Source organism: Chryseobacterium sp. HMWF035, assembly GCF_003094695.1.
Classification (GTDB): Bacteria; Bacteroidota; Bacteroidia; order Flavobacteriales; family Weeksellaceae; genus Chryseobacterium; species Chryseobacterium gambrini.
Genome location: NZ_QEHP01000113.1, coordinates 194,740 through 238,002, shown reverse-complemented (window position 1 = coordinate 238,002; position 43,263 = coordinate 194,740). Strand labels below are relative to the sequence as shown.

At 36.0% G+C, this 43,263-nt stretch carries 39 protein-coding genes (1 of these 39 only partly in view); 21 read left to right on the top strand and 18 right to left on the bottom strand.

Annotated elements, in window-relative coordinates:
- Positions 1 to 811 (top strand): hypothetical protein (locus DD829_RS23765; protein ID WP_165814878.1); only part of this gene is annotated, 811 nt, incomplete at its 5' end.
- Positions 812 to 864: 53 nt separating this feature from the next.
- Here DD829_RS23765 and gap read toward each other — a convergent pair.
- Complete coding sequence (gene gap / locus DD829_RS17370) at positions 865 to 1,875, bottom strand: type I glyceraldehyde-3-phosphate dehydrogenase (protein WP_108411166.1); 1,011 nt, start codon at positions 1,873 to 1,875, stop codon at positions 865 to 867.
- Positions 1,876 to 1,904: 29 nt separating this feature from the next.
- Positions 1,905 to 2,891, bottom strand: a complete 987-nt coding sequence (gene pfkA, locus DD829_RS17365) for a 6-phosphofructokinase (protein ID WP_108411165.1) — start codon at positions 2,889 to 2,891, stop codon at positions 1,905 to 1,907.
- Positions 2,892 to 3,640: 749 nt separating this feature from the next.
- On the opposite strand from pfkA, the gene DD829_RS17360 reads away from it, so the two are divergent.
- Entirely contained in the window at positions 3,641 to 4,873 is a 1,233-nt protein-coding gene (locus DD829_RS17360; RefSeq protein WP_108410977.1) for a PKD domain-containing protein, read from the top strand.
- Positions 4,874 to 5,153: 280 nt separating this feature from the next.
- Here DD829_RS17360 and DD829_RS17355 read toward each other — a convergent pair whose 3' ends face one another.
- The 4 genes from DD829_RS17355 to DD829_RS17340 form a co-directional block, all read right to left on the bottom strand.
- Positions 5,154 to 5,912: a TIGR03915 family putative DNA repair protein gene (locus DD829_RS17355; protein ID WP_116547976.1), complete on the bottom strand. Its 759-nt coding sequence runs from the start codon at positions 5,910 to 5,912 to the stop codon at positions 5,154 to 5,156.
- Positions 5,913 to 5,999: 87 nt separating this feature from the next.
- Positions 6,000 to 6,299 (bottom strand): type II toxin-antitoxin system RelE/ParE family toxin, encoded by a 300-nt coding sequence (locus DD829_RS17350; protein WP_108408967.1) that lies wholly within the window; start codon positions 6,297 to 6,299, stop codon positions 6,000 to 6,002.
- On the bottom strand, positions 6,292 to 6,528 hold the full coding sequence (locus tag DD829_RS17345; protein WP_108408966.1) for a type II toxin-antitoxin system ParD family antitoxin: 237 nt from the start codon (positions 6,526 to 6,528) through the stop codon (positions 6,292 to 6,294). Before DD829_RS17345 ends, DD829_RS17350 begins: the two co-directional genes overlap by 8 nt.
- A gap of 112 nt (positions 6,529 to 6,640) precedes the next feature.
- Positions 6,641 to 7,900: a putative DNA modification/repair radical SAM protein gene (locus tag DD829_RS17340; RefSeq protein ID WP_108408965.1), complete on the bottom strand. Its 1,260-nt coding sequence runs from the start codon at positions 7,898 to 7,900 to the stop codon at positions 6,641 to 6,643.
- A gap of 311 nt (positions 7,901 to 8,211) precedes the next feature.
- Between DD829_RS17340 and DD829_RS17335 the strand changes: the two genes are divergently transcribed.
- Together DD829_RS17335 and DD829_RS17330 are read left to right on the top strand one after the other, a co-directional pair.
- Entirely contained in the window at positions 8,212 to 9,540 is a 1,329-nt protein-coding gene (locus DD829_RS17335; protein WP_108408964.1) for a hydroxymethylglutaryl-CoA reductase, degradative, read from the top strand.
- Between the two features lie 151 nt (positions 9,541 to 9,691).
- A complete protein-coding gene (locus tag DD829_RS17330; RefSeq protein WP_108408963.1) occupies positions 9,692 to 10,078 on the top strand; it encodes a DUF423 domain-containing protein in 387 nt (128 codons plus the stop codon).
- Positions 10,079 to 10,119: 41 nt separating this feature from the next.
- On the opposite strand, the gene DD829_RS17325 is transcribed toward DD829_RS17330, so the two are convergent.
- From DD829_RS17325 to DD829_RS17310, 4 genes are all read right to left on the bottom strand, one after another.
- A complete protein-coding gene (locus tag DD829_RS17325) occupies positions 10,120 to 11,673 on the bottom strand; it encodes a TolC family protein (RefSeq protein WP_108408962.1) in 1,554 nt (517 codons plus the stop codon).
- Between the two features lie 406 nt (positions 11,674 to 12,079).
- Positions 12,080 to 13,396: an HlyD family secretion protein gene (locus DD829_RS17320; RefSeq protein ID WP_108408961.1), complete on the bottom strand. Its 1,317-nt coding sequence runs from the start codon at positions 13,394 to 13,396 to the stop codon at positions 12,080 to 12,082.
- Positions 13,397 to 13,401: 5 nt separating this feature from the next.
- On the bottom strand, positions 13,402 to 15,075 hold the full coding sequence (locus DD829_RS17315; RefSeq protein WP_108408960.1) for a peptidase domain-containing ABC transporter: 1,674 nt from the start codon (positions 15,073 to 15,075) through the stop codon (positions 13,402 to 13,404).
- A gap of 10 nt (positions 15,076 to 15,085) precedes the next feature.
- Entirely contained in the window at positions 15,086 to 15,763 is a 678-nt protein-coding gene (locus tag DD829_RS17310) for a TetR/AcrR family transcriptional regulator (protein WP_108408959.1), read from the bottom strand.
- A 189-nt stretch (positions 15,764 to 15,952) separates the two neighbouring features.
- Here DD829_RS17310 and DD829_RS17305 point away from each other — a divergent pair, with 189 nt between their 5' ends.
- The 8 genes from DD829_RS17305 to DD829_RS17270 all read left to right on the top strand — a co-directional run bounded on the left by DD829_RS17305 (position 15,953) and on the right by DD829_RS17270 (position 24,280).
- Positions 15,953 to 16,726 carry a carbonic anhydrase gene (locus DD829_RS17305; protein WP_108408958.1) on the top strand — a complete coding sequence of 258 codons (774 nt, stop codon included), beginning with the start codon at positions 15,953 to 15,955 and terminating at the stop codon, positions 16,724 to 16,726.
- Positions 16,727 to 16,837: 111 nt separating this feature from the next.
- Positions 16,838 to 17,464, top strand: a complete 627-nt coding sequence (locus tag DD829_RS17300; RefSeq protein WP_116547975.1) for a leucine-rich repeat domain-containing protein — start codon at positions 16,838 to 16,840, stop codon at positions 17,462 to 17,464.
- Positions 17,465 to 17,544: 80 nt separating this feature from the next.
- Positions 17,545 to 18,462 (top strand): alpha/beta hydrolase, encoded by a 918-nt coding sequence (locus DD829_RS17295; RefSeq protein ID WP_108409838.1) that lies wholly within the window; start codon positions 17,545 to 17,547, stop codon positions 18,460 to 18,462.
- A gap of 131 nt (positions 18,463 to 18,593) precedes the next feature.
- Positions 18,594 to 19,544, top strand: coding sequence for a hypothetical protein (locus tag DD829_RS17290; RefSeq protein WP_108409839.1), 951 nt, complete (start codon positions 18,594 to 18,596; stop codon positions 19,542 to 19,544).
- Between the two features lie 193 nt (positions 19,545 to 19,737).
- Entirely contained in the window at positions 19,738 to 20,928 is a 1,191-nt protein-coding gene (gene sucC, locus DD829_RS17285; protein WP_076390839.1) for an ADP-forming succinate--CoA ligase subunit beta, read from the top strand.
- 112 nt (positions 20,929 to 21,040) lie between these two features.
- Positions 21,041 to 21,547 carry a hypothetical protein gene (locus DD829_RS17280; protein ID WP_108409840.1) on the top strand — a complete coding sequence of 169 codons (507 nt, stop codon included), beginning with the start codon at positions 21,041 to 21,043 and terminating at the stop codon, positions 21,545 to 21,547.
- Between the two features lie 133 nt (positions 21,548 to 21,680).
- Complete coding sequence (locus tag DD829_RS17275; protein WP_108409841.1) at positions 21,681 to 22,058, top strand: hypothetical protein; 378 nt, start codon at positions 21,681 to 21,683, stop codon at positions 22,056 to 22,058.
- A gap of 17 nt (positions 22,059 to 22,075) precedes the next feature.
- The gene (locus DD829_RS17270; RefSeq protein ID WP_108409842.1) at positions 22,076 to 24,280 is read left to right on the top strand and encodes a reprolysin-like metallopeptidase; all 2,205 of its coding nucleotides are present in this window, start codon (positions 22,076 to 22,078) and stop codon (positions 24,278 to 24,280) included.
- Positions 24,281 to 24,332: 52 nt separating this feature from the next.
- Here DD829_RS17270 and DD829_RS17265 read toward each other — a convergent pair whose 3' ends face one another.
- Positions 24,333 to 25,214, bottom strand: coding sequence for a mechanosensitive ion channel family protein (locus DD829_RS17265; protein ID WP_108409843.1), 882 nt, complete (start codon positions 25,212 to 25,214; stop codon positions 24,333 to 24,335).
- A gap of 99 nt (positions 25,215 to 25,313) precedes the next feature.
- On the opposite strand from DD829_RS17265, the gene DD829_RS17260 reads away from it, so the two are divergent.
- Positions 25,314 to 25,949, top strand: a complete 636-nt coding sequence (locus tag DD829_RS17260) for a peroxiredoxin (RefSeq protein ID WP_087712242.1) — start codon at positions 25,314 to 25,316, stop codon at positions 25,947 to 25,949.
- A gap of 113 nt (positions 25,950 to 26,062) precedes the next feature.
- On the opposite strand, the gene DD829_RS17255 is transcribed toward DD829_RS17260, so the two are convergent.
- From DD829_RS17255 to DD829_RS17245, 3 genes are all read right to left on the bottom strand, one after another.
- Positions 26,063 to 26,653 carry a hypothetical protein gene (locus DD829_RS17255; protein ID WP_087712244.1) on the bottom strand — a complete coding sequence of 197 codons (591 nt, stop codon included), beginning with the start codon at positions 26,651 to 26,653 and terminating at the stop codon, positions 26,063 to 26,065.
- A 157-nt stretch (positions 26,654 to 26,810) separates the two neighbouring features.
- Complete coding sequence (locus DD829_RS17250; RefSeq protein ID WP_108409844.1) at positions 26,811 to 27,326, bottom strand: hypothetical protein; 516 nt, start codon at positions 27,324 to 27,326, stop codon at positions 26,811 to 26,813.
- A gap of 89 nt (positions 27,327 to 27,415) precedes the next feature.
- Positions 27,416 to 29,704 (bottom strand): TonB-dependent siderophore receptor, encoded by a 2,289-nt coding sequence (locus DD829_RS17245; protein WP_108409845.1) that lies wholly within the window; start codon positions 29,702 to 29,704, stop codon positions 27,416 to 27,418.
- Positions 29,705 to 29,883: 179 nt separating this feature from the next.
- Here DD829_RS17245 and DD829_RS17240 point away from each other — a divergent pair, with 179 nt between their 5' ends.
- Complete coding sequence (locus DD829_RS17240) at positions 29,884 to 30,939, top strand: Gfo/Idh/MocA family oxidoreductase (RefSeq protein WP_108409846.1); 1,056 nt, start codon at positions 29,884 to 29,886, stop codon at positions 30,937 to 30,939.
- Positions 30,940 to 31,145: 206 nt separating this feature from the next.
- Here DD829_RS17240 and DD829_RS17235 read toward each other — a convergent pair whose 3' ends face one another.
- Positions 31,146 to 33,041, bottom strand: a complete 1,896-nt coding sequence (locus DD829_RS17235; protein WP_108409847.1) for an ABC-F family ATP-binding cassette domain-containing protein — start codon at positions 33,039 to 33,041, stop codon at positions 31,146 to 31,148.
- Positions 33,042 to 33,312: 271 nt separating this feature from the next.
- On the opposite strand from DD829_RS17235, the gene DD829_RS17230 reads away from it, so the two are divergent.
- Both DD829_RS17230 and DD829_RS17225 read left to right on the top strand, forming a co-directional pair.
- On the top strand, positions 33,313 to 33,828 hold the full coding sequence (locus DD829_RS17230) for a DUF1761 domain-containing protein (protein ID WP_317047698.1): 516 nt from the start codon (positions 33,313 to 33,315) through the stop codon (positions 33,826 to 33,828).
- A gap of 46 nt (positions 33,829 to 33,874) precedes the next feature.
- On the top strand, positions 33,875 to 35,005 hold the full coding sequence (locus DD829_RS17225; RefSeq protein ID WP_108409848.1) for an 8-amino-7-oxononanoate synthase: 1,131 nt from the start codon (positions 33,875 to 33,877) through the stop codon (positions 35,003 to 35,005).
- Positions 35,006 to 35,147: 142 nt separating this feature from the next.
- Here DD829_RS17225 and DD829_RS17220 read toward each other — a convergent pair whose 3' ends face one another.
- Positions 35,148 to 35,999, bottom strand: a complete 852-nt coding sequence (locus tag DD829_RS17220; protein WP_108409849.1) for a glycoside hydrolase family 25 protein — start codon at positions 35,997 to 35,999, stop codon at positions 35,148 to 35,150.
- Positions 36,000 to 36,075: 76 nt separating this feature from the next.
- On the opposite strand from DD829_RS17220, the gene DD829_RS17215 reads away from it, so the two are divergent.
- The 5 genes from DD829_RS17215 (at position 36,076) to deoC (ending at position 40,570) form a co-directional block, all read left to right on the top strand.
- Complete coding sequence (locus DD829_RS17215) at positions 36,076 to 37,338, top strand: NAD(P)/FAD-dependent oxidoreductase (RefSeq protein ID WP_108409850.1); 1,263 nt, start codon at positions 36,076 to 36,078, stop codon at positions 37,336 to 37,338.
- On the top strand, positions 37,335 to 38,006 hold the full coding sequence (gene trmD, locus DD829_RS17210) for a tRNA (guanosine(37)-N1)-methyltransferase TrmD (RefSeq protein ID WP_076390853.1): 672 nt from the start codon (positions 37,335 to 37,337) through the stop codon (positions 38,004 to 38,006). Before DD829_RS17215 ends, trmD begins: the two co-directional genes overlap by 4 nt.
- Before the next feature lie 375 nt (positions 38,007 to 38,381).
- Positions 38,382 to 39,317, top strand: a complete 936-nt coding sequence (locus tag DD829_RS17205) for an endonuclease (protein ID WP_116547974.1) — start codon at positions 38,382 to 38,384, stop codon at positions 39,315 to 39,317.
- A 32-nt stretch (positions 39,318 to 39,349) separates the two neighbouring features.
- Entirely contained in the window at positions 39,350 to 39,820 is a 471-nt protein-coding gene (locus DD829_RS17200) for an Lrp/AsnC ligand binding domain-containing protein (protein ID WP_076390855.1), read from the top strand.
- Between the two features lie 6 nt (positions 39,821 to 39,826).
- A complete protein-coding gene (gene deoC, locus DD829_RS17195) occupies positions 39,827 to 40,570 on the top strand; it encodes a deoxyribose-phosphate aldolase (protein ID WP_410493821.1) in 744 nt (247 codons plus the stop codon).
- A 65-nt stretch (positions 40,571 to 40,635) separates the two neighbouring features.
- On the opposite strand, the gene dusB is transcribed toward deoC, so the two are convergent.
- The gene (dusB, locus tag DD829_RS17190) at positions 40,636 to 41,634 is read right to left on the bottom strand and encodes a tRNA dihydrouridine synthase DusB (protein ID WP_076390857.1); all 999 of its coding nucleotides are present in this window, start codon (positions 41,632 to 41,634) and stop codon (positions 40,636 to 40,638) included.
- A gap of 193 nt (positions 41,635 to 41,827) precedes the next feature.
- On the bottom strand, positions 41,828 to 43,263 hold the 3' portion of the coding sequence (locus tag DD829_RS17185; RefSeq protein ID WP_228408232.1) for a hypothetical protein. It continues 1,777 nt past the right edge of the window; 1,436 of the gene's 3,213 nt are visible here — the last part of the coding sequence; its start codon lies beyond the right edge, outside the window; the stop codon is at positions 41,828 to 41,830.

Below are 43,263 nucleotides of genomic sequence, written 5' to 3'. Positions count from 1 at the left end.
TCATAGATCTTATAAAGAAAAAAATAAAGTGGTTTTAGATAGTACTGTTTATATCTCTTTAAGGAAAGAAACAGATTCAATTATAAATAAAAACATTATTTTTAATAGAATGGGAGAGGTCATTTCTTTAGAAAAGGATACTATAAAAAAGAAATCTATTGAAAAGAAGTTTATAGATTTAAAGGACAAAGAATTTTTTTTACAATTCAAAGGTCAAATCTTTGCGAATTTAAAAATTGTAAATAATAAAATTATGATTTATCCTTGGATTTTTAAAGAAGATCTAGATAAAGACAAAGTAGAGAGGGATAAAAATGATTTTTTTAGCGAATATGATGTTTACATTAAAATGAAGGATAGAGTAAATTATAGTTTTCCATATTCATCAATTCAAATGGGAGCAATTACATTCCCAATAAAATGGTATATGGATAGTAAACTAGGAAATGTTGAGTCAGGTTTAAATGCAATGATAAATGTGGGATATAAATTTGGTAAGTCAAGATTTGTGAAATTTCCTTATGAAGAAAAAGCTAGAGAATATAAATCAAGTTTTTCTGTAAATGGATTGTTTGGAATTTCTAAAATTGAATTAGATGAAAAGAACACTTCTTTATCTAAGAATGGTAAAGTCGAAGGAAGCATAGCTGCAATCTCATTAGGAAGTTCATTAGGCTATCATTATAATGATTTCACATTAATGATTGCCTTGGGTTTTGATTTACCTACAAGTAATAGAAATAATTGGAATTTTAATGGAATTCCTTGGCTTGGGTTAGGTTTTGGGTATAATTTTTTAAAATTTAATTAAACAAAAAAAACCTTCCGATCCGGAAGGTTTTCATATTTTAAGCTGATACTTTATTAGTTAGATAAAGAAGCAGCGTGGATCAGCATATCTACTAACTTGTTAGAATACCCCATTTCGTTGTCATACCAAGAAACAAGTTTTACGAAGTTTGGAGAAAGCATAATTCCTGCATCTTTATCGAAGATTGAAGTTCTCTTATCTCCTACGAAATCCTGAGAAACTACAGCATCTTCAGTGTATCCAAGAATACCTTTCAATTCACCTTCAGAAGCAGCTTTAATAGCAGCACAGATTTCATCGTAAGAAGTAGCTTTTTCTAATCTTACGGTTAAATCTACTACAGAAACGTCAACAGTTGGTACTCTGAAAGACATCCCTGTTAATTTTCCGTTCAAAGAAGGGATTACTTTTCCTACCGCTTTTGCAGCACCTGTAGAAGAAGGAATGATGTTGTTTAAAGCAGCTCTACCACCTCTCCAGTCTTTCATTGAAGGACCGTCAACAGTTTTCTGAGTAGCCGTTGTAGCGTGTACCGTAGTCATTAAACCTTCTACGATTCCGAAGTTATCGTGGATCACTTTTGCTAATGGAGCCAGACAGTTGGTTGTACAAGAAGCGTTTGATAAGATTTTGATATCGTCTGTAAGTTCTGTGTGGTTTACCCCCATTACAAACATTGGCGTATCATCTTTAGAAGGAGCAGAAAGAATTACTTTCTTTGCACCTGCAGCAATGTGTTTTGCAGCACTGTCTTTATCTAAAAATAAACCTGTAGATTCTACAACGTAATCTGCACCTACTTCGTTCCATTTCAAATTGCTTGGATCTTTCTCAGCGGTTACTCTGATTCTTTTTCCGTTTACCACAAGGTCATTACCTTCTACAGAAACCTCACCCGGAAAAATTCCGTGTACAGAATCATATTTAAGCATATAAGCCATGTATGTAGCATCGATAAGGTCGTTAATTCCTACTACTTCGATGTTATCTCTTTCAGTCATTGCTCTGAAAACAAGACGTCCAATTCTACCAAACCCGTTGATACCTACTTTAATTGTTGACATAATAGTTTGTTTTAAATTATATTAAAATATTAGATTGCTAAAATTTCTGAAATCAGTAAAAGATCTTTATTGATTTCGTTGTGTTTTTTAATGGCTTCTTCAATCGGAGTGTATACCAAATCATTAGAACGCATTCCTGCCATTACGTTGGTTTGCCCTTCCATTAATCCTGTTACGGCTCCAAAGCCCAGTCTGCTTGCTAACACTCTGTCTGCACAGCTTGGAGAACCTCCTCTCTGCATATGTCCCAAAACAGCCACACGAATATCATAATCAGGGAATTCTTTTTTTGTTTTTTCCGCTAATTCGTATACATTCGCTAATTTTTCTCCTTCAGCCACAACAACAATACTGGAAGCTTTTCCCGTTTTTTCCGCCTTTCTGAAATTAGAAAACAAATCAGATACGCTGTCTTTTTTCTCGGGAATCAAAATATCCAGAGCACCGGTTGCCAATCCGCTGTTCAAAGCGATAAAACCTGCATCACGACCCATTACTTCCACAAAGAAAACCCTGTTGTGAGAAGTTGCGGTATCACGGATTTTATCAATCGCTTCCATTGCGGTATTCAGAGCAGTATCATAACCAATGGTGTTATCTGTCCCGAAAATATCATTATCAATCGTTCCCGGAACACCGATTACACGGATGCCGAACTCTTCATTGAAGATTTTCGCTCCTGTGAAAGTTCCGTCTCCACCAATACAAACCAAACCGTCAATGCCATATTTTACACAATTGTCGTAGGCTTTTTGACGACCTTCTTTGGTTCTAAATTCCTGGGATCTGGCAGATTTCAGAATCGTTCCGCCCTGATTGATTATATTTTTTACGGAACGAGGTCCCATTTTAAGGAAATCATCGTGGATTAAGCCATTATAACCTTCTCTTACTCCGTAACATTCTATTTTATAATAATTTGCGGTTCTTACTACCGCCCTTAAGGCTGCATTCATACCCGGAGAATCTCCTCCTGAAGTAAGAACAGCAATTTTTTTTACAGCACTCTCTTTCATCTAGTAAAAAATTTCGAACACAAATTTACAAAAACAAGTTCAGATAATCATAGTAACTTAAGAAGAGTTTTGTATATAAGTATTTGAAAATAATTAATGCTATATTTTTGAGTTTTAAATATTTGATTTTAAAGCTAATAAATGAAGCCTATTCTTGCTGCCTTCTTAATTCGCATTAAGTAGTTATGCCAATTGAGGGTTGGTTTTTCAATTCATTTGATTTTCAATAATTTAAAAATCCAATGAAAATAATTTCTGAATTTCCATCTTTGTAAGATGTTGATTTTCAATAACAATTCCCAACCCCTAATTCGCATTAGTTATATATTTTTTAAATTCATTGTTGTCTGGTGAAAAATATAAGCATCTGATAGTAATAGTATAAACAATACTTCGCTAAAAAGTATAAAAATAGATTTTTTCAAAATATAAATTATTGATAATCAATATTTTGTGAATTTTAAATCGATTCCGTATCTATTTGATTATGAGTGGGTTAAGATTTTTTAGCGAAGTATTGTGTAATAAGGATACGATTAATTTTAAATAGTTATAAGAATCTTATAATCAATGTATTGTAAATTTTAACCAAAAACAGTTTTTTTAATTTTAAATAGTTGATTTTAAGACTAATAGATGGGATTTAATTCCTGCTTCTTAACTTATATCGTTAAAAGCTACCGGGTTAAAAATATTATATTTATTTTTGGATAAATGTATTTATTTTTTAAACATTAAATTTATTAAAAATGAGAAAATTTCTGCTGTTTTTTTTATTGAGTTTTTGCATGAGTGTTTTTTCTCAGAATAATACGGAAAAAGTATTGTTTATCGGAAACAGCATGACTTATTATAATGATATGCCACAAATTTTTGCAGGTATTGCACAGTCAAAAGGAAAGCTGGTTCAGACCCTACAGCATACACCTGGAGGGACGGGATTTGTCGATCATGTTAATAATAATACTTTATATGACATTATTAAAAACAATATTTTTGATAAAGTGGTTATGCAACCCGGAACATCAGAATCGGTAGGGGCTTCTTATCCTGTAAGCATAACTGCACAAAGAGGAAACAGGCTAAAAGACTCCATCAAAAAATACAGTCCGTGTGCACAGGTTTTTTTATATGAAATTAGTAACGGAATCATATCAGCGAATGATTATCCAACATATTTTCTTACTCAAAAAAAGATTAAAGATTCGATTACTAAATTGTCTAACCTTATGCAAATTCCAATGATACCGGCAGGAGAAGCAGCGAAAAAATATTACCAGACCCAACAAGATTTACTGCTGCATCTTTCCTATGGCGATGTACACCCTAATTTGAATGGGAGTTATTTGGTCGCCTCGGTTATGTACGCGTCAATCTATCAGGAAAATGTATTTCAAAGTCCTTATTGGGCAGGTGTTTTGCAAGCTAATGCAGAGAATTTTCAGGGTATTGCTGATGAGGTTGTTCTTAACCATCTTAGTGACTGGAATCTCTCTGGGTTTAACTTTTTTTCGAATTTCAGCTATACCACATCAGGTCTTACCGTCAATTTTCAGAATCAGTCGGTTAACCTAAATAATTTTTCATGGAACTTTGGAGACGGAACAACATCTACACAGGCGAATCCTGTTCACCAGTACACAACTCCTGGAAATTATACCGTTTCCCTTTCTGCTAACAGCGGAAATTGTCTGTTTACAAAGGCTAAAGTCATTACTGTTGCACAGCTTTCAACGAATGAGCTGAGCAAAAAAAGGTTCAGGGTTTTTCCTAACCCTGCATCCGAGTTTTTCAGAATAGAGAGCAACGATTTTATTTCTGGAATAGAGATCTATTCATCCTCGGGAAATTTGCTTGTTAATAAAAGAAATATAAGAGCTAAAATGCATACCGAAAATGTTTCATCATTTGTTCCCGGGATTTACTTTGTGAAAATATTTTTTGAAAATTCGGAAGCGGTAAATTATAAACTGATTAAATAGTTCAATACTTCGCTAAAAAAGATTAAAATAAAATTCCTGTATAATTTAAATGTTTGATAATTAATGATTTATGAATTTTAAATCAGTTTCTTATGCGTTTAATTATGAGTGAGTTAAAAGTTTTAGCGAAGTATTGCTAGTTCTTATGGTTTGTTAATTTTGTACCCTCTTTAACTGTAGAAAATAAGTGCTTAAAAACAATTAACAATATGTTTTTAAGTTTTAAATGATTGATTTTAAAATAAATAGATTAAGTTTAATTCCTGATGCTTACTTAAAATCAAAATTTTTCTGTAAGATATTTCCAGTATTTTCTCGGAACGTGCTGAATATGAAGCTTCATATTTTTTCTCTCCACAATATTGGTTTTTGTGAAATACCTTTGCCAAAGCGTCTGATAATTTTTTTCTTCATCGTGAAACTTCTGCTGATAGCGGTTCAGATCTATTTTTTCATCGGGATAAAAAAAGTCGCAGGTTTCAAGATCATATAGAATTCCGTAATTTCTTCTCAAATCATAAATCATCCATTTCTGATCCTGATAACGGTCTTTAAAATGTTTCCGGATTAAAGGCAGTACATTGAAATCAGGATCTATTTTAGCGAAGAAAACACCGTCCTGCATTTTTTCAAAACGGACAAAAGCCATCATTCTGTGTCTTTCCCGACTGACGGATTTACAGATTTTAGAAATCTTCAGAATGTCACTGTCTGCATAATTTTTCAGGATATTTTCATCGGGATGTTTTACGGATTGCTTTACGGCAGACAAAATAAGCTGTTCCAGTTCAGGATCTTCAGATAAGAAAACTTTTAACAGTTCGTGAATTCCTGCTTTTTCAATATTCTGTTCTAATTTGTTTAAAACCCTTTCAGATTTATCATTTTGAGTAATAACCTCATGAATTTCCGCAAAGATATTTTCCTGATGAAATCTTTCCCTGCTTACAATTTCCACATTTTTATATTTATACTCGAAAACTTCGAATACAGCGGTTAAAAGTCCGTCGAAACTGCCGTCGTAGAGTAGGGTAGTCATCTGAGTTGGAAGGGAGTGTTTTAGTGTTTTAGAGTTTGTAATCTTGTGTTATTATGTTGATGTTATTTCATTATTTATAATATTTTGCTACAGGAAAAATTTCGGAATATCTCTGCTTCCGTGCAAAACCCTCACAATTCTGATATGATGATCTAAAATCCTGTAAAAAATAACGTGATTGTCTTTTGGAAAGCTATATAAACCTTTTTTTATTTCATCTCGCTTTTTGCCTAAGTGTGGATTTAAAAATAAATTTTGAAAAATTTCTTCAATTTCCAAAAGATATGTTTCTGCTTGATTAAATCCAAATTCATTCAAAGTATAATCAAAAATATCTTCCAGATCTTTATCCGCAATTTCCGATAAGATATAGGTTTTCTTAGACATTACTGATTGTATTCTTTTTAGCCTGAATAATATCCTTTACAGAACGAGAGCTTTCAACATCATTCCAACCTTTTTCTATTTCAGCTTTTAAATCCTGAATTACACGGAGCCGATAAACTTCATGAAGCCGCAATGCATCACGCACAACTTCACTGGCATTCTGAAAATCACCGGATTCTATTTGCTTTGAAATATATTCTTCCTGCTTTTTTGTGAAACTGACATTCATAATAAATTCTTTCTTCGAAGTTATAAATTATATCCAAATTTAGCAAATATGGATATTAGAAATTATTTTCTCCGCTCAATGTGAAATTTAAGATAAGATCAAAGGATTGAATTTAAAACAACGTCAACTGTTGCGAAAACTGATTATGAAATTTCGAAGAACTTCCGCCAATCAGTAATTTCTTAAGATTTTGATTCGTCAGATATTTTAAAAAGGCGTTTCCTGCGTTAAAATCAATGAAATATTTTGCGCGGTTTACTGCTGCTCCCAACTTTTTAAGATGATCCATATTCAGAACCTGAAAACGTCTTGCACTTACAATTTTCTGTGCTGTTTTTACTCCAATTCCCGGAATTCTTAAAATCATCTGATAATCCGCAGTCTGTAAATTTACAGGGAACTGATCTAAATGCCGCAAAGCCCAGCTTAATTTGGGATCTACTTCAAGATCTAAAAATGGCATATTCGGATCCAGTATTTCTTCAGCTTTAAAACCATAAAAACGCATCAGCCAATCCGACTGATACAAACGGTTTTCACGAAGCATCGGAACTTCAGTCGTAAGAGCAGGTAATCTTTTATCTTCCAAAACCGGAACATATCCGGAATAATACACTCTTTTCAGACTGAAATTTTTATAAAAATGATCGGCAACTTTAATGATCTGTAAATCATTTTCATTCGTAGCACCGACAATCATTTGCGTAGATTGTCCTGCAGGAGCAAATTTGGGCGTTTTCCGGAAAAGTTTTTTCTCGTCTTTGTATTGCGCAATCCCGTTCTGGATATACTTCATCGGATTAAGCATATCCTGCCTGTTTTTTTCAGGAGCCAGTAATTTCAGTCCGCTTTCAGTTGGGATTTCAAGATTTACAGATAAACGGTCGGCGTACAAAGCGGCTTCCTGCATCAGTTCATCACTTGCTCCCGGAATGGATTTTAAATGAATGTAACCGTTGAAATTTTCTTCCAGACGTAATTTTTTCGCCACACGAACCAGACGTTCCATGGTCGTATCCGCATTTTTAAAAATTCCGGAGCTTAAAAACAAGCCTTCAATATAATTTCTGCGGTAAAAATTGATCGTTAAATCTACCACTTCCTCAACGGTAAAAGCAGCTCTTTTAATATCATTTGAACTTCTGGAAACACAGTAAGCGCAATCGTAAATGCAATGATTGGTCAATAGAATTTTGAGAAGAGAAACACATCGTCCGTCTTCCGTATAGGTATGGCAGATTCCGCTTGCGGAACTGTCTCCCAAAGCCCCTTTTTTGTTCTTTCTCGAACCACCGCTTGATGAGCAGGAAACATCATATTTCGCTGCATCGGCAAGGATTTCAAGTTTTTCTTTCAGACGGTCAAAATTCATTTTATTCTTCTTTTACCAATTTTTTATTAACACATAAGTTACATCAGCTTCTAACAAAATACTTTGAAAATATTTAGATCTCATAAGAAAGAAAATCAAAGATTTTAAAAACTAAAGTGTTCTTATTTTTTGAATTATTTAATTCTAATAGCACTTAAGTGTTTAAAAAAATAAACTTAATTAGATTTAAAATTTTATATTTTCCGTTCAAACTTAATTCCAAAATTGATAAAAGTCAATCTTTTTTGATAGAAGTTATCAACAGTTTAAAGTGACAAATTTAGTATATTTACGCTCATTAAATTTATGTTATGAATCATAAACCCGTTGAAGGTTTTTCCAAATTAACAAAACAGGGGAAAATCGACTGGCTCGTAAACGAGTATCTTGAAGGAAACGAAGAATATCAAAATATATTAAACCAATACTGGAACGAAAATGCTGATTTGCAGAAACTTCACGACGAATTTTCTGAAAATACCATTTCCAATTTCTATATGCCTTACGGAATTGCTCCGAATTTCCTCATCGACGGAAAACTGTTTGCGCTTCCGATGGCAGTGGAAGAAAGTTCTGTAGTAGCGGCAGCTTCCAAGGCAGCAAAATTCTGGATCGATAAAGGTGGTTTTAAAACAACGATCATCAACAACGAAAAACTGGGGCATACCCACTTTATTTTTAACGTTGAATCTCATAAGCTGCTTCATTTTTTCAATTTTAAACTGAAGAAAAAATTACTGGAAGCTACAGAAGATATCACAGCGAATATGAGAAAGCGCGGTGGTGGAATTTTAGACATCAAACTGGTCGATAAAACATCCGAAATGGCGAATTATTATCAGTTGAAAGCAAGTTTCGACACCGTAGATTCGATGGGAGCCAACTTTATCAATTCCTGTCTGGAACAGTTCGGAAAAACATTGAAGCAGGAAGTGGCTACAAGTGAAGATTTTTCTCAGGAAGAAAAGAATTCTTTACAGATCGTAATGAATATTCTGTCCAATTTTACTCCGGATTGTATCGTAAGAGCTGAAGTTTCCTGTAAAATCGAAGATCTGAAAGACGACAGTGGAATTTCCAACGAAGAATTTGCATGGAAATTCAAACAGGCGGTAACGATTGCTGAAATCGAGCCTTTCCGTGCGACTACTCACAATAAAGGAATTATGAATGGAGTAGATGCGGTTGTTATTGCTACCGGAAACGATTTTCGTGCAACAGAAGCCTGTGCTCACGCATACGCAGCGAGAAACGGAAGATATTCTTCTCTTACCCACTGTACAACGGACAACGGAATTTTCAGATTCTGGATTGATCTTCCGATTTCTGTTGGTGTTGTTGGTGGTTTAACGAATCTTCACCCTTTGGTAAAGTTCTCTTTGGCGCTTCTTGGAAAACCTTCTGCTCAGGAACTGATGAGTATTTTGGCGGTTTCCGGACTGGCTCAGAATTTTGGAGCGTTACGATCTTTGGTGACGACTGGAATTCAGAAAGGGCATATGAAAATGCATTTGCTGAATATTTTGAACCAATTGGGCGCAACAGAAGAAGAAAAACAACATTTTGTGACGTATTTCAAAGATAAAACGGTGAGTCATCACGAAGTGATCAATGAGTTTAACCGAATGAGAGGACAATAATGTTTGGAATTATTGTAGCTGCTTTTATGCTGGGTTTTGGAATTTTTCTGAAACTGACCAAAAATCCGGGTTTTGCTCAGAATAAAAAATTCGCATGGATTTTTATCGGAATCGGACTCGTATCATTAATATTCAAGATTTTAAATTATAAATGAAAACAATAACATTAATTTTCGGAGCTGTTTACGGGATGCTTTCCGTTATTCTGGGAGCTTTCGGAGCACACGCTTTAAAGAAAATATTGTCTGTGGAAAGACTGGAAAGTTTTGAAACAGGTGTGAGATATCAAATGTATGCTGCATTTTTTCTTTTAATTGCAGGCTACATTTTAAAATTTGAAACCAAAACAGAGAACTGGATTTCGTGGTTGATGATTTTCGGAACGATGCTTTTCTCATTCAGTATTTACGGATTGAGTATGCAGGATTATTTCGGGATGAACCTGAAATTTCTCGGACCCATTACTCCGCTTGGAGGATTATTGATGATCCTGAGCTGGACTCTGTTGATTTTCTACTTCGTAAAGATGAAAGGTTAATCAAAATAAAAAGGAATTCTGACCGCAGAATTCCTTTTTTATTACCTCAAAAAATTTTCGTTCAGCCATTTCAGCTTATTGTAGCTTTTCAGAAATTTGGCTTTCAGCTCAATATTTTTTTCCCGTGCATCCAATAATTTATTTTCTCTGGAATTGATCAGGAATAATGAACTTTCCCCATTGCTGAACCTCGTTTCTTCAGCATTCAGAAGCCTTTGGTAATTATTCAGATTCTTTGTGGAAATATCAATCTGGCTGAAATAATTATTCACTTCATTTTTATAGGTTTCAATTTTCGTACTCAGTTCACGGGTTTTAAGCTGAGAGTCCTGCTGGTTTTGAGAAATCTTCAGTTTGGCAATTTCATAATCTGCTCTTGCCTGTCTCTGAAATATGGGAATCTCCAGTTTCAGTCCGTACTGAAAATTATTATCAAACAAAGGAAGAAAATCGGCACGGTAATTTTCTTTATTGAAAAAATTATACGTAAAATCCAGTTTCGGAAGGAAGCTTTGCCATTTCAGCCTTTTTTCACTTTCGAGGATATTCTGCTTATGAAAATAATATTCCAGTGAAGCGTGATTCTGAAGCGGTTTCGATTCTAAATTTTGCACCAGAAATTCATAATCGGTGTATCCGGAATGCTCGTCAAGATTCGAAGAAGGAAAAATAAGCTTTGAAATTTCATAAAACTCCTGATTTTCTTTCCAGAGGTACATCTGAAGTTCCTGCGTACTTTTCACAAAACTTAAATAAGCATCTCTTTCCTGAAGCTCAAAACTCTGCAGTTGCGAAGAGGCTTCTACTGTATCAATTGCCGGTCTTTCCCCGAATTCATACGTTTTTTTGGTAAGATTAAGCCTTTTTCGGTTAATTTCTACCGCAGATTTCTGCAATTTGTAGATTTCATAGTTTTTAACCCATTCCCAATACGTATTTTCAGCATCCAGAAGAAGCTCGTTGGTAAGAACAGTCTGTTCGGCTTCCGTCATTTTCAATCCGAATTTTGCCTGATCCAGCATTGCTCGTCTTTTATCATACAGAAGATTTTTTGCCAAAGGAATCGTAATTCCAAATTGGTATAAACCTCCTTTCGTTTCGCTGCTGTTCAGTTTTTCGCCATCCAGATAATTATAGCTTCCGGTAATATCGATTCCGTACCAGGTTGGAATGCCGAGTTCTACATTTCTCTGTTCGTAATATTTTGTACCATCAATATTTTTCTCACCCAGTTTTCCTGCGAGTACGGGATCAAAATTCCCTCTCGCCTTGGTAATTTCAGCATTGGCAATTTTATTCTGAAGCTGATATTTAAAAGCTAAAGGATGATAATTCTTTACAATATTCAGAAATTCCTGATGCGAAAGTTTCAGAGAATCCTGCGCAAAGGAAAACTGAACACATAACAGAATGAGAAGTGTGGTAACTATTTTTTTAGTATAAGCAACATTCATATTTCTATTTATTTGGGCAGCTATTCCGCCCTCCGTTCCCGCTTTTTGCTCGTCGTTCCTCCTCACAAAAGAGCTCCACTCAGGTCGGGCTGCACCAGTATTGTGGAAAAAATACTCAAAAATAAATTGTAAGTAATTCATAAACAAAGTTTTATTATGAGTTTTGCGTTGTTTTTTAATTTTATTTTTAATAAAAAAGGCTTTCCTTTGTCAGGCTCAGGATAAACTAAGCTCAGCCTGACAGTATTTAAATAAATCAGTTAGTATTAGAAATGTCATCCTGAGCTTGTCGAAGGATCTATGAACTAAACTTCCTCTACTGTTAGAGTTTATACAAATTAGTAAAATTTGAAATTATCAATAGGATTGGGCTTTAGCCCATTCACAAATAAAACGATTTAGTTGGCTTTAGCCAAAGCCTGTTTTAAATTTCGGCTAAAGCCTGTGTAAAACTCCCCTGTTGATATCGGGCTAAAGCCCGACGCTATTGATAAAAAATAAACTCCATTTATTGATTTCTGAATATTGCCTGTAACGATAAGTCAGATTATTTTTTAGCCTTTTCATCTTTTGCAGATTTTTCGGTTTTTACTTCATAATAATCCGGCGGGAATCCGTTGATGTTTCTCCATAATTCGTACCAGATCGGAACGTCATTAAGAATCGCAATTCCCTGAACTCCGGTTCCCATTTTAATTTTCGGAGGCCATTGTTTTTCATTTTTATCCTGAATCACCAAGGCTTTGAACATTCCGTTGGCGCTGATGTTGTTTTCTACCGCGATTACTTTTCCTGCAAAAGTTCCGTAGCTGGAATTCGGCCAACCAGAAAAGACAATTGCCGGAAAACCATCGAAAATACACATCACGCGCTGTCCTTCTTTAACCAGAGGCAAATCGACAGGTTTAATGTAAATTTCAACAGCATAATCTACTTTTTCCGGAACAATAATTCCGATGCTTTCACCATCTTTCAGTATTTCCCCGATTCCGGCTTTGTTGATCTGCACAACCTGTCCGTCCTGAGAAGCGATCACGAAATATAAACCCTGTCTTGCTTTGTAATTGGCAACCTGATTTTCGAGTTTTGCAATATCGCCGTCACTTCCTTCAATTTGTCCCATACTCTGGAAACGGTCGCCTTCTGTTTTGCTCAGTTTCTCATTGTAATCCTGAATGGTAGCGTTTTGTTCGATACTTACATTCACAATTTCCTGTCGGGTTTGCGCCAGTTTATTTTCAGTTGCCGTTTTTTTAGCTAAAGCATTTTGATAAGATACACTTCTCTGCTGAAATTGGGTAAGCGAAACCAAGCCTTCATCGTACATTTTCTTCTGTCTTTCGTACTGGTCGGAAGTCATTCTCAGCTCGTTTTTTGCAGCTTCCAGTTCGGCTTCTTCTCCTGCCAGTTTATTGTTGAGCTGGCTGATTTTTACTTTAAGCTGATTTAGTTTTAAATCTCTTGCGGAATTTAAAGCCTGAATCTGACTGTTTGTAGTTCCAACTTTGGCTTCGTAATAATCTCTAACGCCTTTTTTGGCTTCTACCTGCATTTCGGTTCTTTTCACCAAAAGCGGATCCAGATAATCTTCTTTTACTTCGGAAAGCTGAAGAAGCGTATCGCCTTTTTTTACATAATCACCGTTTTTCACATACCATTTGATGATTCTTCCGGGAATCGGAGAATTGAGTTGTTGCGGACGCTGTTCCTGATAAAGAGTACTCACATTTCCCATTACCTTGATATTCTGTGTCCACGGCAAAAATAAAGTGATAATTCCGCCAATAAGGATGAAAAGAAACCATCTTTTAACCCTTGATTTTTTGTGGATGTGGTATATTTTATTGACTGACTGCAGTTCCATCTCTTTTAGTTTTTGTTAAATAATTTTTTCACATTTCCGTCTTCCACCTGAAGATGCTGATCGGCTTCCAGAATAAGATTTTTGTCTTCTGAAACAATAATAATGGTGGTTTTTTCTTTTAGTTTTAAAAGATATTCCATCATTTTTGCTTTAAATTCATCATTCATTCCATCTAACGGATCTTCAAGGATCAATAATCTTCTTTCCCCTACCAAAGCTCTCAGGAGAAGGATTTTCTTTTTGGAGCTGAACGAAATTTCCGTGTCGGTCTCGCTGATGTTGGTAAAGAATCCGTTGCTGAACTGGCTGGAGAAATCTTCGATGCCTATTTCTTCGGCAATTTCCAGAATCTGTTCTGCGGAGGTTTCATTCTGCCCGAGAATAATATTTTCGTAAACCGTTCCTTTAATGATCGTCATATCTTCAAGATACATCCCGATCTGGCTTCTGAGCGATATTTTATCAATGTTTTTTAATGGAATTTTATCGAACAGGATACTTCCGGAAGTCGGATCATAAAATCCGGTCATCATATTCAGCAGTAAAGATTTTCCTGCGCCAAGCTGCCCTGAAATGATGGTTAAACTATTTTCCGGAATTTTAAAATTGATATTTTCCAGAATCCTGTGATGATCGTTGAATGCAAAATTTACGTCTTTAAATTCAACTTCAAAGCCATCATTGTTCTGATCGAAAGTAATTTCCCCGAATTTTTCTTCCTGAAGCGTGGTTACTTTATTCAGTTTTGCCAAAGCAGCAATAACGTCGTAATAGCTTTCCAGACTGATGATGAGCTTTTCCACGGCCGCCATAATGCTCAGAACAACGATTTCCGTAGCGATAAATGCTCCGATGTTAAGTTGCTGATTCACCAAAAGATAGGTTCCTATCACAAGCATCACCAAAGTAATGATAACTTTAAATGCGATAATGGTTTTGTACTGGAAAACCAGAACACGGAAATGAGAAGTTCGGTCGTCGAGATATTTTACCACTCTTTCATCGGTTCCTGAAAGATGTGCTTCTGTTTTGGAATTCAGCTTAAATGTTTTAATGGAAGCAGCAATGTCTTCAATCCACGAAGCTACTTCGTATTTTTTGTCGCTTTCTTCGATGCTGGATTTAATTCCGCTTTCCATGGTAAATCTGAAAATAATGATTACGCAGATCACCACCAAAGCTCCGAATACCAAAAACCACGGATGGTAAAAGGAAAGAAGCAGGATTCCGAATAAAATCTGGATAAGCGCAGTCGGAATTTCCAGTAAGATTTTAGAAATTCCTTTCTGGAGATTCTGGGTATCGAAAAAACGATTAACCAGTTCGGGAAGATAATATTTTCGTGTCGCTGAAAGATTCACTTTCGGAAGTTTTTCGGCAAAAGCAAGGGAAAATTCAACAAAAATTTTCTGCTGAATCTTTTCAATGATCTGCATTACTTTCAGCCTGAAATAGCCTACAAGCCAGGTTCCCAGAACCACAAAAGCGATCAGAATATAAATAGAAGTTGCCATTGTTGCTCCCATTACAAAACTGACGATAGACTGTATTCCCAACGGAACACTCAGCTGAACAAGACCATTCAGGATGGCGTAAAAATAAATGTTGGTGACATCTTTCTTTTCCTTCGTTACGTATTTGAAAAGATTGTAACCGTGCTGTTTAGGAGAAGTTTCCATTTGTGTTTTATTATTTTATAAGGTTAAAGGTGATAAAACGCAGATAATCCAAAACATATTTTTTATGATCTATTCTGTCGATATGATTATCGGTAAGTTTCGGAAGGTGTTCGCTGAAAAACTGCTGATCGTGAGCGGTTTCCAGTAAGGTACTCGCAAATGATTTCGGAAAAGGAAAATCCGGTTTTGCTTCTGCAATGATTTCTCCGATAAATGCGCATAAACTTTTTAACGGACTGAAAACCATTTCTTTATTAATTTCGTCCACTTCTTTTACCAGATAAGCTTTGCTGCTTTCTGCAATAACGATGTTGTGAAGTTTTGTAAGATCATAATCTTCTATTTTATCATCGGTTTCATCGTTATGCGTAATGATTTCGAGGATCTTTTCCATTTTTTGCTGAGGTTCTTTAATTTCCTGAAGCCTCAGTTTGGAAATGAATTCGATGTAAGACCAGTACCAGTTGAGAATATAGGTAAGAAGTTTATGTTTTGAAGAAAAATACCGGTAAACCGTTGCCTCTGTTGAGTTGATCTTTTGGGCTAATTTTTTAAAAGTAAAACTTTCAAAACCGGTCTCGTAGATCAGTTCAATTGAATTTTTTACAATGGCACGTCCGATCTCGCTGTTTTCGGGATCTTTAAGATATAAGTATTCGTTGACTTTAAATTTTACCTGAAATTCCATTTTTCATTTTTAGTATTACAAATTTACAACTATTGTTTTTTGAAGCAAAACCTATACCAAAAATATTTTAGTTATCATTAATGATAGTAATACTATTATTTGGTATAGTTTTTGTTGTATTTATGAAAACATGAAATACGGAAAAGCCGAACACCGTATTAAAAAGTAGGCAGTTAAATAATTGAAAAAATGAGACGAATTTTTTTATTACTCTTTGCTTTTTTTGCACTCCCAACCTTTTCATTCGCACAGGTAACAAAACCGCAGAAAAATAAGAAAACAACGGCTAAAGTTGTGGATTCTGTGAAGTGGCGTGCAGAACATTACATTGTTAATCGTGATTCTGCTTATGCAGATCCAATACTGGGTCTTAAAAAACTGCAAGGCGGAAACAAGAGATTTGTTGAAGGAAAAAGTATAAAACCCCGACAAAACTATGAGACTATTAAAAAGTTGGAAAATGGTCAGGCTCCCTTTGCTATAATTGTAGGCTGTTCAGATAGCAGAGTGCCCAATGAAATGATTTTCGACCAAGGTCTAGGTGATTTATTTATTATCAGAACGGCGGGGCAGGTTTCGGCTGCGGCATCCTATGGAAGTATGGAGTTTGCGGTGTTGAAGCTGAAAACCAAACTAATCGTCGTATTGGGACACACAGAATGTGGTGCTGTTGCAGCCGCGGTGGAAAGACCGGAAAATGTTCCGGGACATATTGTTACTTTGATCAACGATATAAAACCTGCAGCCGTTAAAAGTTCTCATATGCATGGTGATCCGGTAAATAATGCAGTCCGCCAGAATGTAATAGATCAGGTAAATTCATTACGGGATTTAGATCCTATTCTGCACAAAAAATATATAGACGGAGAAATATTAATTGTGGGAGCTGTATATGATATCCATACAGGAAAAGTAGAGTTTTTACCGGAAACGCTTGTAAATCTTCCCAAAGCTAAAAAATAAATAACTGAAAACATTTTATGCGGGCTGGATATTTTTTTTCATATTTAATTTTGATTCATATACTTTTACTTTTATCTACAGCCCGCATTTATTTAACTAAAACTTATCAAAATGAAGATTTTAAAAAAACTGTCATTTGTTTTCCTGCTCATAGGAATAATGATTAATTCTCAGGAGAGATATGAGTTCAAAAATATTAAAGAAGCAAATGAAAATCCCGAGAAAGTATTGAGGCTTAATCTTAATCTGGCAACAGAAAATATAGAAAATGTCGACTGGAAAAAATTTAAGAACCTGGAATATTTAAGTCTGAAAGATCTCCACCTTAAAAAAATTCCGGATGAGATCGGCTTTTTATCTAAATTAAAGGTTTTGGATGTGAGTGGAAATGATTTCAGGGTGCTGCCTTCCAATTTTATTCAGCTTAAAAATCTTGAAGAATTGTTTCTGAATGACGAAAAAAATATTGATCTCTCTAAAAATATTGATCTGATCAGCAATATGAAAAATCTGAAAGTATTGCATATAGAAAACGACGGATTAAAGAAACTTCCGGCTAATTTTTGGAAACTGAATTATTTAGAATCAGTTTATCTGAACGATAATCAACTGAAGGATTTTAATCTTCCCAAAAGTAAAATGAAGAACCTTAAAAATATCTATCTCAATGATAACTTGTTTGTGCCAAGTGATATTGACAGACTTAATTCTCAGTATGGAACACTTTTAAGATTTTAAAAACAAAACGCCTTATATCAGAATGAAGATAAAAAATAATCATCTCTTACAATAATTATCTTTGTGATAAATTATAAACGATGTACAGATTTTTGCTAATTGTTGCGGTATCATTATTTTCAATAGTTCAGGCACAGATTCCGAAAGTGAGCAGCGGAAAGATTGAAAGAATATTGGATTTTAAATCTCAGTTTGTAACACCGAGAAACATTGATGTATGGCTTCCTGAACATTATTCTACATCTAAGAAATATGCTGTTCTGTATATGCAGGACGGACAAATGCTTTACGATCCTGATCTTACGTGGAACAAACAATCCTGGAATGTGGATGAAAATGTTTCTGAACTGATGAAATCCAAAAAAATTCAGAATACCATTGTTGTAGGAGTGTGGAACGATTCCAAGATGAGGCATTTTGATTATTTTCCGCAAAAACCTTTTGAAAGTTTATCCGCAGTGGAAAAAGATACCGTTAATCATCAATTGAAAAAAGCAGGAAGAGCGAATGAAAAGTTTTCTCCCAATTCAGACAATTATTTAAAGTTTTTGGTGAAGGAACTGAAGCCTTTGATAGACAAAAAATATTCAACCTTTAAAGACAGATCTCATACTTTTATTGCAGGAAGCAGTATGGGCGGACTGATCTCCATGTATGCCATTTGCGAATATCCTCAGGTTTTTGGCGGAGCAGCCTGTCTTTCCACGCACTGGACGGGAACTTTTACCAATGAAAATAATCCTTTTCCGGAGTCTGCCTTACGCTATTTAGATAAAAATTTACCAGATCGGAAAACTCACAAAATCTATTTCGACTGCGGAGATCAGACTCTGGATGCGCTGTATCCTGAAATTCAGAAAAAGGCAGATGTAATTATCAGAAAACATGGATATTCTGAAAAGAACTGGAAAACCTTATACTTTCCCGGCGAAAATCACAGCGAGGAAGCATGGGCAAAAAGACTTTCGAAGCCTTTGGAGTTTCTTCTTGCTAAATAAAAATATTCTTAAAAATGATTCTTTAGACTGGAGAATTTTAGATATGCAGTATTTTCAATAATCAGTGTTCTTGGATTTTGATTGTTAATAAAATCAATGCATCTTTGAGATTTAAATGAAATTAATAACACATGAGTTACAGAACTTACAATATTATTATCAAAATTAACGAGGAATCTGAGACAGAAGATCTGAAAAATAGGTTGACCGAAAATTTTAAGTTTTACAATATCAGAGAATTTTTTACACCTTTTAGAGGGATTGTCTGTCAGGCGAATAACAAATTTAAGGAATATTCTTTTGAACAGTTTCCGGATCAGTTTTTCAGGAATCAGGATGAGGTTGAAGACTATTATTCTGAATCTGAAAATCATGCGGTTGAATTTTCTAAGAAGAACGGAGATCTGGAAGTGGTGTATATTGAAGTAGACTGTTTCGGAGGAAGATGTGCTTCAAATGGTTTTGTGATACAGAACGGTGTGAAAACCAAAAATGAAGATGTTTTTCATTCCGCACACATGAAACTGCTTCATACGATTGATCCTCAATATGATTCATGGCACTTTTATCCTTTCACCAGAACTTTTTTTACTGATAAAGGCGGCATCAACGGTGAAATCCTGAATTTTACTTTTCTGGCGGTTCTGATGGCTTTTAATATGGAAGTAGAACACAACCCAGACTTTGAGTTTAACGCGGCAGAAAATGAAATGCAGATTCTTCTTAAAGATAAGTTTGAAATTTATCTGATGAATCTGGGAAGAGAAAGAATTAAAGTATTGGGAAGATTATTCGATAACAGGGCAGAAACGATTAATGAAGTAAAAAACCTTTTAAACGAAGCATTGCAGGGATTGGAGTATTATATAGAAATAGATAATTTTGAAAACGGAGAGAAAGATTCGGTTTCCAGTATTTCCAGAGAAAAGTTTCAAAGTGTTGCCAGAGTGAGTTACAGAGCGCAGATTTTTAATGAAATAAAAATTGATTTTTCGCCTGATGTAAAAGAACCTGTTAAGAATGCCACAACAAAGAAGGATGGGTTTTTCGGCAAAATTTTTAAAAATATTTTCGGAAAATAAGTACAGTTACCTTTGGTTACAGCATTTTAGGAAGGGCAAATTTACAATATAATTTTGGGGTAATTTAGATTTTATTAAACTGATAAAAAGCATCCTTACAGACATTGCTTTCTTTAAAATAAAAGTTGATAATTCATCTGTTTTTATTAAATTTGTCAACCTTTAACTATTAAAATAAAATAATAAAAATAATATGAATCTTCACGAGTATCAATCAAAAGAGATTTTATCAAAGTATGGAGTAGCTATCCAACGTGGTTTCGTTGCAAACAACGTAGATGAAGCTGTAGCTGCTGCTGAAAAACTAACTGCTGAAACAGGCGCACAGGGATGGGTTGTAAAAGCTCAGATCCACGCAGGTGGCCGTGGTAAAGGGGGTGGTGTAAAGTTCTCTCCAAACATGGATAAACTTAAAGAAAACGCTCAGAACATCATCGGAATGCAGTTGGTAACTCCACAAACTTCTGCTGAAGGTAAAAAAGTAAATTCTGTTTTGGTTGCAGAGGATGTATATTATCCGGGAGAAACGGAAACTAAAGAATTTTATGTTTCTATTCTTTTAGACAGAGCTGAAGGTAAAAATACGATCGTATATTCTACTGAAGGTGGGATGGATATTGAGCACGTTGCTGAAGTAACGCCTCATTTGATCCACAAAGAAATCATTGATCCTGCTTTAGGACTTCAAGGTTTTCAGGCTAGAAAAATTGCTTTCAACTTAGGTCTTGAAGGGAATGCTTTCAAAGAATTCGTAAAATTCATTGGTTCTCTATACAATGCGTATACAGGAATTGATGCATCTCTTTTCGAAATCAACCCTGTGTTGAAAACTTCTGATAACAAAATTATCGCAGTAGATGCTAAAGTAACTTTGGATGACAATTCATTGTTCCGTCACAAAGATTTAGCTGAGCTTAGAGATACAAGAGAAGAAGATCCAATGGATGTAGAAGCTGGTGAAGCGGGTCTTAACTTCGTAAAACTAGACGGTAACGTTGCTTGTATGGTAAACGGAGCAGGTCTTGCAATGGCAACAATGGATATCATCAAATTATCAGGTGGTAACCCTGCAAACTTCCTTGACGTAGGTGGTACTGCAGATGCACAAAGAGTACAGACGGCTTTCGGAATCATCTTAAGAGATCCAAATGTAAAAGCAATCTTAATTAATATCTTCGGAGGTATCGTAAGATGCGACAGAGTTGCTCAGGGAGTTGTAGACGCTTACAAAGCAATGGGCAGCCTTCCTGTTCCATTGATCGTAAGATTACAGGGAACTAACGCGGTTGAAGCTAAAAAATTAATTGACGAGTCTGGTCTTCCGGTTCACTCTGCAATTACTTTGGAAGAAGCTGCAAACAAAGTAAAAGAAGTTTTAGCATAAGACTGAAATTTTTAAAATACATAAAAACCGTTTCATTTTTTGGAACGGTTTTTCTTTTTTCATCAAATTAAATCTTTTGTAATTTGTAGCTGAAAAGATTTAAACAATAACCATGAAAAATGTACACATTCCGAAGCCATGTTCAGAAAACTGGGAAATGATGTCTCCGCAGGAAAAAGGACGATTCTGTTCCGTCTGCAATAAATGTGTAATTGATTTTACACAGAAACAACCCAGCGAAATTCAGCAGATGATTGATGAGAAAAACGATGAAGAAATCTGCGGAAGATTTTACAATCATCAGTTGGATACAGGTAATCCATCTGAAAAGTTAAAAGCTAAATTCTTTAAATATATTCCTGCTCATTTTCAAAATAGCAGAATTGTATTAACCGTTCTTTCCGTTATTTTATTTTTAACCGGCTGCTCAAAACAGAAAGAAGAATCTTTCGCAACGACAGGTCTTCTGAGGATGGAAGAAGATTCTATTCCTGAAAATAAAAATTATGTAATAGGCAAGGCTAAAATAGATGAAAGCGATTCCTGTGTAAAAATTTCAAAAAAAGACAGTGTAGTAACAAAAAATAAATCAAAAAAATCAATCATTCAAAATAAATAAAGTGTTCTGATTGAATAAGTTATTCACTATAAAATTGTTATCTTTACAAGAAAGGTTTAAAATGAGATTGTGTTTATTCTTTTTTCTCTTTTTATCTCTTCATTGTCAATCTCAAATTGCCAGCAATAACGCGGTGTCTCAAAGAAAAGAAATTCAGTTCGAAGATAAAAATCATTATCCTTTCCCGTTAATACAGAAAGATTTTCTCCTTATCAATTCCCAGCAAAAGATGGATGAGATTTTTACGATTATTCACCGGAAAAATGTGGGAAACAGATTTTCGCCAATTCCTTCCATCACAGAAGATGAAACGTATATTATTGTAAAACCCCGCCTGAAAAACTCTAATGATGTTTCAATTGATGCGATTACTTTTGATAAAAATACACTTTATATAAAAGTGAAAGAATTCAACAATCCGGATTTTAATGAGAAAAGCAGAATTCCGCCCGATATTTTATTAAAACTCAACGAAAATTTATCTGTTAAAAAAGTCAACATTCAATACTAATATATAAAATTACTGTCATGAAAGCTAAAACCTTTATCGTCTCGTGCCTGTTGATTGCAGCACAGGTTTTTGGTCAGCAGAATTACTGGTCGAAACTAAAAGAAACAAAGATAGAACGGGAAAACCTGAACCCGAGATGGACGACTCCCAATAATTTTTCTTTATATCAGGCTGATCTTGAAAAAATTAAAGCTGATCTTAAAAAGGCACCACAACGTTTTTCGGGGGATGAAAGCCTTGTTGTTAAATTTCCGGATTCTGATGGGAAAATAAGAGATTACATCGTTCAGGAAGCTTCTGTAATGGAGCCGCAATTACAGGCAAAATTTCCTGAAATCCGTTCCTACATCGGTTGGCAGAAAAGTCATCCCGAAAATTCAATCCGTTTCAGTGTGACTCCTTCTACCGGAATCAGTGTGATGTATTTCGATAATTGGGAAGTCAGCTATCTCGACAGTTATACAAAAGACAACTCGGCATTTATCTTATACAAAAGAAAAGACCTCCCGAAAAACGACCGACTTTTTGAATGCCATGTCGAAAGCGAACTGGATAACTTAAAAAATAACAGTACGACGAATAAAGCCCCTTTGGTTTCGGACGGACAGTTCCGAACCTACAGACTGGCTCTTTCTGCGACAGGAGAATATACTGCTTTTCATGGCGGAACAATTTCTCTGGCAATGGCAGCAATGGCAACAACAATGACCAGAGTAAACGGAATTTATGAAAAAACAATTTCCACAACCATGGTGATGATTGCCAATAATAATCTGCTTGTGTATACCAATTCTTCAACGGATCCCTTTACCAACGGAACTCCGGGAAGCATGATCAATGAGAATCAGACCAACACAACTGCGGTTATCGGATCTGCAAACTACGATATTGGTCACGTTTTTGGAACAAACAGTGGTGGTTTGGCAGGATTAGGAGTGGTGTGTGTTTCAGGCAGTAAAGCAAGAGGCGTTACAGGTTCCGGAGCTCCGGTGGGAGATCCTTTTGACATTGATTATGTTGCGCACGAAATAGGACATCAGTTTGGAGCAAATCATACCTTCAGAGCGGCAACCTCTTCATGTGCCGGTAACTTCAATAACGCAACAGCTTACGAACCGGGAAGCGGATCTACGATTATGGCTTATGCGGGAATTTGCGGAGCAACCAATAATGTGCAGAATAACAGTGATCCCTACTTTCATGCAGCAAGTGTAATTGAAATGTATGCTGTTTTGCAGAGAGGGACAGATTGTGCTGCCAAAATTAACAACAATAACGGAGTTCCTACCGCAGATGCAGGAGCCGATTACAATATTCCGAAAAGTACCGCTTTTGTTTTAACGGGAACGGGAACAGATCCGAATGGAGATGCTTTAACATATCTTTGGGAACAATATGATAATACAAGCAATACACAGCCTCCGGTTTCTACCGGAACAGCGGGGCCGGTTTACCGTTCTTTAACTCCAACGGTTTCTCCGTCCAGATATTTTCCGGTGCTGAGTTCCGTTGTGGCGAATAATCTTATTCCGAAATGGGAAGTTACCCCAAGTGTTGCCCGAACTTTGAATTTTTCTCTTTTGGTAAATGATAATAAAGCAACCGGAAATCAGGCAGCAAGAGATGCAATGGTGGTAACGGTTACCAACGACGGACCTTTCACGGTAACTTCACAGGCAACAACAGGAACAAACTATAACGGAAATACCTCCGTTCCGGTTACATGGAATGTTGCAGGAACCAATACAGGAACCATCAACACTCAGAATGTATCTATTTTGCTGTCTAAAGACGGAGGATTAACGTTCCCTACCGTTTTGGCAACAAGTGTTCCGAACAATGGTTCTGCCAATGTTACGCTGCCTAATGAAAATGTTTCGTCTGCAAGAATTATGGTGAAAGCGGTAGGAAATATTTACTATGCACTTAATACAACAAGTTTCTCAATTACTCAGGTTGTTCTCGCAACGGCAGAAGCCAATGTGAAAAACTTCTCGATTTATCCGAATCCTTCTCATGATGTTGTAAATATCAGGCTTAAAAATTCTTCTCAGAAAGCAGATTATACTTTGTATGATGCATCAGGAAGATTAATTAAAGAAGGCAGTTTCAAAGGTGAAACTCAGGTAAAAGTTAATGATCTGATGAATGGAAATTATCTGATCTCTCTGGTTTTGGAAAATGGAGAAAAGATCACAGAAAAATTAATCATCAAAAAATAAATTACTGATTCATAAAAACAGAAAAGCAACCATTCATTGGTTGCTTTTTTATTTAGTCCTGATTTTCGTTGATTAAATGATCTCCGTTCGTAATATTGATGCTTGTAGGCGTTACAAGCTGAACACCGTCCTTATCAAGCCGTTGTTTAATCTTCAAATAAGCCTCACTTTTAAGCTGAACCATATTCGCACCCACCTTCATCCAGAATTTTGCCTGAATATTGAAAACACCCTGTTTCAGATCGGTAAAAATAACTTCTGCGGTATCGAGTTTGTCTACATTTTCGAGATTTTTGATGATGTCGAGCATACCTTTCTGTGCTTTTGAAATATCTTCATCGGCAGGAATTTCGAAATTCAAAATAATTCTTCGCTGAGGGGATGCGGTAATATTGTAAAACGGAGCATTAAAAACCACCTGATTCGGGATATAAGCTTTCTTACCGTCGTCCGTAATGATTTTCGTTGTTAAAAAACCAATTTCCTGTACCGTTCCGGAGTGTGTTCCTATCGTAATATAATCTCCGACTTTAAATGCTTTATCAATTCCGATCAGCATTCCAGAGAATATACTGGAAACCAGATCTTTCAGGGCAACCCCTGCAATAACCCCTGCAACTCCCAAACTCCCGATGAATTTCCAAAGGAAACTGCTGAAGCCCATAATTTCCAGCGCAATAAACGTTCCCATCACCATGATCAAGAACCTGAAAACGCTGATTAACGTAACCAGTGAACTTTCTTTTTTGCTTTTTGGAAAGAATTTATGAAAAAGTTTTACGGCACCCTGACTTAAATATTTACTGGTAAACAGAAAGAAAGAAAATACCAGAATCCCTACAATAAGTTTTGGGGTAATTTCTGCAAATTTTACATACCAGTTCTGTATTACATTATATACAACATCAATATAGCCTAAACCACTTTTCTCCATGAATAAAAATTTTTTTGATTAAAGATATAATTTTTCAACAAAAATTTTGCCAGTTCCAAAAACTCTACTAAATTTGTAGACTAATAAGAGCAAAATATTATGTCAATTAAACTAGGAGACACCGCACCCGATTTTCAGGCAGAAACTTCTGCAGGGGATATTAATTTTTACGAATATTTAGGAAATTCCTGGGGAATCTTGTTTTCGCATCCCGCAGATTATACTCCGGTTTGCACCACAGAACTTGGGTATACTTCAAAACTGAAAGAAGAATTTGATAAAAGAGGAACCAAAGTAATTGCCCTGAGTGTGGATGGAGTAGAAGACCATCAGAACTGGATTAAAGATATTAATGAAACACAGAATACGGAAGTTCAGTTTCCGATTATCGCAGACAAGGACAGAAAAATTTCTGAATTGTATGATTTTATTCATCCGAACGCTTCTGCAACGGCTACCGTTCGTTCTTTATTAATTATCGATCCGGAAAAGAAAGTAAGGCTTATCATTACTTATCCTGCTTCCACAGGAAGAAATTTTAATGAAATTCTGAGGGTTCTGGATTCTCTTCAACTGGTAGATTCTCATAAAATAGCGACTCCTGTTAACTGGAAAGACGGAGATGACGTAATTGTTCCGCCTTCAATTTCTACGGAAGATGCCAGAAAAATTTTCCCGAAAGGAGTGAAAGAAATAAAGCCGTATCTGAGATATACGCCACAACCGAATACATGATTTATTTGATTTTTTATAGTTTAGTTTTAATTTGTACGAAAATCGCCTCGAAAAACTTCGAGGCGATTTCAATTGTAGTGTATATGTGAATGTGAAGTGATTGGATCGTAATCTTACTTTACATCATTTGCGATTTGTTTTGCTTTAGATGTAGGAAGGTAGATGCTGAAACCTAAATTGAATGTAATATTCGAATTTAAACCTTCGCTACCAAATCCTGCTCTTCCTCTGTATTTTACTAAACCTTCAAGACCGATGTTTGGGGTAATGAAGTAAGAATAACCAGGACCTACTCCGAAATCGAAACCTGTTGTAGAGTCTGCATTTTCTACAGATCTTCCTCCGATCCCTGCATTTCCTTCTAAGAACCAACGTCCGTGGTTTAGTAAGTTATCTACTCCTTTTTCTCCCGGAGAAAGAAAATAACGTCCTAAAGCACCCACTCCATACGTAAATTCTGTAGGAGAACCGTTCGTTACCTTATTGAATCCTAAATCTACATAACCACCGACAGCTACGTTGTCTTCAATGAAGTATGCTCCTTTAGGCTGAATAGCAATGTTATAACCACCACCAGTATTTAAACCGAAATTACTTGATATTAAACTACTACCAACTAACCAGTTTCCTTTCTGGATTTGTGCATTCATTGTTCCAGCCAAACCAGCTACTGCCATTATTCCTGTAAAAATTAGCTTTTTCATAATTTATTATTTTAATATTTTAATGTTATATCATTTGTGATTTCAGAAAATCAATAAATGTGCCATTCTAATCAATACGTGGTGAAATCATGATAATAGTAAAGTATAAATAATTCTTATGAAATGCCGATGGGAAGGAATTTTTTTCAGGTTCAGATTACAATAAAAGCAAAATAACCGACACTACAAGACCTGCAATCGTGAAAACCATTCCTCTTTTGAAAGCCTTCGTTTTAGGATTGAACATCCAGAAACTTGAGATTACAAAAAAGAACAAAGAAATCCCGAAAAAGGCATTTAACGGAGAAAGTCTGTCTTTAGACTGTGCCTTGTGAAGTTTTGTCATTTTATCCAGCACAACTGGCAGTTCTTTTTTTGTGTATTTTGCCTGCCCCGTTGCTGCATCGTAAGTTCCCTGTTTAAAGGTAAGGACGGTTCCTTCTGTTTTTTCCACTTCAAGACCTTTAATTCTCAATTCTTTTCCCAATGCTTTCTCATCAAGATTTTTTTCTACAACTTTATCGTACTTTTTTTCTTTTTTCAGAAAATCAGTGTCTCTGTAAATTAGCAAAACACCACTTACTGCATAAACAGCCATTATTCCGGCAAGGAAATAGCCCAGATAACGGTGCGTGATTCTCATAAAACTTCTTGTGTCTTTAATCTTATCCATATATATTGTTTTTGTTTTTAAAATTTCAAAAGTGGAAACTGCAAAATTGCAATTCCCACTTTACATGAAGAAATTATTGTGATTCTTTTTTACAGCTTATACGTTAATGTAACATAATAGTTTCTCGGCGTAATCGGGTTCACGGAATAATTTTCGTGAACGGTGTAATTCTCTACATCAAACAGGTTTCCGACTTTCCCCTGAATCGAGAATTTCTTCCAGTCATATCCTGCTGATAAAGAAACTGTAGTATAATCTTTTAATTCGAAAATTCTGCTTACCCCATTTCTCTGCTGCAAACTGTTGGCTCCTGTTTTGGTATCATTCCATCCGGCAAGTCTGTCTCCGATATAATATACTCCGGCTCCTACTTTTAAGCCCGGAACCAATTTTGTGAATTTATAGAATACCGATGCATTTGCTGTTGTTGCAGGAGTTCTTACCAATCTTTGGTTTTCTACATATCCAAAAGCTTCCGGAGTATCTAAATACACAGAATTGTTATAAGAAAAACCTCCGATAATGGATAAGTTTTCTGTTGGATTTCCTGTGATATCAAGTTCAACACCACGGCTTCTCATTTTTCCAGCAAAATCTTTGGTAAGCCCTGCAGGATCTATCTGGTTGCCTTTATCATCTAATGCATTCTGATAATAATTTCTGTACAGAATCTGGTAAACAGTTAGATTAACTGCCAAAGCATTGTTCCAGAAATTCTTTTTGGCACCCACTTCATACTGATCGATATTCGTAGGCGTTAAAGCCTCTCCGTCTCTTAATCTTCCTACGTTGGCAACAAAAGAGTTTGTATAGGTTGCAAATGCTGAAAAATTATCGTTTGGCATATAAACAAAACCTAATTTCGGAGATATTGCCTGATCGGATGACGATGAATTATTAACCAGTGATTTTCCTGTGGTAGAATTCAGATTCACCAAACCGCTTGTAACCGTTTTAAATTTTGTGTTGATCGTAGGCATATTTTCAATGTAAGACCAACGCAACCCTGCAATAACTTTGAATTCTTTCGTAAGACTGATGAAATCCTGAGCATACACTCCGATTCTTCTTGTATTAATTCTGTTTTTCTCCAACATTTCCGCAGCCGGAATACTTCCGCTTGCCCACGAATCAGGATTGTCCAGATAAAGAAGACCATTGCTGTTTCCGTTAGTTCCATACAGATAGCTGTTTCCGTAAGCCAGTCTGTTGGTCGGATTATAGTAAGTATAAGCATCTGCAACTCCATAATCGGCATCCGCTCCGAATAACACTTTGTGGCTTATTTTTCCTGTATTGAATTCACCATTTAAATTAATCTGTGCAGAAGTATAGTTCTGTTCGTTGTATGTTCTGTTCAAAGGACGTTTCCAGAAAAGCCTGTCTGTAGATTTTTCATATCCCCACTGAACTCTTTCCGTAGAAAAATAATCCCTTGTATAATTCTGATAAGAAGCAGTAGCATTTAAAGACCATCTTTCATTGAACTGATGATTGAAGGTAACATTGGTAGTAACCTGCTCTATATTCTGATATTGCCAGTCTGTTCCTAAAAAAGCATTTCTCGGAAGAAGATTATTCATCTGGTAAGTATATCCGTCACGCTGCGTGATGGAACCAATTCCGAAATCCGGAGTAAAATCATTTTTAAGATAATCTGCCTCAACGATGATCTGTGATCTGTCGCTTAAATTAAATAAAAACGAAGGATTGAAATAATACTTTTCAGATTGTACCACATCTCTGAAACTTTCTGCATATTCATACGCTCCGTTCACACGGAAAGCAATATTTTTTGAAAGCGGACCATAAAGATCTACTGTCGGTTTATAAGAATTCCAACTTCCCGCATTCATTCCCACGCTTCCGCCAAAGTTGAATTTAGGCTTTTTAGTAATCATATTAATAACACCACCTGCAGCCGTATTTCCGTACAGCATTGCATTCGCACCTTTAAGAACTTCCACTCTTTCCAATCCGCTTACTTCAGGAAAAACTCCGCTGTTAACTCTGGAACCGTTCTTGAAAATATTATCATTTCCCAGAATGAAACCACGTCCTCCGAAACTGTCCTGAGAATTTCCTCTGGAAGAAGTTACATAGATTCCGTTAACGTTCTGCAGAACATCACTCAGTTGTTTTGCCTGTTGCTGCTCTATAATTTCGTGAGTAACGATGGCAATCGGCTGAGGAGTTTCCATCATCGTAAGATTAGACTTGGTAGATAATGGTCTTGCCTTGTTGGGATTTCCGGTTTTATGAAGATTAACGTCTTCAATAGTCTGGATTCTAATGGTATCAGCTTCAACGTATTTCATCTGCGCGTCCAAAGAAAGGGCTGCGAATACTAATCCTATTGTGGCTAGCTGCTTTTTCATGATAGTCTATTGTTATTTAGAGTGGTTTTAAATAAAGTGCAAATGTATATTATTATTTAGAATTAATAAAAATTATAAACTGATTTTTATCATTAATCTTTAATTTAGAAATTGTGTTTTCCCTTATTTTAGTAGGGATGAGAACTTTAGATTAAATATCTTTGTTAAAAAATAAATCTATGCAGTTAGTAAAAGTCGGACTTTGTGCGTTCGGAATGAGCGGAAAAGTTTTTCATGCCCCGTTTTTGAAAGAACATCCGGGATTTTTTATTTCCGCGATCGTGGAAAGAAATAAAGAAGAATCTAAAGAAAAATATCCTGAAGCACAAATTTACCGTTCCGTAGAAGAAATGCTGGAAAATGCCGATATCGAACTTGTGGTTGTGAATACTCCGGTACAGACACATTTTGACTATGCAAAAAAGGCACTGGAAGCAGGGAAAAATGTAGTGGTTGAAAAACCTTTCACCGTAAATGTTGCAGAAGCAGAAGAACTGGCAAAACTTGCGGAAGAGAAAAAATTATTTGTAAGCGTTTATCAGAACAGAAGGTTCGACCGCGATTATCTTCAGGTGCAGAAAATCATCAACGAAGGAAAACTCGGAAATATCAAGGAGGTGGAAATCCGTTTCGATAGGTTCAGAACTGAGCCGAGTGGAAAAGCACATAAAGAAAATCCTGAAGCTGTAGGTTCGGGTTCTCTGCATGATTTAGGATCGCATCTGGTGGATCAGGCAGTTCAGTATTTTGGTTTTCCCGAAAAACTGTTTGCCGATGTTTTTTCCATGAAAGGAAAAGAATTTGCCAACGATTATTTTGAAATTATTTTGTTTTATCCAAATGATTTAAGAGTAAGGCTGAAATCTTCAGTATTCACCAAAGAAGCGCATTTTGCTTATGCCGTTCACGGAGAAAAAGGAAGCTTTTTGCAGGAAAGAACCGATAATCAGGAAAATGAACTCGTTGCAGGAGCTGTTCCGGAATATGGCGAAGAATGGACAAAGCCTTTAACAGAAACCGATGGGATTCTGAATTATCTAAATGAAAATAAAGAAACTGAAAGAATTCTCACTTCAAGCGAACCGGGAAATTACATGAATTACTATCAGCAGATTTATGAATTTATCGTTTTCGGATACGCATTGCCTTCACCTGCGGAAGAAATCATCAAAAATATGAAAATCATCGATGCGGCTGCGGAAAGTTCCAAACAGGAGAAAGTGATTTACTTGTAGAGTCTTGGAGTTGTAGGGTGTGAGAGTTTTAGAGTCTGAGAGTTTTAGGGTTTGGGAGTTTTATTGCAGTTTAGAGTTATGAATCTTAAAGCAAGATTTTTTAGAGTAAGAAAATTTAATATCAATTAAAATATAACGCTCCATACTCTAAAACTCTCAGACTTTCTCACCCTAATACACTCAAACTCTCACACCCTCAAACTCAACTACGCTTCACCCAAAATCTCCTGAAGTTCAAGCCATCTCATTTCATGGTTTTCCAAAGTTTCAGAGATAGATTCCAGATCGGCAGAAAGTTTGGATATTTTCTCGTAATCCGCTTCATTGTTAAGCTGGTCTAATATTTTCGCTCTTTTTTCCTCTAATTCCGGCATTTCCTTCTCGATGGTTTCGAGTTCACGCTGTTCTTTAAATGAAAGTCTTTTCTTCTTAGTATTTGTATTGTTCGCAGCAGGAACTGTTTCTTTTACAGGCTCAGATTTTACGGAAACAGACTTTTCCAAAGCATCCTCCTTGCTTTTCGCTTCGCGGTATTCTGAGAAATTACCTGTAAAATCACGAATTTTCCCTTCTCCTTCAAAAGCAAGAATATGATCTACGATTCTGTCCATAAAATACCTGTCGTGCGACACAATGATTAATGAACCCTGAAACTGCTGTAAAAAGTTTTCAAGAACCGTTAAAGTCGGAAGATCCAGATCATTCGTAGGCTCATCAAAAATTAAAAAGTTCGGATTCTGGTATAAAATATACATCAGATGAAGTCTTCTTTTTTCACCACCCGAAAGTTTGGAAATAGGAGAGTACTGCGTCTGATCGTCAAATAAAAACAATCTTAAAAACTGGGAGGCAGAAAGACTTTTTCCGTTGGCTAAAGGATAAAATTCAGCAACTTCTTTAATGAAGTCAATTACTCTTTCATCTTCTTTATAAGTAAGACCCTTTTGCGAGAAATATCCGAAATGGATGGTTTCTCCGGTTTCAATCTCTCCTTTATCCGCTTTTTCAAACCCCTGAATAATATTTAATAAAGTAGATTTTCCCGCTCCGTTTTTCCCTACAATTCCTACTTTTTCACCTCTCTGGAAAGAATAGCTGAAATCTTTCAGCAACAATTTACTTCCAAAACTTTTGTCAATATTTTTAAGCTCAAGAATTTTATTTCCAAGCCTTTTCATTTCAAAATCAAGCTCTAAACCTTGTTTTCTTGTGTCTGTTTTGGCTACTTTTTCTGTTTCATAAAATGCATCAATTCTGGATTTGGATTTTGTAGTTCTTGCTTTCGGCTGCCTTCTCATCCATTCCAGTTCCTTTCGGTAAAGGTTGTTGGCTTTATCAATCGTAGCATTCGTGTTGTCCTCGCGAATCATCTTATTTTCAAGATATGTGGCGTAAGAACCGTTATGAACGTAAAGATTCTTATCTTCCATTTCCCAGATCGTATCGCATACACTGTCGAGGAAATACCGGTCGTGCGTTACCAGTAATAAAGTAATTTTTGTCTTACTCAGATAACTTTCCAGCCATTCCACCATTTCAACGTCGAGGTGGTTGGTCGGCTCATCCATAATTAATAAAGTATGGCGGTGTTCAGCTCTTGTTTCTGTTAACAATTTTGCCAAAGCAACACGTTTGATCTGTCCACCGGAAAGTGTTCCCATTTTAGCTTCCAGATCGGTGATTTTTAGCTGCGAAAGAATCTGTTTCATTTCGTTTTCCAGATCCCACGCTTTATGCGCTTCCATTTCAAGAAGAGCTTTTTCAATAAAATCATTGTCTGTGGAATGCAGAGACTGATGATAATTTTTCAGAGCCATAATCGGAGCCGAATCCAGAGTCATCATAAACTCATCAATCGTAATGGTCGGGTCAAAATCTATTTCCTGATCAAACAGAACTACCTGAATGTCTTTATTGATGATTACCGTTCCGCTGTCTGCAATTTCTTTTCCCATCAGGATTTTCAGAAGGGTGGATTTTCCGCTTCCGTTTTTGGCAACAATGGCAATTTTATCTCCTTCGTTTACATGAAAAGTAATATTTTCAAATAAAACTTTTATTCCGTAGGATTTGGTAAGATTTTCGGCAGAAACGTAATTCATTATAGTTTGATGGTTAGATTTTGAAACTTAAACTGAGCCGCAAAAGTACGAAAATGTATCAGAAAAAGCAGAAATACAATCCCGAAGCCTTACACGCGTTTTTTTCAATATTAAAACAATAATGAATTGTCTTATGTATTGAATTGTATTTGCTTTTGGTTTTATTTAATTATAATATTTTAGTTAAAATTAAATATTTATTAAATTTAATGTATTATTTAATGGATTTTTGATGTAGATTTATATTCCTAACATTATTAAAATTAAAACTATGATGCAAATCAACTACTGGGCTGTTTTTGCAGCCGCACTTGTCCCTATAATAATGGGATTTATCTGGTATCATCCTAAAGTTTTCGGAAAAGCATGGATGAAAGAAGTCGGTTTAACCGAAGAGAAAATGAAGGGTTCCATGATCGGAGTTTTTATTTTTTCCATCATGTTATCAGCTTTAATGGCTTTGTTCTTACAATTTGTAACGATTCATCAGTTTGGCGCGCTCGGAATGGTCGGCGGAGATGAAATGAACGCCAATCCGTCTTATCATGCCTTCATGAAAGACTACGGAATGGCTTACAGATCCTTTGGTCACGGCGCACTGCATTCTTCCATGACGGGATTTTTATTCGTGCTTCCCATGATTGCCATCAATGCAATGTTCGAAAGAAAATCGTGGAAATATACATTAATTAACGCTGCTTTTTGGACGGTCTGCATTACCATTATGGGCGGAATTATCTGCGGTTGGTATGCTCCGGACGGTTTTCACTGGGCAACACAAAAATAAATGTAATGTTTTAAAAAGTTAAGGCTACTTTTGCGTAGCCTTTTTTATGTCATATACTTTAAGAATTTTTCAGTCAGTTGCCGATTTGCCGGAAGACTGGAATGTTGTGATCGGAAATCACAATATTCTGCTTTCCGGAGAATATTTTCGTGCATTAGAAAATTCCAGACCGCAAAACATGGAATGCTTCTTTGTCGGTTTTTTCAAAGAAAATGAACTGATTGGCGGCGTTTTGTTTCAGTATCTCAGTTTTCTGCAGCATAAGACCTTTCAGAACAATGCAATATTCTGCAGCATCAGGAACTTTGTTGCAAAAAAGTTCAGTAGAGATGTGATGATTTTGGGAAATAATATGCTTACAGGACAGAACGGATTTTATTTTGATGCTTCAAAAATTACTTCCGAAGAAGTGATTCCGCTTCTGGAAGAAGCCGTTTATAAAATGCAGAAGGAAATAAGAAAAACATCCTTAATTATATATAAAGATTACCAGTCGAATTTTGTGAAATACTTTGAAGGAGAAAAGCATCGGAAATATTTCAGATTTTCCGTTCAGCCGAACATGATTCTTCGGATAAGAGAAAACTGGAATAATTTTGATGATTATATCAACGATTTTTCGAAGAAATACAGGGCAAGAGCCAAAACTGCCAAAAAGAAACTGGAAGGAATCATTAAAAAAGAACTCCAATTAGACATGATCAGAAAATATCAGTCTGAAATGAATGTTCTTTATCAGAATGTGGCAGAAAATGCCCCTTTCAATACCTTTTTTCTCAGAGAAAATCATTTTGAAAGCATGAAAGAAAATCTTGGAGGTAATTTCAGACTTTTCGGATATTTTTCGAATGAAAAACTGATTGGTTTTTATACCATGATCCTCAATAACAAAGATATTGATACCTACTTTTTAGGCTACGAAAAAGACTGTCAGAAACAAAAGCAGATCTATCTCAATATGCTTCTTGATATGGTGGAATTTGGAATTCATCATCGTTTTGAAAGAATTATTTTCGGAAGAACAGCTTTAGAGATCAAATCAACCATCGGAGCAGAGCCGACTGAAATTTTTGGTTTAATTAAGCATAATAATTTCATGATTAATCCTTTCCTGAAAACTATTTTTCCTTCTATTTCTCCCAAAATAGAATGGATTCAAAGAAAGCCGTTTAAATAGTTTTGTACAGAATTCACACAGGTTTTAGTTTGATATTTTCATCAATAGAAACGGGCTTCAGCCCGTTAACAATATAAGGTTTTTCGATTGGCTTCAGCCAAAGTTTCAGATGTTTAAAATTTGCAAAATCACCGGAAAAAAATCAATCCAAAGTCAGCCTCTTCAAAGACCACGAACTTCCGTTGTAAATATCCAGATCTACTTTTGTATTAATTCCGTGCACGATTCCGTTTTCTGTAAACTGCCAGAAATCCCACTCTGCATCGGGTGACGGAGCCGGAACATCATTGTAATTAGCTAGCCAGAGCGGATAATCATCAAATTCGCCCTTCAGGAAATCTTTGTAATAATGATAATACGTATAAATAATGGGTTTTTCGCCGTAAGTTTCCTCTACAATTTTGCACCACACTTTAAGGTCTTCAACCATTTTTTTATTTGTTTTGCGTTTCGGGATTTTTTCAATATCCAAAATCGGTGGAAGATCACCGCTTTCGAGCTTTACATTTTCCAGAAAATTATTCGCTTGAATGACAGGGTCTTCATCTGCTCTGTAAAAATGATAGGCTCCGCGGATTAAATTCTGTTTTTTTGCCTGTTCCCAGAAATCAGAAAAATGTTTATCGGCATTTCGGTTTCCCATCGTTGCACGCATCACTACAAATTCCAGCGGAATGGTTTTGTTTCCGATAGTAAGGCTGTCCCATTTGATGTCTTCTTTATTCTGATAATGCGAAATATCAAACCCATAAGTTTTATCTAAATTATTGGACAGGATTTTTTGAATTCTCAGCGTTTCTGTTTCACTGTTGTGAAGCTTTCTGTGAGTAAATTTATTGAAATATAAAGCGTAATAATAGCTTATGGACTGCCTTAAATACAATCCTGTTCCGATAAGAGCAATAATTAAAATTCCCAACACAATTTTTCTGCGGAAAAGATATTTTTTCCGACGGTTCTGATGGATCTTTTTGGCGGTTTTTTTGCTGTACATCGTTTGTGAATAAAGATTTACAAAACTAACTTTTTTCACTTCTAAATGCTAAATAAAATCAGTAAATTTGTGTACTATGGAAACACGCGAAAAGATCATCATCATTGGAGGAGGTTTTGCGGGGCTGCAGCTTGCGAAAACGTTGAATAACAAGAACAAAAAGGTTATTGTTCTGGATCGGGTAAACCATCATATGTTTCAGCCGCTTTTCTATCAGGTCGCATGCGGAAGGATAGAACCTTCCAATATTTCTTTTCCTTTCAGAAAAATTTTTCAGCGTTCCAGAAATACCCAGTTTCGTTTAACGGAGGTTAAGGAAATCGATACCGCAAATAATAAAGTCATCACCGACGAAGCGGAATTTACCTACGATAAACTCATCATCGCAACAGGATGTAAAACCAATTTTTTTGGCAATAATGATCTTGCAGGAAAAGCTTTCGGAATGAAAAATACTCAGGAAGCAATCAGTATCCGGAATCATGTTTTAATGACTTTCGAAAAGCTGATTCTAGAAAAGAGCCGAAGCGACGACGGAAACTGGAATATCGTAATCGTAGGAAGCGGACCGACCGGAGTAGAATTAGCCGGAGCTTTCTCTGAAATGAAAAAAGAAATTCTGCCGCGCGATTATCCTTATATGAATTTCGATCACCTGAAAATTATTCTGGTAAGTTCTACAGAAAAGCCTTTGGCGGTAATGAGTCCTGAAGCACAGCAGAAATCTGAAGAATATTTAAAAGATTTAGGCGTTACATTTTTAAGTCAGGAATACGTTACGGATTACGATGGCGATAAAGTGTATATGAAAAGCGGAAAAACCATTCCTTCCAATAATGTAATCTGGGCAGCCGGAGTTACAGGAAACGTTGTAGATGGTTTTCCTGCCGAAAAATTAATAAAAAACAGATACATTACAGACCGATACAATAAAATAAAAGGCTACGATAATGTCTTTGCAATCGGAGATATTGCGTATATGGAAACTCCGAAATATCCGCAGGGTCATCCGCAGGTGGCAAACGTAGCAATTAATCAGGCAAAAAATTTGGGAAGGAATCTCTTAAAGAAGAATGCAGGTGAATGGGTGGAGTATGAGTACGACGATAAAGGTTCTCTGGCAACCATCGGAAAACACAGAGCGGTCGTAGATTTACCATTTGTTAAATTTCAGGGATTTCTGGCGTGGTATTTCTGGATGTTTTTACATTTAATGCTTATTTTAAGTGTAAGAAACAAGCTTGCCGTGTTCTTTAACTGGATGTGGAGCTATTTTAATAAAGATTCTTCTTTAAGATTGATAATTTTGCCAAATAAGAAAAACGAAACAGTACAATGAGAATTGATATAATAAGCGTACTTCCGGAACTGATGGAAAGTCCGTTTAAAACTTCTATTTTAAGAAGAGCGATTGATAAAGGTTTGGCAGAAGTGCATTTCCATCATTTGAGAGATTGGGGAATCAACAAAAAAAAGCAGATTGATGATGAACCTTACGGGGGCGGTGCAGGAATGGTGATGATGGTAGAACCGCTGGATAACTGCATTTCAGAATTAAAATCCCAGAGAGAGTATGATGAGGTGATTTATCTTACACCGGATGGAGTTACGTTAAACCAGAAAATTGCGAATACACTTTCTATTAAAAATAATCTCATTTTCCTATGTGGTCATTATAAAGGAATCGACCAGCGTGTGAGAGATCTGCATATTACCAGAGAAATTTCGATCGGAGATTATGTTCTTACCGGCGGAGAATTGGCAGCCTGCGTTCTTGCAGACTCTGTAATCCGTCTGCTTCCGGGTGTTCTGAATGACGAGCAAAGTGCTTTAACGGACAGTTTTCAGGACGATCTTTTATCTCCTCCGATCTATACAAGACCGGAAGTCTACAAAGGTTTAGAAGTTCCTAAAGTCTTGCTGAGCGGAAATTTTGCCAAAATTGAAGAATGGAGGCATGATGAAGCTGTAAGGATAACCACAGAAAAGCGTCCGGACTTGCTTTAAAATAGATAAAAACAATCAGAGTTGTAAATAATCGGCAAATTTTATTGAAATTTTGACAATAGCAAATCATAGCTGTTGTTGTAAAAATGGTTGAAAAAATTCCTATTACCTAACTGTTCATAGAATTTTTTCTAACAAAAATCTAAATTTAAAAAACTGATTTTATTTGGGCTTAAAGGTAAATATTGTATAATGCATAATATTTTTAATTAAATTTATCTATTTGATTTAAAATATTCTTTTAATTATCTATATTTGAGTGATAAAATTAATTATCGAAATTTGTTAAAATTATTGACGATATATTAAATAAAATAATAAATTTACATAATCAATTTAAAAAAAGGAATTGTTTGAAATCAGAAAAGTGTGGTAATGGAGCTGTTTAGTTTTTACAACGTTGAAAATCTATTTTTACCGGATCCGAAACCAAAGCATAAATTAGATCCTACGATATCAGGACTCAGAAATTGGGATGAAGGAAGATACCGGAATAAGCTTTCCAAAATTGCACATGTTTTCAGACTGATGAAGGAGGAGAATGGTGTTCTGCCTTTTATGATCGGCCTTTCTGAAGTTTCCGGAAGGAAAGTTCTGGAGGATCTTGTGGAGATGGAACCTTTCAATTCGCAATATGGAATTGTACACTACAATTCTATGGACGAAAGAAGGGTAGATGTAGCCTTATTATATGATAAAAACAAAGTGGAAGTAATAGATTCAGAAACCATTACCTTCTTCTTTGAAATTATAAACAGAAGCACAGGAAATTACGATACAACAAGAGATATTCTTTACTCGAAAGTAAGATATAAAGACGAAATTATTAATGTTTTTATCGCGCATCTTCCCTCTAAACGCGAAAAAGATGTTAATAAGCCCAAAAGAGACTTTATCCTTTCTGAAATTCGGGAAAGAATTCTGAAGCTTGTACATAATGATAAAGAAAACGTATTGCTGTGCGGTGATTTTAATGAAAACCCAGATGATGAAAATTTAGTAAAAATTCTTTTTGATGATGCAGGAATAAAAGTATTGGAAAATCCTTTCCAGCGTCTGTTTTCCACGAGAAATTATTCTACTTTTCATTATAAATCGGGATTGCTGTATGACCAGATCATTTTATCGAAGTCTTTCTTTAATGATGACCGTGGTCTGAAATTTCAGGAGGCAAAAATATTTAATTCTGAAAAACTCAGCAGCCGTGACAGAAAATTTGCAGGCAGACCCTACAGAACCTACGCAGGAACGAGGTATCTGGGAGGCTACAGCGATCATTTTCCGGTTTTTATAAAATTCAGGAATTTGTAACAGACGTAAAAAACATAAATAAAGTAGAAAGAATGAAAAATTCAAACAACACGAGTTATCAGTTAGATTCAATCGATAAGGAAATTATCTATATGTTGATGGATAATGCCAAATCCTCTTTAGCTCATATTTCTAAGAATGTAGGCATCTCCACAACGGCAGTTCACCAGAGAATTAAAAAACTGGAACAGGCGGGAGTAATCGAAAATTCTATTTCCTTTCTTAATCCTAAAAAGATAGGGTATAAAGTGATTTCCTACATCGGGGTATTTCTGGATCAGCCAAGCCATTATCCGGACATGGTAAAATCGCTTAAGGATATTAATGAGGTGGTGGAAGCACATTACACAACAGGGAATTATACCATTTTCCTGAAAGTTCTTTGTAAAGATAACGACCATCTTATGCAGATTCTGAGTAAGCTTCAGCAACTAAAAGGGGTGATAAGAACAGAAACTTTCATATCTTTGGAACAGGGTATTTACAGACAACTGAAAGTATAATAAATTATGAATATTGCACAATATCTGGATTCAACATATTTGAAAACACCTGCACAGTCGGGGCTGTCACAAGAAGAAACTTTACAGAAAGATATAGAACTCACGCAGGAAGCGATAGATCATGGTATTTTTGCCGTAATGATCCGTCCGGATTATGTATCTGAAATTAAAAAGTATATTCAGGAAAAGAATGCAGATGTTGTGGTAGGAACGGTGATCGGGTTTCATGAAGGAACCTATTCTGTAGACGAAAAACTTGCAGAGGCTGAAAAAGCAATTGCTGACGGAGCAGATGAACTGGATTTTGTGATCAATTACAGTGCTTATCTGAAAGGTGATCTTGAACTCGTAAAAGAGGAGTTTGTACAATGTACAAAGCTTTGTCTGGAACATCATAAAATTGCAAAATGGATCATCGAAATTGCCGCTTTAAACGATGGGCAAATTGCTGATCTTACCAAAAACATTTCCGGTTGGGCAGAAGAAAACTTTTCTGAAAACGATTTATCCAAAATTTTCGTAAAGTCTTCCACAGGTTTCTATGAGACAGAAGGAGGAAAACCCAACGGAGCAACCTTTGAAGGAATTAAAATCATGCTGGAAAACGCCGGAAAACTTCCTGTAAAAGCAGCAGGAGGAGTAAGAACTCCGGAAGATGCCGAAAAAATGATCAGTCTTGGTGTAAAAAGAATAGGAACTTCATCTGCATTGGCGTTAATTAAAAATCAATCAGCTTCGGAAGGATACTAAGGAAAAGGAAAAAAACTAACAGTGAAAATAAAAAACCATCAACTTACTATTGATGGTTTATTTTTTTATGCCTGTTGCGCTAAATATTCAGTATAAAACTCCTGCGTTTCTTTAATCAGCGCATCCATTTCTGCTAAAGTAAACACTTCTAAAAATTTCTTTCTGAAATCTTTAAAATGAGGAACTCCACGGAAATAATTGCTGTAATGCTGTCTCATTTCCACCAGTCCTAATCTTTCGCCTTTCCATTCTGCGCTCCATTCTGCATGTTGACGAACAGCCAGTAATCGGTCTTCGATTGTAGGAGCCGGCAAATGTTCTCCGGTTTTAAAGAAATGCTTGATTTCGTTAAAAATCCAGGGATAACCAATCGCTGCACGACCGATCATAATACCGTCGCACGCATATTTTTGTTTGTACTCCAACGCTTTTTCAGGAGAATCGATATCACCGTTCCCGAAAATCGGAATTTCTATATTAGGATTTTGTTTAATTCTTGAAATATGTTCCCAGTCAGCTTCCCCTTTGTACATCTGCGCACGGGTTCTCGCGTGAATGGTTAATGCTTTGATGCCTGTTTCCTGAAGACGTTCTGCCACTTCATCAATATTAATGGAAGTACTGTCCCAACCCAAACGCGTTTTTACCGTTACAGGAAGGCTTGTAGAACGCACTACGGCTTTGGTAAGACGAACCATCAGATCAATATCCTTCAAAACTCCTGCTCCTGCTCCTTTACAGACCACTTTTTTTACAGGACATCCGAAATTGATATCAACCAGATCCGGATTTACCGTTTCCACAATTCTTGCAGACATTGCCATCGCTTCTTCGTCACCTCCAAAAATCTGAATTCCGACAGGTCTTTCGTAATCGAAAATATCAAGCTTTTTACGGCTCTTGATGGCATCACGAATTAACCCTTCTGAAGAGATAAACTCCGAATACATTAAATCTGCTCCGTGCATTTTGCAAAGTCTTCTGAACGGCGGATCACTCACATCTTCCATCGGTGCAAGCAAAAGCGGAAATTCCGGCAGTTCTATATTGCCAATTTTTATCATGGTGCAAATTTACGAATTTCTGAGCATTTCAGAATTTGATAATTTCTATTAATGTAATTGCTGTCAAATAAGCAGTGTAAAAAACGAAAATCTCAGGTAAATTATAATACTAAGCATGAAATTTAAAACCCTCAAACCCTTAAACTCTCCAACCCTCCAACCCTCAAGCTCTCCAACTCAAAACCCTCCGACTCTAAAAACTCGCCTTCACCTGCATACTTCCGATATGAATCGTGCGGTCTCCGGAGTTTCTGCCTTCGTAATTTAAATTTAACTGTAGAAAAGAATTAATCGCTTGCTGAATGAAAACACTCCACACCTGATTTTTCCCCGGTTTTAAACCATCCAACATCTGGTTTCCGACAATACTGAAATTGTTACCGTTAAAATTATTATTGATGAACGAGAAATTTCCTCTGATGGACGTTTTTCTGCGTTCCCACTGAATGGTTCCCGTAACGTCAAAAGCTTTGAGGAATTCTTCTCCATCCACTCTCTGTTTCTGGCGGAATGCCGAAGAAAGTTCAGCCTGAATGGCATCGGTAAACTTATAGGTTGCTTTTGGTTTTGTTTCAAAATTATTCAAGCGGTAATCTCTTGTAGAAAATAACTGTGAAGAATTTTGAATATCATGAACCGAATTTTCCCAGTCGATACGGAATTCTTTATTAAACCAATAGCCGATATTCAGGAAATGCGAAACCTGTTCGCGCTCCTCATTACTGAAATTCGCATTGATGAGGTTATCATTGGAGATGAAACGGTAATTTCCATTCCAGCCGGATTTGTCAGTCGGACTGAACTGTGCGGAAGCCAGAATATTCTGATTTTTAAGAATCATGTCATCACTCTTCTCAAAGGGATTCAAAACCAGTACTTTATCTTTTTTGAAGAATGAATTTTGTGAGTTTAATGAAATATTGAAATTCCAGCGTTTTAAAAATTTATTTTCAGAATTAAAAACAATCGACGGATTCACAAATAAGGCGAGCTGAATTTTATTTTTGTTGGAAGGAATATATCGGACGGAATTCGTGTAAATTCTGATGTATTGCGCCAAATCGGAATATTCGGCAATTTCAAATTCATCAAGCTGCTGAACACCGTCTCCGTTGTAATCCGTCCATTTGTAAATTCCCTGTCCGTCCGTCACTTTAATATACTGAAACTCTCTTTGGGCTTCCTGTCCGTTCCCAAGTTCATAGAACGCCTGCAAACGCATTCCGTTCTTGAAAAGTTGCTGATTATAAAGAATATTTCCGACAACGAAGTCATTGTTTCTCGAAAGATCCACATCCTGATTCTGATAAAAGAACTTTCTGTAGTGGAGTAGGGCATTTAACGTTGTTTTTTCTGTTTTGATGATCTGGCTTTCTGCCATAATTCCCAAAATATTATTCATGTTCTGAAGTCGGTTGTCCCGCACAGAATCATTATCTCGCATATAAACCTTTGCCAAAAGTTTGGTTCTTGTACTGTCTCCGATTTTTTTCTGAACAAAAATTTCTTTCCAGCTGAAACTGGTAACGTCCATCAGTTGCGTATCGTTGTACTTCTTTTCGTTGTGTTCCATACTTCCGCCAATCGCCCAGCTTCCCTTTTTGCCGGTAAACTCAGTGGAAACCCCGC

What these genes read in the sequence shown, in the direction of transcription:
- dusB (WP_076390857.1), bottom strand. Translation starts at nt 41,634, where the DNA reads ATGATAAAAATTGGCAATATAGAACTGCCGGAATTTCCGCTTTTGCTT.
- DD829_RS17215 (WP_108409850.1), top strand. Translation starts at nt 36,076, where the DNA reads ATGGAAACACGCGAAAAGATCATCATCATTGGAGGAGGTTTTGCGGGG.
- DD829_RS17225 (WP_108409848.1), top strand. Translation starts at nt 33,875, where the DNA reads ATGTCATATACTTTAAGAATTTTTCAGTCAGTTGCCGATTTGCCGGAA.
- deoC (WP_410493821.1), top strand. Translation starts at nt 39,827, where the DNA reads ATGAATATTGCACAATATCTGGATTCAACATATTTGAAAACACCTGCA.
- DD829_RS17320 (WP_108408961.1), bottom strand. Translation starts at nt 13,396, where the DNA reads ATGGAACTGCAGTCAGTCAATAAAATATACCACATCCACAAAAAATCA.
- DD829_RS17235 (WP_108409847.1), bottom strand. Translation starts at nt 33,041, where the DNA reads ATGAATTACGTTTCTGCCGAAAATCTTACCAAATCCTACGGAATAAAA.
- DD829_RS17310 (WP_108408959.1), bottom strand. Translation starts at nt 15,763, where the DNA reads ATGGAATTTCAGGTAAAATTTAAAGTCAACGAATACTTATATCTTAAA.
- DD829_RS17345 (WP_108408966.1), bottom strand. Translation starts at nt 6,528, where the DNA reads ATGAATGTCAGTTTCACAAAAAAGCAGGAAGAATATATTTCAAAGCAA.
- DD829_RS17330 (WP_108408963.1), top strand. Translation starts at nt 9,692, where the DNA reads ATGAAAACAATAACATTAATTTTCGGAGCTGTTTACGGGATGCTTTCC.
- DD829_RS17200 (WP_076390855.1), top strand. Translation starts at nt 39,350, where the DNA reads ATGAAAAATTCAAACAACACGAGTTATCAGTTAGATTCAATCGATAAG.
- DD829_RS17360 (WP_108410977.1), top strand. Translation starts at nt 3,641, where the DNA reads ATGAGAAAATTTCTGCTGTTTTTTTTATTGAGTTTTTGCATGAGTGTT.
- DD829_RS17355 (WP_116547976.1), bottom strand. Translation starts at nt 5,912, where the DNA reads ATGACTACCCTACTCTACGACGGCAGTTTCGACGGACTTTTAACCGCT.
- DD829_RS17240 (WP_108409846.1), top strand. Translation starts at nt 29,884, where the DNA reads ATGCAGTTAGTAAAAGTCGGACTTTGTGCGTTCGGAATGAGCGGAAAA.
- DD829_RS17300 (WP_116547975.1), top strand. Translation starts at nt 16,838, where the DNA reads ATGAAGATTTTAAAAAAACTGTCATTTGTTTTCCTGCTCATAGGAATA.
- DD829_RS17305 (WP_108408958.1), top strand. Translation starts at nt 15,953, where the DNA reads ATGAGACGAATTTTTTTATTACTCTTTGCTTTTTTTGCACTCCCAACC.
- DD829_RS17290 (WP_108409839.1), top strand. Translation starts at nt 18,594, where the DNA reads ATGAGTTACAGAACTTACAATATTATTATCAAAATTAACGAGGAATCT.
- DD829_RS17265 (WP_108409843.1), bottom strand. Translation starts at nt 25,214, where the DNA reads ATGGAGAAAAGTGGTTTAGGCTATATTGATGTTGTATATAATGTAATA.
- DD829_RS17245 (WP_108409845.1), bottom strand. Translation starts at nt 29,704, where the DNA reads ATGAAAAAGCAGCTAGCCACAATAGGATTAGTATTCGCAGCCCTTTCT.
- DD829_RS17340 (WP_108408965.1), bottom strand. Translation starts at nt 7,900, where the DNA reads ATGAATTTTGACCGTCTGAAAGAAAAACTTGAAATCCTTGCCGATGCA.
- DD829_RS17255 (WP_087712244.1), bottom strand. Translation starts at nt 26,653, where the DNA reads ATGAAAAAGCTAATTTTTACAGGAATAATGGCAGTAGCTGGTTTGGCT.
- DD829_RS17350 (WP_108408967.1), bottom strand. Translation starts at nt 6,299, where the DNA reads ATGTCTAAGAAAACCTATATCTTATCGGAAATTGCGGATAAAGATCTG.
- DD829_RS17335 (WP_108408964.1), top strand. Translation starts at nt 8,212, where the DNA reads ATGAATCATAAACCCGTTGAAGGTTTTTCCAAATTAACAAAACAGGGG.
- DD829_RS17250 (WP_108409844.1), bottom strand. Translation starts at nt 27,326, where the DNA reads ATGGATAAGATTAAAGACACAAGAAGTTTTATGAGAATCACGCACCGT.
- DD829_RS17270 (WP_108409842.1), top strand. Translation starts at nt 22,076, where the DNA reads ATGAAAGCTAAAACCTTTATCGTCTCGTGCCTGTTGATTGCAGCACAG.
- DD829_RS17325 (WP_108408962.1), bottom strand. Translation starts at nt 11,673, where the DNA reads ATGAATTACTTACAATTTATTTTTGAGTATTTTTTCCACAATACTGGT.
- trmD (WP_076390853.1), top strand. Translation starts at nt 37,335, where the DNA reads ATGAGAATTGATATAATAAGCGTACTTCCGGAACTGATGGAAAGTCCG.
- DD829_RS17295 (WP_108409838.1), top strand. Translation starts at nt 17,545, where the DNA reads ATGTACAGATTTTTGCTAATTGTTGCGGTATCATTATTTTCAATAGTT.
- DD829_RS17230 (WP_317047698.1), top strand. Translation starts at nt 33,313, where the DNA reads ATGATGCAAATCAACTACTGGGCTGTTTTTGCAGCCGCACTTGTCCCT.
- pfkA (WP_108411165.1), bottom strand. Translation starts at nt 2,891, where the DNA reads ATGAAAGAGAGTGCTGTAAAAAAAATTGCTGTTCTTACTTCAGGAGGA.
- DD829_RS17280 (WP_108409840.1), top strand. Translation starts at nt 21,041, where the DNA reads ATGAAAAATGTACACATTCCGAAGCCATGTTCAGAAAACTGGGAAATG.
- DD829_RS17205 (WP_116547974.1), top strand. Translation starts at nt 38,382, where the DNA reads ATGGAGCTGTTTAGTTTTTACAACGTTGAAAATCTATTTTTACCGGAT.
- gap (WP_108411166.1), bottom strand. Translation starts at nt 1,875, where the DNA reads ATGTCAACAATTAAAGTAGGTATCAACGGGTTTGGTAGAATTGGACGT.
- sucC (WP_076390839.1), top strand. Translation starts at nt 19,738, where the DNA reads ATGAATCTTCACGAGTATCAATCAAAAGAGATTTTATCAAAGTATGGA.
- DD829_RS17260 (WP_087712242.1), top strand. Translation starts at nt 25,314, where the DNA reads ATGTCAATTAAACTAGGAGACACCGCACCCGATTTTCAGGCAGAAACT.
- DD829_RS17315 (WP_108408960.1), bottom strand. Translation starts at nt 15,075, where the DNA reads ATGGAAACTTCTCCTAAACAGCACGGTTACAATCTTTTCAAATACGTA.
- DD829_RS17220 (WP_108409849.1), bottom strand. Translation starts at nt 35,999, where the DNA reads ATGTACAGCAAAAAAACCGCCAAAAAGATCCATCAGAACCGTCGGAAA.